Genomic DNA, 56,487 nt, shown 5'->3' on the forward strand with positions numbered 1-56,487 from the left:
GACCGTGAGCGCGATTTGGCCGTTGCCGAGGTGCGTGCCGACGAAATCAAAACCCGCGCCGCCCAGCTCACCGATCAGCTAAACGCAGCAACCGCACAAAATTCACAGTTACTGCAGACCATCAAGGAAATGCAGCAAGCTAAGAATCAAAACGGAAAGTAACGACGGGTTTGCGCATCCCAAGCGGCGCGCGGCGGCCTTGAAGGTGACCACTTATGGGGGGAGCCAGCCAAAGGTTGCCATTTATGGGGAAAGCAAACCTCAAGGTGACCATTTATGGGGCGAGCCATCCAAAGGTTGCCACTTATGGGGGGAGCAAACCTCAAGGTGACCATTTATGGGGCGAGCCAGCCAAAGGTTGCCATTTATGGGGAAAGCAAACCTCAAGGTGACCATTTATGGGGCGAGCCAGCCAAAGGTTGCCATTTATGGGGAAAGCAAACCTCAAGGTGACCATATATGGGGCGAGCCATAACCAAAGGTGACCACTTATGGGGAGAATGCCGACCCGCTGGAGATGGTTCAAATCACGTCATTGGACACTTCGCTTCTCCTTTCGAAACTCAGCAGCGCACTGCGTATCAACCCCCGACCAAATACCGACCTTACGCGTTTGTGCGTCTTCGAGTGCCGCCCGGGCTTGCGCTCGGTCAGTCGGATCAGCCTCGTGTTCAAACCTGGGATCAATGCAGCCGAACCCGGCCTTAAGCATCAAGGGGGCGACATTAGCACCAGAGAGCGTTCGCACGATGCACACGCTGCGGCCATATCGGTCAGATTTGTAGCAGTCGCAATGCGCGCCGCCCAGCGTGAGCATGCGCAGATGATCAGTCGCCCGCCGACTGAAAGGTTGGCCAACTTCAGGCGCGTCAAACCCGGCTAGTCGCACGCGCACCAGCTCACCGCCCCGCTTGAAGTTGAAGGTGTCGCCGTCTGCAAAGCGAATCGGCTTGCAGATTTCCTCGGCCATCGCGGCCGTCGGGTTGAACAGCACCAGGAAGCAGCCAATGCTGACCACCGCTAAAAACACGCGACGCCGCAAAGCGAAATACCCGGCCATGACCAACGCCGCCAGCATGACGAAAAGTGTGAGCGATGTTGCGACAAGGTTTATTTGTATCTCGTTTTGCATTTCTTCATGCTCTTTTGATTCATGCAGTCGATGCGCACGATTTGATGGTTATGGGTCGGGGAGGGGAGGGCGGGAACGTCCGCATGATGGCATCGGATCTGTATACAAAAATGGCATGTTGACATGCTTTAGAGCGCTGAAATTTCGATGATTTTGCTTCGATGCGGCCCGTCTGCTGGATGGGGGAGATGATTTTTTAAATAATTGACCGCTACTTTGCATTGATCGCAGGCGTTCCGCGTGCCAGCACTTATGGCTGGTCGTGCTTGAGAATGGAGCTCCTGCATGGCAAGAAGCAGATGCTCAAAACCACATTGTTTTCAATAAATGCCGAAGTTTAACTTCCTGTTTTTCTATAAAAACAGTGGTAAGATTTCATGAAGCTGAACTTCCGGAATCTCCAATGAAGGCAATCCTCCACGCCGAACCCTCCTCGGTTTTTTCACGCCTGCAGCAGTTGGGCTTGACCGAAGCCGCGTTGCGGCGCGCGGTCATGGCTGGCTACATGGCCAAGACGAACTGCACCGATAACCACCCCCCGCTGTTCCCGCCTATCGCGGCGTGGAGCGAAGCCGTTCGTACGCTGCGTGATGTGCTAAAGCCAGAGGGCTGGGAGCGCTTCAACGACCAGAACTCGCCTAAGACAGTTAGTCCCGACGGCTCTATATCAATCATCGTCTCAACCGGCAACGAAGCAACAGGTAATCCGCATGCTGAGCCCGCTACGACCTCATCAAAGGGACCAAATACCGCGGGGGCCATAGAGATCAACCGGAGTTTGCAGCTTTACTTGCCGGGCATGGAGCTACCTGTGCCACTTCAAGACGAAGACGAGAAGGTGACGACGTGGATCTTGCTGGCACACCATGCGAAGAACGAGCTGCGTGCAGAGCTGTCGTTGCCGCTGGACGTCGCTAGCGATGGCCGCGTATCGGTTTGGCAAGAGCGGATCATCTTGCGGACCCAGCCGCTTGATGGGGAGCAAGTGGTGATCACACCTCCTGTCCAACCTGACATCGACGTTGCGGTTCGGCGGAAGGCATGAGCTACGGTGCAGAGTTCAACCCGAACCGCTTAAGCCTTGCTCGTAGACGTCGAGGGCTTACAAAAAGGAAGTTGGCAGAGCTCATCGGCGCGGATGTACGGACGGTTATTGCCTATGAGAGCGGAGAGTACAAGCCTGAAAAAGAAAGACTTCTCGCTCTATCTGAGCAACTGAATTTCCCGGTGCAGTTTTTTGTCGGCTCGGACGTACAGGAGGTGACACCCGACGTTGTAAGCTTCCGGTCCATGTCGAAGATGACCGCCGGTCAGCGGGACGCAGCGCTCGGCGCTGGTGCGGTCGCACTTATGCTGAACGACTGGATTGAGCAGAGGTTCGAATTGCCTGCGGCGCAGTTGCCAGACCTCAGCCACGAGGCCAGTCCTGCGGCGGCGGCAGCCGCACTGCGCCGTATTTGGGGTCTCGGTGAACTGCCAATCAAGAACATGGTGTATCTGCTTGAAGCGCGTGGCGTCCGGGTATTTTCGCTTTCTCTGGACACAGCCCACGTTGACGCGTATTCAATGTGGCATGCCGCTACGCCTTTCGTTTTCCTCAACACGATGAAGTCATGTGAGCGCAGCCGCTTCGATGCTGCACATGAACTTGGGCACTTAGTCCTTCATCGTCATGCTGGCCCTAAAGTCAAGGACGCTGAGCGCCAAGCCAACGAGTTTGCATCGGCGTTCCTCATGCCGGAAGGAAGCGTTCTGGCCAATGCGCCTGTCATGGCCACAGTGGATCAACTGATTACACACAAGGTGTTCTGGACGGTATCTGTCGCAGCGCTTGCCTACAGGCTGAAAGACCTCAAGCTGGTCAACGATTGGCACTATCGATCGCTGTGCATAGAGATGGCGCAACGTGGGTACCAAAAGTCTGAGCCTAATAGCGCGCCGCGGGAGACGTCACAGGTCTTCCAAAAGGTATTCGCTGCGTTGAGGGAGGATGGCATGACGCGCGCTGATATCGCCGCCCAACTATCCGTACACGTCAATGAGCTGGATGAGCTGGTATTCGGCTTAGCACTGACCGCACTGGTAGGTGACACGCGGGCGCTGAGCCGCCCGCGACGGCCAGTGCTGCAAGTGATCGAGGGTGGGCGCGAATAGGCCGCGCAAGTGCTTAGGCTCAACGATGACCAGACTCGGCATGGCTGCTTGTTGGGCATAAATGATGCTGGCCATGATTTCCTCACTGAGTACCCCCTTGAGCTGGGGGATGCTCGTGGCGCCTAGCGTTCTGTCGGCGACATAGTCTTGTTTCCGAAGATGGCCGCCGACAAGGCGGAGAGTCAAAGCGACATAAGAAACTTCCTGAAGGTAAATTAAACAACAGAAAGAAAGTAAATGAGAACGGCGTGAGCTTCCCTTGTCGCTCCTACCAACCCTCGTTGAGCCGTTCTAAAAGCTCTGTCCTTGCCAAAACCTTGGAACAAAGCTCCCACCGTTCTTTCCCAGGGTCCACACTTTCACGGGTCTGGTAACGAATTTCAAAGGCGTTTTTGGCTGCCTGACGGCGCTCGATGTACTTATCGAGCTCTTCATCCATCAGCTCCTGGTCCTCAATCCACTCATCGTCCAGGGTATCGGGCAATGAGCCAAAGATGTCGAACTTGTCCTTGAGGCGGCTCGACAGAACGCTGTAAACCTTCTCGTCGCGCGTGTCGGCATAGACCAGGTTCAGCATGTCAACCGTGCGTCGCGCTTGGCCAAAGCGTTTGATACGGCCCAGCCGCTGCTCGAGCTTGCTGGGGTTCCACGGTAGGTCGACGTTGATAAGGGTGCCAAGGGTCTGCAGGTTCAAGCCCTCACAAGCCGCGTCGGTGGCCACCACTATCTTAATTTCGTGCCGCTTGACCGCGCCCTTGATGTACTCGCGCTCAATCGTCGAGAACTCTTCCCCCCTGAACAGACCACTTTTTCCGGCGCCAGCGTATACCGCCACCACCTGGTCTGGGTGAGTCCTCGCAATCTCAGACGCCACCCACTTGGCAGTGTCGAAGTATTGGCTGAAGATGATGCAGCCGTGCTCAGCCCAGGTCTTGTTTTCGGGGGCAGGTCCTGTGCGATGCTCGACCAGGAAGTAATTGACCGCGGATAGCTTCGGGTCTCTAGCCTCCTGCCGCCCGAGCTCAGCCACGATTTGCCGCAGGCAATCAGCCTCCTTGTCGGTCAGCGAGTCCAGGGCATTTTCCAACCCTTCTAGCTCTTCCTCATCCTCGATAGTTCGCTTGTCAAGCATCATCTGGGCCGTGGAGCGTCCGGCAGCGAAACTGGAACAGATGCGCTGCAGCAACAAGTTCTTCATGAAACCCGCAGCCTTGGTGCGCTGGCTCAGCAGTGCGGTGAACTCCTCTGCCGCTTGGTAGGCCATATTGAATGGGTGGTTGGTCATCAAACCGATGCCATCCAAGGTCAAGCCGGGGTATGAGCCCAAGGGTGCCTTAGGGTCAGGGTGTACATCGACCTCTACGCGCTCCAGCAGGCCCATGTCCTCGAGCACGTCTCGACGGCGCAGCACGGTGTGGCGCAGGATGGGATTGTTGTTCTTGAAGAAGTCCTTATCGCTGGCAATGTCCTCCAGAGTCATCTGAGAGGCAAAGTCCAGGTCGTGGAAGTTCAGGTCACTGAAGTGATGCGCGTCGGCCAAGTCCAGTGTCATGCGCAGGCTCTTGAGACGCTCATCTTTTTCAGTGCTCGGCGGCAGCGGTGTCTTCAGCAGCTCCCAGACGTCGGCCGGATTGGAGAAGGTGATTGCACCCTTGACGATGGGTAGCGCATCATCGCAATTGCGCCATTTGCTGGTGAACTCTCGGCCCATGACGAAGCCTGCGCCTTCATTGAGCAGGTTCAGCAAATCCCATAGCTCAGCCACCTCGGTTTGTATGGGGGTGGCGGTGCCAATCACCATGTGCTTGGTGCGCTTGGCCAGCCTGGTCATGAAGGTCAGCAAGTTGTTTGGCTTGTATTCCTTCTTGCTGATGCCACGGCTTACGCGGGCCTTGTGGCCCTCGTCCAGCACCACGGTGCCGTAGTAAAGGCTCAGCAGCTCGTCACACTCATCCGCCTTGTGAAAGATGAGGCCCTGAGAGACGATGGCAATGGCGCTTGGACACCTCTTGATGGCAGCTGCCCCCTGGGTGTTCTTGATGATGTGGCCGTGCTCGTCCTGCCAGCATTTACGGTTGGACAGCCAGACCGCGCTGGGTATACCCAAGCGGTCCTTGAGTTCTGTCTGCCACTGGAAGGTCAAAGTCGAGGGGCACAGGATGAGCACCTTGCCATCACCCAGGAGGGATGCGACCAAGGCCGAGCCGGCCATAGAAAGCGTTTTTCCGACGCCGACCTCGTCGGCCAGCAGCAGCCGGACCTTACCGTAAGTCTCACGATGCTGCAGGAAGATGGAAACAAATGCCCGTTGCCAGGGCTGCAGCATCTCACCCGCCCGGTACAGCGGGCTCTCGACCATGGCAGCGCCCGGCACATCTTCTGGCTTGAGCTCTTCAAAACGCACCTCGTGGCGCTTGGCCACGCGCTCAACCTCTTCGATGATGGCGTCGGGCAATGGGTAGCTGTCAGCCCACAGTGCCTCGAACTCCTCATCCACCCAGGCTACAGCCTCGGGGGAAGGGTCTTCCCACAGGATTTCGTAGTTGTCAGCAAAGGCACTCTTGGACTCGTTGATAGAGCCCATGAAGCTGGTCTTGCTGCCATCGGCACGCTCGATGACACCCGCCTTGCCGTGCAAGAAGACTCGGTCTTTTGGCACCACGCGCACCTGTACGTTGCCCTTGCGCAGCAGCTCATAAAGCTTGCGGTACTTGTCGCGGTACAGCAGGGCCTCGGTCGCGGGCGACACCTCGTTCCAGGTCTCTTTGAGGGCCGCCTCGCGGGCGGCCTGTGATACCCGGATATCCGCGATGTCCAGTTCGCTGTTGCAGACAATGCGCACGTCCGGGATGTCGCCGATTTCTTCCCCGACCAGCTCGAAGATAGAGCTGCGGAAGTAGCCTGCAATACGTCGGTAGGATACGGCCCCCTCCAGGCGCTTGGCCAGGAACTCCTTGTCCAAACGCTGCCTACGAGAGCTGAACCGCTGGATGCCACTCATGGCGTTACATCTTCTGGTTTTCGATGCCGTCGGCCAGCACGCGTGCGGCAGAGGCTTCTTCCGGACGCATGGTGTCGACCTTCTTGCTGATGAACCGAGCAATGGTGACCAACATGTCGCGTGACGAGTAAAACGCTCCTGGCTTGAGGTTTTGCTCCAGACCTTTGAGCACATCATCCAGGTCCTTCTGCGCCTGCAGGTCCATCAGCGCGTAGAGCACGGCCCGGATTGGTGTCTGGTACAGCTCCGACGACTGGTTCATCTCTGTCCGACCAAAGTCCTTGGCCGACTTCAGAGCTGCCTTGTTGGCGTTTTCGCTAGCCATCAAGGCGCTGAAGTCACGCACAGCGAAGGCCTTGGCGAAGTTCTGGTAGTTGTCCAGCTTGTTCAGACCGTGGGACTCCTGCTCCAACATCTTCAAGTAGAAGCGCTCGGCCGGCTCCAGGTCATGCCAAACAGACTCGTCCAAGCCCAAGGGAACGAGCATCTTGTTGGCAGTGTCGGTGGCGAAATCAATCAAGCCCTCCACCAGGGTCTTCTGACCGGACACGCGCGGGCGTAATGCCTCTTGGGCCATGTCTTTGCCGTCAATGATGCTGTACTTGGTCAGCACCTTGAGCGCTGCGGCATAGCCGGCCATCTGCAGGTCAGCGTCCTCGAACAGGTTGCCATCCTTGGCACGCTTGCTGTCAGCCGCGACCGTGTCGTTCATGCCGGTCAGTCGCTTGATTTGCTCTGCAACCTCCTCTTCCAGCTCATAGGCCAGGTCGGTCTGGTTGGTTCGCTTGGCACCAAGGCGTTTGCGCAGCACCAACAGGATGGTGCCTTTCACGTAAGAGCCCTCACGCAGCGCGGAGTCTGTCTCTGTCACGAGATACCACGCCGCTGTGACACGCAAGCCGCTGGCCCACACGATGTTGGCCATGTCGGCCCAGATGTTGCCGTCCTGGTGCGTGAACATCAGGACCTGAAGGCCGTTGTCGGGCATGCACTCCGCCATGCGCTTATAGGCGGCGACCATACTCAGGCGGAAGTCGTGGTCTTCGCCCTTGACAGCTAATTCACGGCGGGAGTCCCACGTCCAATGAGAAAATTCAGCAGGTGTCTTCTTGCGCAGCCACCCGATGAAAAACTCCAAAATTTCTTCGTACTTGACGGCATCGCCGTAAGGAGGGTCCGTGACGAAAATGTCGCACGGAGCCTTCAGTTCTCCTGAACTGTGATTCCGTACGTTAGCTTCACCCTTTCCTTGGATAGGGGCGCTTTTGAGAGACTTATTGAACACCACAAACAAGTCACTCGATGCTCGACAGCCATAGTTGTAAAAGGTATTGAGCGCCTGGTTATAGAAAACGTTGGAAGCACCATTGGATGCTCCTCCAATCTGACGACCAGAGCCGTCTTTTGCAACTCTAACTCCAGAGGTGGTCCACCTGGTCAACTTGCTCGAATAATCAAGCATGCCCGCAAATAGAACAGCCAAGGCTGGGTTTACAACTCGTTTTCTAACTAGGGCCAATACGATGAGCTGCCTCGCATTGAAAAGATGATGCCAATACGTCCAACCGCGAGTGCGTATGGGCTCGTCGGTTTTATCACCTGTCTCTATGCGTGTGTCAGGCACTAATCCCTGCTCTTGCCACTCAGCTAGGTGGGACCGCACGAATTCCGTAGCCCGCATTTCTCGGTCTAAGTCGGCCTGAGTAACGGAACGGAACTCGGTAATTGCCCTTCCAGACTCCCCCTCGGGAAGCTCCTTTATCCACTGGATTGCATATAGCCGCTCATTGAAGATGTCGTCACCCCTGAAAGCAATATCTGACTTGTCCCACAGTCGTAGCCGGTTTCTTTTCACTGACTTCTCATCGACCTTGGTGGTGAAGTCGCCACGGATACTGGCAATGCTGTTGACGTGCTCGACACCGTTTACAACATGAACAACATTACCTTTTCTATAGGTGCCATTTTCAGCAGCCGCCATCTCCTTTGCAGTAGCGTCACATACCAGTTCAATGTCGTAGCGCTTTTGGGCGGTAACCGGTACAAGCTTTACGCAGACCGATTTTCCCTTGCTAATTACAAGTGTCGGCAGGACCGGTACCTTCCAGCCTGATGACGGACAAATCACTTCTAGGCAGTACAGATAGGCCTTGCCGCGCCAACCTTCACCATCTTGCTCGATACCTAAAGAGTCAATTTCAGCCTTGACCTCTGCTATAAGTTCGGCTTGCTCTGTTTCTAGTTCAAGCCGACGTTCTGGGCTTGCTCCGACGATGTTGAATGCGCCCCAAGTCAGCATGCAAGCCACTGGGTTCAAGTCAGAGGCGTAGACATCGCAGCCCAGTTGGGCTGCGGCAAAAGGAATCTGGCCTGACCCGGAGAAGGTATCCGCTACCGTGGGCCGATGACCGAACCGCATGACCCCCAGCTGTTCGACCAGCTCTGGGTAAGAAAATGCGTTTGTTCCCAAGTGCTCATTGACTCGGCCCCAAATGTGGGTCGAAATCTCGTTTGCAACCTCTTCGGCCCTTTTGGCATCGGTAGCGAGGTCATGGTACGTGTCGTACTCAAATGTGAGTGCCGACACTTCATGCTTCATAGTCTCGGAAATATCGGTGCGCCACTTCAACCGAGGAATCAGCTCTTTGCCTTTTTGGACGTAGGGGTAGTCTTTGAGGTCAAAAGGAGCGCTCTTGGGCAGGACGCACTCTGGGGGGTCAACCATAAAGTAAGCGCGGATATCTTCAATTTTGGCGGTTCTGACGATGTCGGCAGGTTTGATCAACCCCAAACGTTTGCTCATGGAAACATCATCCATGCCCATCAACAGCTCAAAGACCTCCAGGTCTGCCATCGGGTCGTCTGTTGCGGGCAGAAGAGCTGCCAGCACACAGGCGCGGTTGAGAACCAAGGGCTTGCGTCCCTTCCAGTAGCTGCCCAACGCGGTCAGAGTCTGGCCGGAGCCGGCCATACGCTCCTTGAAGACATCGATGGAAAGCTTCTGAACCGGCAGTAGGCTCTCTATCAGTGCAGGAGCGTCCTTCAAGCTCAACGCTTGAACACCCGACGGGTGAGGGGTTGTGGTGTAGTCAACTTTCGGAATGGTCGTGACAGCGGAAGAAGTCATTTTTTCGGGTCGTTTAGTTGAAAAAGCCTGCGTGGGTAGCAGGCTCAAAACAGTTGGAGAGTCGTCGGTGCATCGTCTGCGGGGCGAATCGACCGGGCTTTCTTGTTCTCAGCCTTGCCACTGGACAGCGCGTGGTACAGGGCTTTACGCCAACCAGCGTCCTTGTCCTCAGCGAGGCCTGCCTCAGCCGCGGTTTGGCTGAACAGCCACCAACGCTCTTCAGGCTTCAAGGCGGCCCACTTGGCTGCAATGGCTTTGCACTCATCCACGCTGTTGGCATGCTCAGCCGCCCAGGCCAGCACGCAGAGCTCCTTGCCCAACATGCGGTCCACCTTGTTGTCGCCAGTGGTCCAACGCGGGGTGGCCATCTTCCTGGCCTTGAGCCTAGTGGAAAAGTCCTTTCGAGCCGTCTCAGCGATGGCAGACCAAAACCGTCGAGGTAGCACCAAGCGCGTCTCCCTCGGGGGCACGCCGTTATCGCCACCCTTGAGGCCGTAGTCCTCAATGATGGTGACGTCACCTTTGGCGGCCGCAGGAATCTCCACTCGGAAGATATGCGCGCCAAAGGCTGCTGCTCCAAAGCCCTCGACCAAGTCGGCGGGCTTCACGTTTTTGGTTTGGCTCATGTAGGGGTGTTGAGAGGGTTACTGAGAAAAGTCGTTTTCGTTGAGCTCAAAGCCCACCTTGGCAGCCAAGTCCAGCAGGTCTTGACCGGTCTGGAACTGGAAGCGGTGAATCTTCAAGCTGATAGGTGCGTCAGCAGGCAGGCACGCGCCAATCTGGTTGAGCACGCTCTCCAGGTAGGCACCGTCAGCAGGGGTGTCGCCCATAAAGAACTGCACTACCGCAGGTGTGCTGCCTACGACAGCAGCCACCTTCTCCACCGTCGCGTGACGGTCTTTGAGCAAAGCGACAACTTGGTAGGCATCCTGACGTGAGCCCAGATTAACCATGCGGGTCAGGCGTGCTGGCTTGCTGCGGTCAACGACCACTTCACGCTTGCCACCACCACCGCCACCGTCGCCTCCTTTTCGGGCACCGGCGTACTCAAATCGCTCTTTGGCTTCAAGACCACCCCCTTCAGCAAACACGAGAACCCGGGCAGCCTTGTCATCAAGATCTATTGGGCCGGTGTAGTCGATGCCATTGCGCGGCTCCGAGCCGTCTAGGGTGTATTTCAGACTGGCCGCAGGGGCCACCATCAGCTCCAACCGGCGAGTGCCGTTGTCCAGCTTGGCTCGAACGGAAAGTTTGTTGGTCCAGGTGAAAACGTCACCGGTATCGAACTGTCCATTTGGGTCCACTGCCAAGAACTGGACGCGGTAGGCCTTGGAACGCAAGGTGTCGTCCTTTAGGGCCGGGCTGGAGGTGCTGACCACACCGTCTTCGACGTAGTGGATACGAGCGCTGGGGCCCGCGTTGAGCGCGTTGACGCGCAGTACTACCTCGCCGTTGTCGTTCGGTGTGGTGTCGGCGACAACTTGAACAGAAGTCTTCTTTTTGGCAGGCGTGTGCGAGACGTGGCCGTTGCCCAGGTCTTCCCAGACCCCACGCTGAACGGCGAAGGATTTAAGCATGTCCAGGCCTTTCGGCGGCATCCAGGGCATCTTGGCCCGCTGCTTTTCCCGAGCGACAGCGGTCGCCCAGTCAATCGAAACGGAGCCCTCGTTCCACAGGTTGGTCTCTGCGTAGTCGCGCAGCGCATCAAAGTCAGCGTCAACGTCCAAGAACAGCTTTCTCGGGTGGGCCGTCAGCGTTTTTTCGATTTGCTCTTCGCCATCGAAAGGCTTGCTGTTGTCGCGTTTGCTGTCCAGCGGCTTGACCTTGAGCTCAGGCGCCTTGTCGCCAACCTGAGCCGGGTAGATAACCTTGTCGAACACGCCGAGGATGGTGCTGTAGAAGTCGTGCGCAGCTGACTCCTTCTTACCCAAAAACTCTTCGTACTGAGCATGGGACTTCGGAATCTTGACCTCAGCCTTGAGCGTCGCATAGCTCTTGCGGGCAGCCTGCTCGATGCTGGCCATCTGAGTCTTGTCGCCAGTCAGCACAAGGAGATTGTTCTTCTCAGGCAGCTCTGCGAAAAACGCGTCCAGCTGCTCGGGAGGCATTTTGGTAGCTGGGTCGATGATGAGCAGCACGCGGTTGCGCTTGACCTCAGCGATGACTTCGTTAAGCTTCGGCAGCGCAATGACCTGACTGTAGGCAGTCTTGCGCGTGGCAACAAACATCTCTTTCAGTCGGGCCTTGATGAGCTCGTCAATCTGAGCCTCAGGCGCTGTGGCTGCAATGCCCTGCAGCATTTTGGTCAGGTTTTCCTGACGGTCGAAGTACAGCTTCGCGTCCTGGTTTTGGTGCAGGTACCAGCACTCGGAGAGCATGCTCTCAATTGCCGCGTTGTACTCCACCACAGACTGCATCGGCGTGACCACGCACTCGAGCACTTCTTCACGGCTTAGTCCCTTGACGGCATTTACCGCTGTGGACAGGCTGGCCGTGAACAACAAGTTGGCCACTTCGGTGGCGTTCTTGTTGCCGTTGGATGCGTCAATGCTCTGAGCGTGAGCCGAGAAGTTGACGTCCCACAGGTCTTTGGAGATGACGTCGTTCATGCCAGAGATGTCAGCCAGCTTGCTACGGACATCGGTGATGCTCAGGTCGAAGTGCTGTGCGCCAATTAGATAGACATCGTCGGCCTCGCGCTCCCAGACCGACTTCAGCAGTCGAGACATCAGCTCCATCAGACCACGGGTCTGCTTGAACTGCTCGTTTTCCTTGAAGAGGGCGACCAGGTCTTTCAGGCGAGGGTGGAACGGATAGGTGTGGACGATTTCATCGGCCAGCGCTTCAGCGCCACGAGCAACCACCTTCGACTTAGTGGCCTCTTCCAATGCTTGGCCATAGCGAGCCGCCAGGTCCTGGATTTCTGCCACATCGGGCAGCTTGATGAACAGCCGCTTGCGCAGAATGTCGTAGACCTCGTTACCTGCCAGGTCCACTGGGGTGATGGCCTTCTCTTGGCGGCCCAGCTCTTTGCGGGCATCAAGCAGCGCGCGCTCAATCAGAGCGCCACCTTGGGCGTACGAGGCATCCAGGTCAGAGACCACCACGCAGACGTTCGAGAGCTTGCCCGCAGCGCTGAGCATGTTGGCAAAGGCTCGGGTGGCAATGTCAGCGACAGTGCCGGTGCCCGTGGCGCGCGTGCCCAAGTACTGAAAGTATGGCGGCAGTTCGTCCAGGAGGATGAGCGTGGGCTTGTCAGACTTGAGCAGGTTGGTCCAGTCAACTTCGTCGGGCGCCTCAGGGCCAGAAACCCAGAACCGCTTGAACGCTTCGCCCAGGCCCAGCTGGTGAGCGATTTCACCCCACAGGTAATGTTGAGGGCTGTTGCGGCCGTTGAACGCCACCACGCGGGCGTCCGAAAAGGCGTCGATGTGAGCCACATCAGCGCAATACTTTTGACGCAGGTCCTTGTGCTTGGCTGCCAGGCCAGTGCCCACAATCAAGTGGGTCTTACCGCCGCCCATGGCTTGCTTGAGGTGAAAGACAGCGTTGGACGACTTGCCGGCCAACCGCTCGATGGTCCCGCGCAGCAGGTCCCGCATACCTGCGGTGATAAAGGTCTTGCTGTAGAAGGTCTCGCCGTTGCCTTCGTCTTGAATCAGCTGGTCAAGCTGTTCGATTTGGTCGCTGACGTCAATTGACAGCGCATTAGGGGCCAGTTGGCAGGCCTGCTTGACGGTTTTCACGAGGTGGTCTTCCCTGTTTCGGTGGTGAGGTTGTTGACGCCAATGGCGATGTTGTTCTTCTCGCAGTACTCAAGAATGAGGTGTTCAACCATGTTCGAGGCCGAGCGGTGTTCTTTGGCAGCGGCTTCGCGCAGCAGCGCCTTGGCTGAGGGCGTTATCCGCAGACCCAGTTGTTCGGTTTTGACGTCGGCCATGTACGAGAGGGTAGTAAAACAATGTCATAACAGTGTATAGCGGCACTCGTTTAAACGCTAGAGCTGTTTCCAAAGACGGGCTGAAGAGGTTGTTTCAGAAAGTGGGGATGTGATTAAAGTCGTCCAAATGGCTTTCGATGTATGGGGTCGCTGTAGAAAACGGAATTTAAAGCACTCTAAGCCGAGGAATCATTCAGGGTCAGTATTTGACGCACAGACTTTAATGTCGCAAAGGGAATTCTTATGTTCCTTATGAGAATATGAACATTCAAAAAATGCTATGATCGCCACCTTAAACAACCGAAGTCATCATGAACGACGAGTCAAAAATCACAAGCGTCACCAACATTTGCATCATTCTTTTGCGTGAATTACGTGTCGAGAAAGGCGTCCATCAAGCGCAGGTCGCCGACTGGATGGGAAAGACGCCAAGCGCATGGACCAAAATTGAAGCTGGCAAAAGTCCACTTCAGTTTGAAACTTTCATTCGGGTCTGCAATGGGATGGCGGTCAGAGCATCCAATGTGATGACTACCGCAGAGCTGTATTCAACCCTGCTGAACCAGAATGGCTGGGCAATTATTTCCACGGAATTTGACATCGCGGAAGATGACCTGCTGCGCCAGGCGCAGCAATACTGGGCATCCGCAGGCTGTCGAAGTGGGGGAACGAACCGTTGGGGCTACGCTTCGGTACTCAATGGCCCCCTCTATCAGTTGAACAACACAGTCAGCTTGGCTCCCGTGTTTCAGTTTGCGCTCGATGCTGAGTTTCGCCAGTCACAACTGAACTACCAACCCATTACATCGAACGGTTTTTGAAGCACACAGTGACGGAAAACACATGATTTCCATCGCCTTAATGGCGACGCCGATTTTTCGCCCTGAAGGGTCTGTAAATGCATACGGAAAACCAGGTCGTAATGAGTTCGCGCCAAGCGGACAGAGCGAACGTGCCCATCCGAGACCCGCCCTTAGGCCGAAAATGACGCATGGTCACGCCAAGCGGCGCCCACGGTTTATCGGCTATTGCTCTCAGAGGATTACTATCGACATGTCAGGCCAAAGTCCGCAGCAGTGATCATCATGTCGACATTCTCGAGAACCACAAAAGGTAGTTATCACCGTACAGCTGGAAGCCCGTGAGGAAGAAGCGGAAGGCAACCGCCGTTGGCAACTGCGCTAGTGGGCTGAGGCCGAGGCAAAGGGCTTTCGGCAACGGCGAGGCCGCTTGGCTCGGACTTCCTCGACTAAGGCGGCCAGTCGAGGGTCACATCTGGTCGGCAACCACGCGGAATGACGCGTTCACAGCGCGCGCCAGTGACTCGGCACCAAACAGTAGTTGACCAGCGCGATTTCCTTTATGGCCACAACGCTACCTCTCTTAAATGCGTGGGACAGTTCTTGCGCCCCAGCGTTGCCGTAATAGTCGAGGGCGTGGACTACCTCAATCACAGCCCTACTTTCTCAAATAGCCTCTTTAGCCTGGCTTTGCTCTTTTCACTGATTTCATCGCTCTTATCAAATTCCTCCACGCTCATCTTCTGTATCGGCCCGTCCTCCTTTTCCACGACCAACACAATCTCCAGCTCTGACTTTTCTTCAGTGCTCAACTTTCTGTATTCACCAGACCCTGATGGCCACCCAAATTCCCCCACTTATGGCCACCTCAAACTCCCCCACCTGAATTGATCGGGGACAGGGTCTCAACGCCGACACCGTCGGCACCTGTTGGCAGGACGCATGTTCTGGCCTTCCTCGAAGGAAGGCCAAGGAGTGAATGTCTTGAAACCCAACCAACGCGCCACGGTGATCACACTGCTGCAGCGCAACACGCCCCAGCGCGAGATTGCCCGCATCACCGGCATCGACCGCAAAACCATTCGCAGCTACCACACCCGCTGGCTGCTTGATCCTTCAAACTCCCCCGAGGTGGCCACCGGCTCTGAGACCGTGACCCCTCAAATTCCCCCACCCTGGCCACCGGCTCTCGTTTCCACTTCCTCCAGCCTGTGCGAAGTCCACCGCGTCTTCATTGAGGCCCAATTGCGCCTTCGCCGCAACGCCACCGCCATCTTCCAAGACCTGGTCGATGCCCACGGCTTTACCGGGGCCTACAACAGCGTCAAGCGCTTTGTGCGCGCTTTGCGCCACAAAGAGCCCGAGCAGTTTGATCGCCTGTCCTTTTTGCCCGGCGAGGAGATGCAAGTCGATTACGGCGAAGGCGCACCGACCTTGGTGCCCGGCACCGATCGCTACAAGAAGCCGCGCCTGTTCGTCGCCACACTGCGCCACTCCCGGCGCAGTTTCCGCCGCGTGGTCTGGAAGTCCAGCCAACAAGTGTGGGCCCAGCTGTACGAGCAGGCATTTCGCTACTTTGGCGGCTGCCCCCAGTACGTGGTGCTGGACAACCTCAAAGAGGGTGTGCAGAGGCCCGATTTGTACGAGCCTGAACTCAACCCGGTGTATGCAGCCATGCTCGAGCACTATGGCGTGGTGGCCGACCCCGCCCGCGTGCGCGACCCCAACCGCAAGGGCACGGTGGAGCACGCCATCGGCCACACCCAAGCCACCGCCTTGAAGGGCAGACGCTTTGAATCGATCGAGGCCCAGAACGAGCACTTGGAGCATTGGGAAACGAGTTGGGCCGCCAAGCGCATTCACGGCAGCGAGCGCCAACAGGTGCAGGCCATGTTCGAGGCCGAACGTGCGCACCTCAAGCCCTTACCCCTGCTGGGCATGCAGTACTTCACGCAAGGCGTGCGCACCGTGTGCGACGACAGCTGCGTGCGGGTCGATCACAGCAGCTACGCCGCACGCCCTGCGGCCATCGGCTCCAAAGTGCTGGTGCGCATCTTTGAGCGGCGCATCGAGATCCGGGATGTGCAAGGCGCTTTGCTGCGCACACATGCCAAAGCCGAGCGGCCAGGCTCGGTGGTGCTGCCTGCGGATGAGCGGGTGTTCAACCCATCACGCGAGACGCGGTTGATCCTTGGCCAGGCCAAAGAAATTGGCGAGCACGCCAGCCGCCTGTGTGAGCTGATGTTTGCAGCCGAAGGTCGGGTGGGCCAAAGAAAGCTGTGGGGCATCGTGGGATTGACCAAACGCTACCCGGCTGTCTGCATTGACGGCGCCTGTGCCCAAGCCTTGGCGCAAGGGGTCTACAGCTACAAACAAGTCAAGGCCTTGGCCGAGCGCTTGTTTGCCGATGCCATGGCGGCCATGGACGAGGAATCCAACATGGCCAGCTCAGTGCACGCCGACACCATGGCCCTTGAAGGCACTTTGGTTCAACAGCACGAGCTGATCCGCCAGACCGACGAGTATGCAGATTTGTTCACCCACGCAGCCCTGGTTGCCAGCGCTGTGGTGGCCAAGGCCATGGATGAGAAAGCAGGAGGCCAGGCATGAACATGACCGAGATCGACAACGCTTTGCGTCAGTTGCGCCTGTCGGGCATGCAGCAAACCCTTTCCACCCGGGCGATGCAGGCCCAGGCCAGCCAGGAGCCGTTTTTGGAGACATTTGCTGCCTTGCTGCAAGACGAGTTGGAGCGGCGCAGCTCCGTCCTGATGGAGCGCCGCTACAAGCGCTCAGGGCTCGATGAGAAGGTCTCATTGGCGGATTTGGACTGGCGCTTTAACCCCAAGATACCCCGCGCTGCATGCTTTGAATTGCACACCTTGAAGTTCATCACCCAAGGGGCCAATGCACTGATTGTGGGCAAACCGGGTACAGGCAAGAGCCATGTGGCCAAGGCGCTGGCGTACCAGGCCACGCTGCAAGGCTATGACGTGCGGTATTTGGAGGCGGACACCGAGTTTGCGCGGTATGCGCTGGCGGGCAGCCAGGACAGGGCGAATTTGCTGCGGGAGTGGGTCAAGCCGGATTTGCTGATCGTGGACGATTTGTTTCTGGCCAGGCGGATCACGGCGGAGGCAGCAGAGGCATTGCAGGCCATCGTGCACCAGCGCTACAAGCTGCGCCGCGCCCTGGTGGTGACATCGAACCGGGTGGTGCAGGACTGGGGCAAGTATCTGGGGGATGCAACGATGGCCAGCACGATTTTGGACAGGCTGATGCACCGCTGCGTGATGTTGGAGTTTGAGGGCAAGAGCTACAGGCTCAAGGAGGCGGCTGCTCGCTTGGCCATCCTGCCTGAAACGTCATAATCTGACTGCGCTGCCTGGGGGAATTTGGGGTGGCCACGGGTGGGGGAATTTGGACTGGCCATCAGGGATTTAAAGGCCGTTATCGTTCTTTTTCCATTGTCTGAAACATAGATGGCACCACCGGTGAGCTCGGAAATGCCCCTCAATGAAAAAGCAAACTTCGCCGACGTGGCGGGTCCATCAATTGATCTGGAGGTCGAGGTAGATAACTGACTACACATTTGGAACGTCCACTTTTGTTGGTGGCAGGCATCACTTTGGTGTCAAAACAAACGAACGTTTACGGGGTGAGAAATCACCCCGTTTTTTTTGGGTGCGCCCAGCATGGGCGCACACCTGCGGGTGCAAGTCCCGCTGCGAGCTGGTCACAGTGAGCAAAGTGAAGCGCAACTGCGTGAGGGTGACCGAGCGTGGGAAGGAAGCGTGGAGCGTAAATCGCGAGCCGATGAACAAGAACCGCATAGAAGGCGCTGCCAAGCAGGGCGAGCAGGCCCATTACTGCAAAGCTCTTGTGACCAAGGCGAAGTGGCGTAAATGCGGCGGTTGTGCGATGAAGGTGTGCGACCCTTACCTGGGGAGATCTCGCCTTGTTTCTGAAAGGAAGACGGCTTTGCCGGAGCGAGAAGTCAGCAGAGGTCGTAGTAGCTGCAAGCCGGGGCCGCTGAGGCCACAAGGCAAGAGCGAAGGACCGAACGAGAGTGAGTAACCGAGGACATGCAAAGCCACAAGGTCATGCGTCAGATGCCGGAGCGATCCGGGCGGGCACGAAGGCGGCACGGTGAAGCCGGGCCAGACACTGCCAGCGACGAAACCCGAGGTACGTTGCATGAGCACCCGGATACAGGGTCGGCAAAGCAGATGGCAGGCACTGGTGGCCTGCTGGATGCGGCGCTGACAAGACAGAACCTGCAGGCGGCATGGAAGCGGGTCAAGGCCAACAAAGGTGCAGCCGGGGTGGACGGGCTCGATATCGAGCAAACCGCCCGTTTGCTGCAAACGAGCTGGCCGGACATTCGCCAAGCGCTGCTGGCAGGAAGCTACCGGCCCAGTCCGGTACGCAAGGTATTGATTCCCAAACCGGACGGCAGCCAGCGTGAGTTGGGCATCCCGACGGTCATAGATCGATTGATCCAGCAAGCACTGTTGCAAGTGCTGCAACCGCTGATCGACCCCACCTTCAGCGAACACAGCCACGGGTTTCGACCGGGCAGGCGCGCGCACGATGCGGTCAAGGCCGCACGGGCGTTCGTCCAATCGGGCAAGCGCGTGGTGGTGGACGTGGACTTGGCCAAGTTCTTTGACCGAGTCAATCACGACATCCTGATCGACAGGCTCAAAAGGCGCATCGACGACGCTGGAGTCATCTGGCTGATTCGGGCGTATCTGAATGCTGGGATCATGGATGGCGGGGTGGTGGTCGATCGCCACTTGGGCACGCCGCAAGGCGGGCCACTCAGTCCGTTGCTGGCCAATGTGTTGCTTGACGAAGTGGACAAGGCGTTGGAGGCGCGGGGCTACTGCTTCGCGCGCTACGCCGACGACTGTAACGTCTACGTGGGCAGCATCAAGGCTGGAGAGCGGGTGATGTGCTACCTCAGAAAACTCTACACAGGCTTGAAGCTTCAAATCAACGAAGCCAAGAGCGCGGTGGCGAGCGCCTTCGGGCGCAAGTTCCTGGGATACGCGCTGTGGGTGGCCAAGGGCCGGGAAGTCAAATGCAAGGTGGCCGAAAAGCCGCTAGACAACTTCAAGGCTCGTATTCGGCAACTCACGCACCGCTCGGGTGGGCGCAGCATGGCGCAAGTGGTGGAAAAGCTGAGGCCCTACGTGCTGGGCTGGAAGGCTTACTTCGGGATGTCGCAAACGCCCGGGGTCTGGCGAGAGCTGGACGAGTGGCTGCGCCATCGGCTGAGGGCCATTCAGCTCAGACACTGGAAGAGGCCCAAGACGATCTATCGGGAACTCAAGGCGCTCAGGGCATCGGAGGATGTGGCCAAGCAGGTGGCGGGCAACTGCCACAGGTGGTGGCGCAACAGTGACGGGGCCATCAAGCGCGTGTTGACCATTGCGTACTTTGACCGGCTGGGGGTGCCAAGGCTGTCCTGACCTCAAGCGCTCGAACCGCCCGGTGCGGACCCGCATGCCGGGTGGTGTGGCAGGGGTGCCTCCTACAATGGAGGCCCCCTATGCCGATTGCGCATTCATCCGGAAAAAAGCCGCTAGACCTTTTTCCGGAAAAGATCAGAATCCGGAGACCATGCCTCAAGTTTTTGCCTATTTACGCGTCTCGACCGACGCCCAAGACGTTGCCAACCAGAAGCACTGCGTCGTGCGCTATTGCGTGGACAAGCGGCTGCTGGAGCCGGTGTTCATCGAGGACACCGCCAGCGGTAAGACGGACTGGCGCGCGCGACCACTGGGCAAGTTGATCGAGCGGGCGGGGCAGGGCGATGTGGTTGTTGTGTCGGAAGTCTCGCGCCTGGCGCGCAGCACGCTGCAGGTGCTGGAGATCGGCTCGGAGTGCATCGAGCCAGGGATAAGGCCTCCTCAGGCCGCCTTCTTAGTCTGGAAAGGCAACTGCAGTTCCTCCACGTCATACGTGAAATCGAGTGGCACCTGGATGGGCTTCTGCGCGGAGTCCTTCGCGTTGTAGACATCCACGTCGGTTTTTAGCTGATAACAATCCCCGACGATTTGCTGACGCCGCTGGGCGAAAGACCGTACGAAGTGGTCACGAGGCGCGCGCTCGTCGTCCATGTCTGCCCATAGCGACGTGGTCTTGTCTCCCTTCTTGGAGCGTACAGCGTGCATTGCGCGATATCGCTGTCCATTAGCGTCGGTTCGGTACTCCTCGCGAAATTGCTGTGCGATGTCTGCTGCAATGGCATCGACGACGGTACGGACGCTGGGCTTGTGAAGGCCGTTGCGGTACGCCCACTCAGCTACCGCGTGCGGGTCGAGTAAGCCATCGCCTCCGAATTCCGCTTGATAGCGCTCGATGTAAGACTTCACCTGATTAGCATATGCCGACATAGTAGTTTCCAGATCAATGTAATGATTATTCAGTGAACGAGCCCCAGCCATCGGCGTCAGCCGACGACAGCACCAGCGATCGCACCTTGACTTGGTGCTTGCGCAAGAAGTCGTGACGACCCATCTTGCGCTGGAGCTGGCCGACCACCAATCCCGGATGCACATAGATTCGTTGTGCAAATCGAAGCACCTTCTCTTCGGAGAAATAGGGCTGTACGCGAGCAATGAAGTTCTCTAGTTCGGCAGAAGGCACGCAAAACTCTGCACCTGCCTTGTTGGCAAGTCGCTCGCATTCAGGCAGTTCCACTCGGTCTTCGCCCACGTCGGTGTCGATGACCGCTTCGTTGTTGGCCTTCCCGTCCTCACGTAGCACGTGCTCAATCTCGTGCCTTAGGACAAACCAGAAGTTATCGATCCGGTCGAAGCGCAACGTCATGCCTATGACCGGCTTGTTATCATCAAGCCAGAAGCAGGCACCATCCATCTTAGAACCAGCCATAGGTTCCACTAGCACAAAGCGAACACCGGCCTCAGCCAGAATGCGAGGCACATGGCGCACCTCCTCTGGCGACAGGATTAGTGGCTTGAGATTTTCAAGCGCTGCCAGAAGATTTGAGCGTGAATAGGAAGGCACTACCTGCTGTGTCGCCATTGCCTTCACACGAAACAACCAGGCCAACTGCAGGGGTGTAACATCCAGAGTAGCGTGGGTCTTCTTGGCACTGTGGCAGAGCTCAGGTTCAGCCAAAACGTTCGGGATGGAAAAGAAGTCGCAAAAGCGCTGCTCCATTACGTCGATGTTCTCGCTGGCTCGGACCCATCCGCGGCGGAGCATTTCTCGCACAGGGAACTTCTCATAAAGCCGAGCCTTGCGCGCGACTTTGTCGTTAGGAAGATTTACCTTGGAAAGCTGATATTGGCTCTCCAGGTTCATCCAATAGTCGGGGGACATGCCAAAGGCATCAGCCAAACCCTTTGCGGTTTCGGGTGTTATGGCGCGCTTCCCAGCGATGATCTCGCTAACAAGGCGGGGTGGTCGATCAAGAATATCGGCCAATTCCTGCTGGCTCCATTCCCTTGCTTCCAGCTCCTCCCGCAGGAACTCTCCTGGTGGGAATACTTCTGCAGGCACGCGTGCGTTCATGGTCTCTCCAATTTCTAGTGATAGTCGACTATTTCAATAATGCCGATGACTTTGCATGGGTGATCGCCTCGAATCTGAAAAATCAACCTCCATTGCAAATTCAGCCGTATTGAATGTTGTCCTTCTCTGTTTCCCTTGAGTTTTTCAAAGTTCAGCGACCTCACTGACAGAAAGTCGCGCTCATCCCTGAATGCGCGGATCTGCTGCATGCGTTTTCGATAGGCACGTACGACCTCCTGTGAGTGCCCAGCGTTGTATTGGGCATCGGTCTCAAGTCGATCAAGGTCGTAATCGTCAAACTCAACGTTCATGCGTTAAGTTTAGGTCAACCGCCAGATCATGTCAACACCTTCTTTACACCTGGTGTAAAGAAGGTAGTTTTCTACATGAGGATGGGCTTTACAGCCTTGTTCTAGACTTCATAGCCACAACGCTACCTCTCTTAAATGCGTGGGACAGCTCTTGCGCCCCAGCGTCTCCGTAATAGTCGAGGGCGTGGACTACCTCTATCACAGCCCCACCTTCTCAAATAGCCTCTTTAGCCTGTCTTTACTCTTTTCACTGAGTTCATCACTCTTATCAAATTCCTCCAGGCTCATCCTCTGTATTGGCCCCTCCTCTTTCTCCAACACCAACACAATCTCCAGCTCTGACTTTTCTTCAGTGCTCAACTTTCTGTATTCACCAGACGGACCAGGTGTGATCGTTGGCCACGCATGGACATGGCACACATCTTCTTCGCTCACAACAAACGTGCCCACACGCTCTCCAATACCGGTCTTTTTCTCGGGCATGTTCCTGAACGTCCCATAGTACGCACCAAGCACCGACACTCGACCGTGGCCCATCCTGTTCGACACAGCCAGGGTGATTTCCTCACGCGCCTTTTTCGTCATCTGCTTTTTGTCACCTCCCAGAGACGGAGGGATCAGACCCATCAGCATCGCCTGGTTCTCAGCAAATTCAGCGCGCAGGCCGTGCCCAGTCACACCCGACTCGTACTTGGTTGCCCCGATCGCCTGCATGTACTTGTAGTATCGGTTTTCGTTTTGCTTCAGGGTCCTGTTCGGCCACCCCAGCGTCTCCCCTCTTTTCACCTCTTTTTTCACCTGATCGAGAACCTGACGCTGGAATTGTCCATAGGTGCCCTCCAGCGGGATTGTCCTGTGACGCCCGTTCTTGGCCACCGATCCGTCGATTGACAGGTGCTCATTTTTGTCCGCAAGCCAGGGCTTGATCCTCAGCATCTCTTTTTTGCGTAGTCCGAAGGCCAACCCCATCAGCAACATGCAATGGAAACGAGAATCAATCAGCCTAGCCCTATCGATCCACACCTTTACGTCAAGTCCATTCCCCGACCAGCTCTTTGTTTCATCCGTGTATGTCTGGACTTTCAGGCTGGATTCATCTACTCCTTCGAGGTAGTTAATCACCCCGCCTTCTCTCACCATCCCATTTTTCCCAAGCCAGTTATTCACAAAGATTTTCAGGCGTGAGTATTGGTTCTGCATCGTCTTATTTGACAGCCCATCACCGTGCCAAGATTTAACAATGGCCTCGATGTGCTTCGGGTTGATCGACTCTATGTTCTCTATCAAATAACCAAGACGATGCAGGCGCCGACAGGTCTCGTGCATTACTTCTTTTGAATAGCCACGAGTCCTCAACGACGCAACTTTGCCGTCTGCCCTTCTCCATGCGTGCTTTTCCAATACCACATCTACCGTCTCAATTAATCGATCAGTCTTATTCATAACCCAACACCACACAAAAAATAATCGCCGCACCCAACTTAAAGAAATGTTTTTTGGTGATTTTCGGCAGTGCGTTTGCCTACTTTCACCCCCCATCCTCGCAGGTAGGGGTTGGTCAAATCTTTCGACTCGACTCTCGGACCGTTTCGTGTCCCATCCGTGCTGATCCCCACCATTTCGGCAGGTTCGGGTGCTCAGCATGCACCCCAATTTCTAATTCTTACCCGCCACACAACACCATTTTTTGATGCGCGTATGCAGTGGATCGTCGTGCCAGATACCCCCGCCCACAAGTGACAAGTCCTCTCCAACACCTGGGTCCCGCACCCAGTTCAATCCGCCTTCGGTTACTTTTTCATTCAGTACGGCAATGTGCTTCAACACACCACCAAAAAAACTAATTTCACATAGAAGTAAGACGCTCTGTACACCCTCTGTTACTACCAAAAACAACCTAAGTCATTGTCAGCATTCAACAAAAGCGCAGAAAATACGTACTCTGTATTGCTCTTGTGTTGAGCAAATGCGTTAAAAAAAGGCCGAAAGGCCAACTTGAGTACCGCTCAAACCCGCGCAATGGGGTGAGCTTTTAGCTTTGGTGATGCGCCCATGAAGATGAGGCATCGGGTTCTGTTCTTTCCCGAATTCGGGTCATAAAACCGGTTCCACTAAAGCATGTGGATGGCTCATTGTAGCAGCCGAACTTGCAGGCGAACAACTTGAGTTTTTTAACGTGGCTGTGGCTTTCGGTTGGCCATGGTGCCAATCACCTTTGGATGTGGCTGCGCAATGCCGATCGCGAGGAAATACTGGGCGACAAAAAACACCAGGTAATTAGTTTCCATTGACCCTGGAAACTAAATTTTTATGCAATTTTGGAACTCGACAAATCTGACCCAAAGCGCAATTGACCAAAATAGTCCAACAATAGGCTGAAAAAGGCGATCTACAGGCTTACAATGGCGACGCAAGGCCTTCTTGACAAAAATTCAGCCCCAAGAAGCCCAACAGTTGGCTCATAAGGGCGAGAGTCAGGCTGGAAAAGGCGACTCGGCTGAAATGGCTTGAAATTTACAGGCCCAAAAAGCCTACTAACCGCCTTTTAAAGTCGAACCGCCCTTCTGAGGCGATTGACGGGCCAATGCAGCCTACTATTTGGCCAAAAAAGTCTATTTGCTTCAACCAGGGAGAGTATATGTCAATCAGAATTCGTTTTTTTATTAGCAGTGATGACTTGCTTTTGCCGAATATTTTCGATGCCATCAATGAATTGGATTCCCCAATGCTGGTGACAAAACTAATCATGGAGACACTTATCCTTAAAAGTTTTGTCGCTGTGCCAAATTCAGGTAGGACGCTGCAAAAAGGGAAAAAGTCAATCCAAATTGAATTGCGCATCAATGAGTTCAGCCCTTGCCTCACTGATTTGTACGAAAGTCTTTTGAAGATTGAATTCCACTCCGAACAAGTTTTGCATATCAAAAAACTGTTGGCCGAGTATTCGCAGCCCAAAGGTTTGCCAGCCTCCCCTCAAATCATCCAACCTTCGCAAGAGGATTCGACACCCAAAATCATCGACCCCACTGTAAATTCATCCAACGCGCCCGCTGCCGTTCAGCCACTCTCGGATGCTCAAAATGCAGTTAGCAGAAGCATCAAGGCGGCGAAGGCACTCTTTGACAGCTTATAAAGGTTTCACCCAATGTCTTCACCTTGATGTGCTCGCAGTTGCAAGTCTGTCTTGACTTCCAGCGGACCGGGTTTCTGCACTTGGCTGCAGTGTTTTTCAATAAAGTTGTCCGCTTTTCTATACGGCTATCGCCACTTTTTCTGGCGACCTCACATACTCCCTTGGCGGGTTCAGCCACACCTCCTTGATGTGCTCCAAGTTGCGCGTCTGCCTTGACTTCCAGCGGCCCGGCTTGCTGCACTTGGCTGCCTCATAAACTTCCTTGCGCTTTTCCAAAATCTCTTTGTCTTGGCCCGCATGTCTTTGCCCTGGCGTCACAAACTGAATCCCACTGTGCTGATGCTGCGTGTTGTACCAAGTCACGAATGCGTGCACCCACGCACCAATCCACCGAACTTAAGCTATAATAATTGGCTTAAATCATTGATTTAATTGAAGTTTTTCTTATTTTCTCACGCCACAACATGACTCCCACCATGGTAAGAAAATACAGGGTTTACCCTTCCTCTATCCCCTCTTGATGAACTGACCTCTGTCTTTGCACAGTTGGGCCAGTTCATCCACAGCCCCGCTTTTGCAGATTTGGCCCGAGGCCCACAATCCACCGCCTTTGTTCGCCAACGCAAACTTCCCCTGCCTTGTCTCGTGGGCGCTTTGCTCAGCCAACGCTCTCAATCTCAGCAGCTGATGCTGGACTCGTTTTTCGCCAGCTTGGCCGGTCACCCAGGCCTGCAGCGCGGCGCCTCTGATCGCGCCTTTGCCCAAGCACGCAACAAACTCAAGCCCGCCGCCCTGACTGCCTTGAATGCCCAATTGCTGGACCTGGCTCAGGCCAGAGGCTGGATGCCGCTTTGGCATGGCTTGCGTGTGGTGGCCGCAGACGCCTCTGTGTTCATGCCCGCCACCCGTGCGTGCCACCAAACGCGCCTTGCAGCCCAGCCCGATCAGCGCTTGTTTGGCCTGTATCTGCCCGGCCCTGAGCTGTGTCTGCATGCTCAGCTCTACGGCCCCGAAACTGGCGAGCGTCAGATGCTGTTTGAGAGTCTGCACCACCTGCAAGCCCATGATGTGCTGGTGCTTGACCGGGGCTATCCGGCCGCTTGGTTGATCGCCCTGTTGCAGCAGCAAAGCATCCGTTTTTGCATGCGCTGCGACAGTGACAGTGGCTTCAAGGCGGTGCGCGCATTCTTGCGCAGCGGTGCCAGCGAGGCCATGGTCACCCTGAACATGCCCAGCACTGAAGATGCCAAGGATTACGAGTTCATTCGCCAAGCCCCGCGCGTGCGCCTGGTGCGTTGTGTCAGCTCCAGCGGCAAGGTGCGCGTGCTGCTGACCAACTTGGATGCACAAGCGTTTCCTGCTGAGCTGTTTGGGCAGCTGTACCACCAACGCTGGCGCATCGAAGAAGCCTTCAAACGCCTCAAGCATCGCCTGAAAATTGAAAGCGTCAGCGGCCTGAGCCAGCAGGCCTGTGTCATTGATATCGCCGCCAAGGTGTTGGCCGACAACCTGGGCGCTTTGCTCAGTCACTGTGCCCGTGGCATGCAAGAGCGCACGGATCGTGTCTGCAACCGCAGCTACGCGGCCAGCCTGATGCAACGCATGCTGCCCCGTTTGCTGTTGCTGCCGGGTGCCCTTGCGACGTGCATCGCCCAGAGCATCGAACTACTCAAGGGCAATCTGGTGCGAAGGGTTGAAGGCCGATCTCGGCCACGACCTGCGAGCAAAAACAAACCCCATCCGCATTTGGCTTACAAGGGGTAGTGGCTTAAGTTCGGTGGATTGACCCACGCACGGGCTTGTTCCAAATCCTCAAACCGCTTGCGCGGATAGACTGGCGTGAACTTGAGCGTGCGAAACAAAGCCTCCGAGTATGGGTTCTCATCGCTCACGCTGGGCCTGCTGAATGAGGGCACCACGCCCAACTTTTACACCGTCGCCAGCATCGTTGCCCCTTCATCGGGCAGGCTGCCGTTGCCCGAGTGCAGAGCCAATTGATCTGGCCTGATGCCTTGTGCGTATTCCAGAACCTATTGACCATCCGCTCCAATCCCTCGTGACCATCACTTCCAGTCAAAGCTGACCACTCAGTCCAGCAAGTTGACCAAAGAAAAAGTATGGCGATTTGACCAGGATAGTAGTCAGACTGACATGGTCAATCTGACTACTCAGACTATCAGCTGGATTGCATTTTTTTTCGAGCCATTGTTTTTCGCATGGACTCCCCCTTCAGGGATAACCGATGCGATTGATGCACCACGCGATCCAATATTGCATCAGCCAGCGTGGGATCAGGAAAAAACCCATGCCATTGATCGGTTGGGTACTGCGTTGTGATGAGCAATGAGCCTGTGCGCATTCGACGATCAATCACATCTAACAAGAACTGCGACGCATGTTGATTCATCTCACCCAAACCCAGATCGTCAAGTATCAACAAACTTGGTTTGCTCAATGACAGCTTCAGAGCGGGCAATGAGCCATCAAGCAATGACTCTGTGATTGATCCGTAAAGATCACTGGCGCGATAGAAAAGGACTGGCATTTTTAGCCTGCACGCCTGCTGGCCAAATGCACACGCAAGCCACGTCTTACCAACACCCGTAGCGCCTTGGATGATCAGATTTTGCTGACGCCTTATCCAATCACAGCTTGCCAAAGATGCCAACTGTGCCTTGTCTAGTCCACGGTTTACCTTGTATTCCACATCCTCAAATGAAGCCAATTCAGGCATCCCTGCGCCTCGGATCAAACGCTTCAACTTTCGGCCCTCTCGCTCGGATGCCTCGTGATCAACAAGCATTGCAAAGCGATCATCAAAACTGACATCATGCAATTTGGGTTGCTGAAGCTGCATGTCGTAAGCATCAGCCATTGGAACGAGCTTGAGCTCTCGAAGGCGAGCGATGGTTTGTTGCGTGCTGCTCATGCTGATTCTCCAAAATAACTAGGACCACGCAATTCACCAATGACTTTGACTTTTGGTGCTTGAGTGATAGAAAAACGTTTGTCTGCATCCTCTTTGAGGATGGATGTGATGCTGCGAAGTGAGGTGATATTCAATGGCATCGCGTAGGCGCAGACCTCTTCAAATCGGGCCTCACCGTAGTCCCTTGCGAGATCACGCATTCGTCGTGCAGCTTTGACGCCGTTTGTGATGTCGCTTCGGTTTTCAAGTTGATGCCGAATCATCAACTCCACATTGCCGCCGACGTTCATCGCCCATGCCAACAATGCCCGAGGTTCGGCATCAAGCACTCGGCTGTGTATGACGGGCCGATGCTCTGGTATCGTTCTGGCATTTCCTTGTATCTCAATCAAAGGGTGAAGGGCAACCCTTCGACCTCGGTGGAAAATTTCAATCACAGTGGCTGTAAACCTGAGGTCCACGCTTTCTCGTGCAAGCGTGTGAGGCACTGAATAGAAGCGTCTTTGATGTTCGACGTGATAGTCATCCTGTACCCTGACGCTATATCGCCAATCACTCAATTCAAATGCCGTTCCAGGCAATGGCTTGAGGCTCGCTTTTTCTGTTTCCAAAAAGCGATCCAATCGACAGCCAGGGAGCCGTTTAAATGGATGGCGATTCATTTCTTCGGCCTTGATCCGGAGTTCTGCATTCAACTCGGCAAGGCTGAAGAAAATGCGATCACGAAGTGAAAACAAAGCCCATCGTTGAGCGATTTGCACTCCCACTTCAGCCTTGGCTTTGTGTTTGGGTTTTCGTGCCCCCGTTGGTAAAGGTGCCGTGTCGTAATGGCTCAGGCAATCTCTGTAGGCGGGGTTGATCACCGTTCGATCCCGTTCACGCCGCCAAACGGCCGCTTTAAGGCTGTCGCTGACGACCCACTCTGGCACACCACCCAGAGCCTCGAAACAATTAGCGTGACATTTCAGCCAGTCTTTGGTGGTCTGACTCGCCGTAGCTTCGATGTACGTGTAGTTTGAGTACCCAAGCACAGCCACAAAGATTTGAGCAAAGGTCGATGGGCCACCGTTTTGATCTCGGATTTCAACGGTCCGGCCCGCAAAATCCACAAACAGCTTTTCACCTGGTCGGTGCGTGCGTCGCATCACCACATGCTGATTTTTTGTCCAAGCTCTATAGAGCATGGCAAATTGTGAGTAGCCCACCCCGTCAGGGGTGGTCTCGCGCCACTCTCGCCAAAGACGCTCCAGAGTTGCGTCGGGTCGCCGCATTTCGGCATGAATCAATTCACAATCTGGATGCGTCTTGAGTTGCGCAATAGATCGATCTTGGGTTCCAAGTGCTGCCCGCCAGGCATCATCATCTAACGGCGAAAGCTCTTGCCAACTCAAGCCAGAGGCATCCACTTGCTGTCGAAATTTTCGGATCGTGTCGTGGTGCGTCCCAGTTGTTCTTGAAATTGCTCGGTGAGCCAACGTCGGGTCATAAAAGTGCTGGCGTGCAATGTCACGCTGCAAATGAACGGGTAGCCTCATGGACTGCTCCTTTGGTCAAACGAGTGCAGGAGGCATGCACTCGGGGTGAGTTAACCCACTCCCGCCCACTTGACATGAGGGGATGCTCGACCGATACTCCAACCCACAAGGTACTACTTGATTCGGCTTCGGTCGGACGCTAGGCCCGAGGTGTCCGCCTCGGGCTTTTGCGTTTCTGGGTGGCTAGATTTAGCGTCGTTCTGGTTTTTCCCTCCTTGTTTTATTCAGCGCTAGACGTGATTCGTGCCTGCGCAAGCCAGTGGGCGACATCTCTGGTGAGTGCATAAAAACCTCGTCGATGTGGCAACGTGAACAGCGTTACGGCGACTTGACCACGGTATCTGGCTTGTCTTAGCCCCGCCACACTGGCGTGTCCCAGAGCGTTGGCCAACCGCAGGCCTCCCAGCAGTGGGCCATGGGTTTGCTCCATTTCTGTTTTCAATTTTTCAGCCAAGGTGCCTGGCTCGCATGAACTCGTGGTCATTTGTTCGGGTCTCTCTACGGTTGTCACGCAGTGTTTCCGAAAGTTAGCAATTGTGGAACCCGAACGGATAATCGGAGTTTCTGTACACGATGACCATGCCCACCTTTTTGCAACCGCCAAAGCCGGGTCGCCCCAAGCGAAATCCGATTGATGTCTTGCGCACGAAGGTCTGGTTTTATGCCGTCAAAGCCAGGTCGGGTTTGCCAAGTGCCTACGCCATTGAGTTGGCAATAGAGCCGTCCATCGTCAAACACAAAGAGGCAGGGGTGGTACGCCCGCGTAAATGGGATGGCTATCAAACGGGTTTACGTGTCCCGCAAAGAATGGTCGGCAAGCCATATTCAGTTGATATTGCCGATCAAAACTATCCCGGTACTGCGTCCTACTTTGATTCGCCTATTTGGGCTGTGTTGCGTGGGGATCAGCTCAATCAGAGATGGATTGACGATCAGCTGAAAGCATTAGCCCCTGCTATCACGGATCTCCTGATGGTTTCAGCACCTCCAATGCTTCAGGCCATCCCGCAACCAGATCGTTTCCAGAAATTTGATGAAGAAACGGCCTATCGGTTGGCAGAAATCGGGACATTTGAAGCGTTGGTTGCGCTCATCTTGCTTGTCAAGAAATCAGAACTGATTTCCTCTCAAGAGTTACGAGAATTGGCCCTCAACGCTTACCACCATTGCCAGTCTTGGGTGAAGGTGTTGCCAGAGATTGCGCCTATCGCACTCGATCTATTTCATGAAATTGATCTCAAGTGCAAACACTGGATCTACCCATCCCCTGAATGGCGAATGGAAGTGGTCATCTTCTCCCGTGAGATCAATCGATGACCCCTTGGTCGCACATCAAATCAAACCGACATCTGAAACTTGGGCATCTGGTCAATGGTTTTTCTCTGGACCCACCTTGGTCAACCTGGTTTTCAACCAGCGAGGCCCCCATTACCGCCGTCTTTCTTCAAGGGCCGTTGCTCCCACCCCAACCAACAGCAGTCTGACCACAGTCGGCTCGTTTCAAGAGCTTGACAGGCCCAGCCCGGTCAACACACGTATCCCAGATTGGCTTGCCGCGTTGTGTCTCAGCCATTGTTAAACGTGATTCTGCGTGTGTGGTTTCCAAAATTACTGTCAGTGGACAGTCAATGAGATCAATGGCTTTGACACTGACTCTTTCATGGGTTGAACGGTACCCCCCCGCATTTAATGTCAAATTCCTATTTCGCAACACAAATTTTGTCAGTCAGCTTCCGACCCATTGCAGCCGGTCACATCTTTTAAGACGTTGACTTGTTTGTAGCGGTTGCTGCCGGTCGTGTCCCGCAGTCATTTGTGGGCTTTCTGCCAGTAGCGGTCGGTCGATCTTTAACCATCAGGCTCGGCAGCCGGTCAGTTCGGTCATAGGCCAATGACCGCTACCACACATCCTATCCAGTGCTGACGGATAGGATCCATTGATGCATGGGCCAATTTGCACAACAGGCTATGACGCCCAATGAACAGGGAGCCCTGCACATTTTCGATGCAGCGACGTTTTCTTACTGAACTAGCTGGATGTCAGTGACGATCATCTTGCCACCTTCATTGATCACCATAAACTTAATTTTTTCGCCTGGCTTGATGCTGGTCAATAAACTCTTATCTTTAGCAGTAAATACCATTGTCATTCCCGGCATATCCATATGTTTGATTTCGCCGTGTTTGATCGTGACCTTGCCAGTTTCGAGATCAATTTTCTTGACCTCTCCGTCGGTTAAAGACGGCGTCATTTGAGACATGTTCATCTTGCTGTGATCCATGACAGCTTGGGAAAAACTGCTTAAGGGAAGAGCCGCACCAATGGTCAATAGTAAAGTTGCAATTTTGGTTTGAATATTTTTCATATTTTCCTCATGAGTAAGAGTTAAAAACTTTTGATGATCCATCTTTTTGGATTAGCAAGACTTGATACGCGTCACGCCTTGCGCCGTAGACAGGACCGTCCATTCCAGGAGATCCGATAGGCATCCCCGGAACGGCAAGACCTAACGCTTGTGGTTTTTCTTTGAGTAAACGTTGAATGTCTTCGGCTGGCACATGCCCCTCAATCACATATCCACCGACCAGAGCTGTATGACATGAAGCGAACTTTTGAGGCATACCCAGTCGAGCCCGCGCTGCGTTATTACCTTGATCGTTTACTTTCAAAGAAAAATTATTCTTTTCTAAATGAATAATCCAGTCTTTGCAACAGCCACAGTTAGGGTCTTTCCAGACTTGTATAGCTATAGCGTTTGGGCTGGCTGCAATAGCAATTGAGGACGAGCACATTGAAGCTATTCCCAACAATAGCAACCGCCTCGTTGAATTTTTTGAACTGTTTTTGTCAGTCATTTCAGCAGCCCTTTCCTGTAATGAAATTACTTCTTGCCAACCTTGATCGCGCCCTTCATCCCAGCTTCGTAGTGGCCTGGCATCAAGCAGGCAAAATTTACGGTTCCAGTCTTCGTGAATTGCCAAACAATTTCGCCTTGCTGTCCTGGAGATAGTGTCACTTTGCCAGGTTCGTCATGTTCCATATCTGGGAATTTTTTCATCTGCTCCAGATGCTCGAGCAATTCCTTCTGGGTGCCCAGACTCAATTCGTGCTTGACCTTTCCTTGATTCTTGACAACAAAGCGGACCGTCTCTCCTTGCTTGACCTGAATAGATGAGGGTGTGTAACGCATGTTATCCGTCATATCGACATTGATGGTCTGCGTTACCTTGGAGGCAACACCTGGTTTGCCAATTGCGGTTTCCTCGTCAGCATGGCCATGCCCACCGGCGTGCTTTCCAGCCGCAAAAGCCGACGCTGACAGGGTCAGAGCAACCAAAACAAAGATTTGGCGAGAAGTGATGTGCTTGGGTTTCATTCGTTAACTCCGGAAAAAAAATTCAGTGATTGCTATGTGATGAGGGCTTGCGCACCTTGACTTCGGTCGTCTTGGCGGGCATCTGGGCGCGAGGCATGGACTGCCCACCCTCCGCCTTGAAGCGCGCTGGTTCAGTCAACGGCCCGGTGTACTCATGGGCTACCGTGCCTTCGGGATGCTTGTACCAACCCGGGTCCTTGTAGTCCCCCGGCTTTTGATTACGGCGGACCTTCAGAACGCTGAACATGCCACCCATTTCGACCGATCCGAAGGGGCCTTGGCCAGTCATCATCGCAGCGGTGTTGTCAGGGATGGGCATTTCCATCTCAGTCATGTCGGCCATACCACGCTCACCCATGACCATGTAGTCTGGAATCAGGTTATTGATCTTCTTGGCGATGCCACGGTGATCCACACCAATCAATGTCGGAACGTTATGGCCCATGGCGTTCATGGTGTGATGGCTTTTGTGACAGTGGAAGGCCCAGTCCCCTTCCTCATCTGCCAGAAACTCGATCTGTCGCATCTGACCGACGGCCACATCGGTCGTCACTTCATGCCAGCGGGTGCTCTTGGGTGTCGGGCCACCGTCCGTACCAGTGACGAGGAACTCATGGCCGTGCAAATGTATGGGGTGGTTCGTCATCGTCAGATTGCCAATGCGAATACGCACCTTGTCGTTCAGGCGAACATTGAGGCTGTCAATGCCTGGAAATATCCGGCTATTCCAGCTCCACAGGTTGAAGTCCAGCATTGTCATGATCTTGGGGGTGTAGCTGCCCGGATCGATGTCATAGGCGTTGAGTAGGAAGCAGAAGTCTCGCTGGACCTCATCAATCAGATCATTCTTGACCTTAGGATGGGTCACCCAAAAGCCCATCATGCCCATGGCCATCTGTGTCATCTCATCAGCATGCGGGTGGTACATGAAGGTGCCAGGCCGGCGCGCGACGAACTCGTAAACAAACGTCTTGCCGGAGGGAATAGCCGGCTGGTTCAGTCCGGCCACACCGTCCATGCCGTTGGGCAGGCGCTGCCCGTGCCAGTGAATGGAGGTATGCTCTGGCAGCTTGTTGGTCACGAAGATCCGCACGCGATCGCCCTCGACCACTTCAATCGTGGGCCCCGGGCTCTGGCCGTTGTAGCCCCAGAGATGGGCTTTAAAGCCAGGGGCCATTTCCCGCACTACTGGTTCGGCGACCAGGTGAAATTCCTTGACGCCTTGATTCATGCGCCATGGCAAAGTCCATCCATTCAGCGTCACCACCGGGTTGTAGGCGCGTCCGCTGTTGGGGACAAGCGGCGCCATGGTGTTAGGGCTGGTCTGTATTACAGGCTCAGGCAGAGCGGCCATCGCCACGCGGCTGACCGCGCTGGCGGCCACGGCACCACCAGCAATCCCGGCGTACTTAAAAAAGTCTCTTCTGGAAGTCATCGTTGTATCTTTCATTCAATGAGGCGCAGCGCCACCGGCTGGCGCACTGGGCATGGCTGCCAGCGGAGTGTTCATCGGTCGCCCGACCAGTGAGGCTTGTAGCGCGGCATCCGCTAGCCAAAACTGCTGCTCGGCTCCGATCGCAGCCATGACCGTAGAGACCTGATCACGTGAGTCCGCCAGCAACTCGAAGATGCCGATGATCATTCCGTTGTAGCGCAGTTGGTTCTCTTCTGAGATCACCTTACGAAGCGGTATCACCTCGTCCCGGTTGTGCCGTGCAATGTCATAAGCCGTGCGATAGGAGGAGTAGCTTTCTCGCAAGCTTGAACCCGCCGAGCGGACGGTCGCCTCAAGCTGATTGGCTGCGGCCAAGGTGCGTGCGTTCATGGCATCGCGCTGCATGCCCCCCCAATCAAAGATGGGCAGGCGTACCGCGATTTCATACCCTCGCGCTACGCTGCGCTCACCCGCCACGCTGTTCGTGCTGGTGTTGCGCATGGCCCTCAGTTCAATGTCGGTGATGCTGGTGACCATGTTCAAACCCTGGGCTCTGGCGGAAGCATCCAGTGTGCTTTGGGCAAGACGGATGTCGAGGCGGTTACGCGTAGCAAACGTCGCAACGCCCTGCGGATCGAGCGCCTGTTTGGGTAGTTCAGGCAAGCGGTCCGGCAGTTTGAGCATCTGGGCCTGTTGGGCATCCAGACCGAGTACGCGTACGAACTCTTCGCGGGCAGCAGTTACTTGGTGAGTTGCTGTTGCCAATCGGGTCCCTGCGTCCGCATAGAAGGCCTGCTCACGAGCCCGTGTGAGGCGATTGAAGTTGCCTATGGCCTGCATCCTGCGAGCCAGTTCGGCACTCGCTGCAGCGCTTTCATACACCTGCTTGGCATACTGAAGCGTCTGTTGGGCAGCCACGGCGCGGACCCATGCCTGGCGCACGCGGGTGACCTGGTCGACCACATCACTCGACAGTCGCAGATGGGCCACTTCGATGCGACGGTTGGCGATTCCCTGGCGACTAGGGAGGGTCAGAATATCGAGCAGACCAAAGGAAAGCGCACGGTTTAACTCCAGCGCATCACCGGCCACCATGCGTTCCAGGGAGAAGACCGGGTTTGCAATTCTGCCCACCTGTGCCGCATCTGCGGACTCCGCCCAACCTTGAGCCAGCAGCGCCTGGAGCGATGGGCTGTTGACGAGCGCCAGCTGGACCGCCTCGCGCTGACCCAGAATGTTTTGAAGCAGCTTCTGGGCCGCCTGCGCACGCTGTTCGCGCTCATCGGCAGTCCGCGCGAGAGAAATCTGCCCTTCGGCAAAACTCTTGGCCTCCTCGTTCACCCGGGCAACGTTTTGTTCGAGGCTAACAGTGGCGCAACCGGCAAGCGTGGCCAAGGCGATCGCGGATAGCGCCAGTTTCCCTAGCGAGGTGCTTGGGATGCGCTTCATGGCTTGACTCCCCCATGATGACTAGATTGCGTATCAGGCACTTCAGAGGCATCCTTTAGGGCCTCACCTGTCGCGACCTCCTTGGCATAGCTGCGCCAGCCTCCAATACGACCTACCAAGTCGTTGGCTTTGACCCAGGACTGAATGGCCTGGTCGTTGTAGGGGCGGAAGTCACTAAGTGCAGACTTGTACTCAACTTCCACCACCGAAAGATTTTTCACGGGCTCTTTGTTGGCTTGGGCCGCGGCTACACCAGCTAACATGGCACAACTCAGGGCGAGACATGTCTGTGCGAATAATAGTGAACGTCTGACGAGCATGGTTTCCTCAATGTGATCGGTAACATAGACAGGGGGAATTATTAAAATACCAAGTCGTCAGCACGATGTCGAAAAGATTACATATTTGTCATCTCGCCATCGCAATAAATGGAAGTCGTCATACTCAGGTCTGCCAAAGAGGGTCAGTTGCCAATGAAAATTTTGATTGTGGAAGATGAGCCTAAGACCGGGGCATATCTGCGCCAGGGACTGATCGAGGCCGGTTTCGTTGTGGACTTGGCCAGAAATGGGCCCGACGGCCTTCACCTAGCTCTTGGCGGTAACTACGATCTCGCGATCCTGGATGTGATGATGCCGGGCATGAGCGGTTGGGAGGTCCTGCAGGCGATACGTCATGAAGGCCTACAAGTGCCAGCCATGTTTCTCACCGCCCGCGATCAGGTGGAAGATCGCGTGAAGGGGCTTGAATTAGGCGCCGACGATTACCTCGTCAAGCCGTTTTCCTTTGCCGAGCTCTTGGCCCGAGTTCGCACCATTGTGCGCCGCGGTCGTAGTGGCACCGAATCCACGACCTTGCAGGTGGCAGACCTCCAACTTGATCTGCTACGCCGCCGCGTCACCCGAGACGGCAAGCGCCTTAATCTTACCGCCAAGGAGTTTGGATTGCTGGAACTGCTGATGCGTAGGCAGGGAGAAGTCCTGCCCAGGTCGCTGATCGCCTCTCAGGTTTGGGACATGAACTTCGACAGCGACACTAACGTCATCGAGGTGGCCATGAGGCGTCTGCGCGTCAAGATCGATGATGATCACCAGTTCAAGCTGATCCAAACTGTACGCGGCATGGGCTACGTGCTCGAAGCGCCGGAGGGTCGCTAGATGTTTCGCAGGCTGTCACTGACATCCCGCCTCACCATCTTTTTTATAGCGCTGGCCAGTTCGGTCATCCTGGGCTTGGCGCTTCTTTTCATGGTAGAGGCTGATAGGCACTTCGTCGACCTCGATAGCGCCGCCTTGGATGATAAAAAGCACCTGATCGAGGGCATTCTGGCCAGTTCTCGATCCCATGAAGAAGCTCGCAGTCGCCTGAACGAAGCATTGAGCCATCACCACAGCCTTTACGCTCTGGTCAAAGGACCGCAGGGTGAAAAGTTGTACCAGACCAACGGATACAGCGGCCCGACTACGCAAGCATCATTCATCACGAATGACGACGGCCACGGGCTTCAGTCTTGGAGGAGTGGCGGTCGCGAGTTCCATGAGATGAGCTTTACTGCTGGCATGGTTCAGGGAATGGCCGGGCCGCTCCAAATATCACTCGCCGTCGATACGCAGCACCACCAAGAATTCATGAGGGAGCTCCGGCGCAGCATTGCGATCTATGCTGTGCTGGCCATTCTTCTAAGCGGATTCTTGGCTTGGTTCGCGGCTCATCAAGGCATGTCTCCGCTGCGCGCAATGAAACGTCGCGCCGCTGCAGTGACAGGCCAACAGTTGCAAGAGCGCATGCCCGAGGATGCCGTCCCGATTGAAATGGCAGATTTGGCAAGGGAACTCAATGAGATGTTGGGTCGCCTGCAGAACGACTTCAAACAGCTTGCTGATTTTGCGGCGGATTTGGCACATGAACTTCGCACACCCATCAGCAATCTCCTCACCCAAACACAGGTGACGCTGTCCACCCAACGCGACCTTAAGACATACCAAGATACGCTGGCGTCCAACGCAGAGGAATTGCAGCGTTTGGCTCGGGTGGTATCAGACATGCTATTCCTCGCCAAGACAGAGCGGGGGGTAGACCTGCCCCATAAGGAGTCCTTCTCGGCAGCACAAGGAGCTCGCGAACTCGTTGAATTTTATGAAGCCGTTGCGGACGAAAAACGCATCTTGATGAGCGTGGAAGGTGATGGGCGAATCTATGGCGATCGTTTGATGTTCAGACGTGCCTTGAGCAACCTCCTATCCAATGCGCTCAGGCATGCACCAGTCGGCGGTGTCGTGGGCGTCAGAATCGAAAGTTCGTCGCGTGGAATTGAAGTCACTGTCAAAAACACGGGCAAGGAGATTCCATTGGATGTCCAGCAGAGAGTCTTCGAGCGCTTCTATCGCGCAGACTCAGCACGCAGGCACCCAGCTTCTGACGGGGCAGGCTTGGGGCTGTCGATTACCAAAGCCATCGTCGAGGCCCATGGCGGGGCGATCTCGGTTACTTCAGACCAGGAGTGGACTCGATTCAGGCTTGTTTTTCCAGGGCTTCAAGCAAGGATGAGGCAAGCGACTGAACTACTTAGTCGGCCCTGAATAACGCCTTTTGCGTGAACAAGAGAGGGCCGGATCGCGCTGTACCGATTCATAACAACCGCCGCAGCGGGCGCAAACAAATGAGACTGCCCAATGAGCAATCAAGGCGACCGGGGAAACTGCTGCGGCCGTGGGACGTGGCGGCCACACCGCTGGAACTGGCGCTGGCCAGGGGCCACCGGTGGTTGGCAATGCTGGAGTACGGCAAGTTGAAAAACCTGACTGAAATTGTAGCGCTGGAGGGAGTCGACAACAGCTACGTCAGCCGGATGGTGAATTTGACTACGCTGGCACCGGACATCGTCGAGGCGATTTTGGAGGATACGCTGCCGGATCACCTGACGCTGTTTGATCTTGCGGTGGACCCGCCTGCGCTGTGGGAGGAGCAGCGGTTACGGATTTGGTGAGACGGGACTGTAAAAGATAGTGATGGCGACTGACTCCAAGACAGCGGGGTGTCTGTAAAGCCAGCACCAGACCGCCCGATCATGTTCGCATAAGCACGGATCGCATACGCGGCATGTCGAGTGACCGGTATTTCAATTACAACGGTCCTCGTAGCTCCTCCCGCTTAAATGACCGGTAGTAATCGCCGCAACTATGACGTCCACTTACCGCGAGTGACTACAACCAGCCTAAATCACAGATTGATACAACAACAGCATCGTCCGCTTTTGGCCGAAAGCCGCCTCACCACGCTGAGAAAAAGCGTCAGGCCAACCGGTATGAACTTGTATGAAATCACCCCATACAAGCACCGAGGCACATGGCCACCCCTCTGCTGCGACACCACGGCTGGAAGGCACCCGAGACGTGCTGGACGTACTGACCTGCGGCATCGTCAGAACAGCAGCACGAGAGACCAAGCCGGAGCCCCTCATCCAGGCTCCAGCGACCCCGGCCGAACCCAGCCGAGAACTCCTGACCGAGAAAATGCTCGCCGATCGCTGGGTGTGTTCCGTCGCGCGGCTTCAGCGCTGGCGCACCGTCGGCGAGGGGCCGCCGTACTTGAAGATCGTGGGGAAGGTCCTGTACCGACTCAAGGACATTGAGGCCTACGAGGAAGCCAGCCTGGTCCGGAAGGTGTTCTAGGAGGGCTTTGGAAGGCCCCGAACGGATTGGAAATTGTTCGAACGACTTGGAATCAGTTCGAAATAGTCTTGGCGGAGCAGCGATGATAGCCCCACCAACCTGCTCAGGTCCGGATGCATCGTTTTTTGATGGCGCCGGGGATTCGAACCCGCAAATTCGGGGGCATGTTCATCCTTCATGCAGGCTTCCCCTTCAGGCCAGGGTCAACGAGCCTTCGATGTTCCCGCGAGCGGCATTCGATTTGGGACAGATCTAGTGAGCGGTATTCACTTCCCCCTTTGGGGCTTCGATCATGCCGAATTCTCTGTCACTGAACAGTACGAACTCTAGGAACTCCGTCACGTCAACCTGCTTAGGTTCGGATACATCTTTTTTGACAGGGTTGGACATTCGAACTTAACTACCGTACAAAGGCTGTATCGTGGCTCCCACGGATTTTCCGAGCCTTGCAGTAAGTGCTGCAATTGAAGGGATCATCCGCTCAGAGTAAACGCCAGCATGGCTGTTTCAGGTTGGTTACGGTCATTTGAGCCGTTGCATCCAGAAGACGGCGAACTGGGAAAAGCGAAAATTCCTTTGCCATTCGCCAATGACCGCCTCGCATCTGAAGTCAACGTTTGACCCCACCTGAACGATGAGGCATCTTCAACGCCAGCCTCGCTCAATGCGCAGGCAGCCGCCACCTCCTCAAGCACGCGGCGACTTTCCCTCGAACTTCAATACCAAGCTTCCGGCCAGCAAGGTCAATACAAAAAGACAACCGAGGTACGGCATCACGCTTTGCAGGGGGGCACCCATCTGATTCAGACGCAACGCTGCCTGGACTCCCGCCGTTGTGGGAATCAACCAACGCAGGTATTGCAACGCGGTAGGCAATGCCTCTGACGGCCATGAAAATCCTGCAAGAAATACCAAAGGCAGCGTGGAGAAAAGAATCACTTGGAGGACCCGTTCGCGATCTCGGCACCACAGGCCCACCAATGAGCCCAGCGTGACGATGGCGGACAAGTACAGGACCAAGAAGACTAGGGATCCAGCAACGTTTCCTGCGCGCGGGTAGCCATAGAGCCAAAAAATCCATCCAAAATAAAACAGCCCAGACACCAATCCCGGCACGAGAAATGCCAGCCAGCGTCCAATCCAGACCATAGGACTTGCTTGAACTGCACGTTGCTCGACCCAGGTCGCCACCAACATCCCCACTCCCATCAGAAGGGTCTGATGCATGATCAGCAGGGCGACGGCAGGAACGATGAAGCTGCCGTAACCCTCTGTGGCGTTGAACAAGGCAATGGCTTGAAAATCCACCGGCGTACGAGTCTCACTTGCCTGACGAGGACTTTGACCCTTTGCCTCTCGCTGTCGGATTTCAATACCCGCCGATGCTGCACCTACGGCTTCCGCTAACCCGTACTGCACCGCCTTGCTGATGATGGGGTAGGCGCCGTTCGACACGATCGTCACCAAAGCTGGCATCCCCCTGGCGACGTTTGCCTTCAGGGTGTCTGGGAGAAGCAGGTAGCCTTCAATCTCGCCGCGACTCATGGCGGCCTGCGCGGCGCGCTCATCAGACGCTACGGCTTTGACCTCGATCCGTGGGTTGGCAAGTGCTAGGCGTTGGATCGTCCGTGACAGAGCCGAGTGATCCTGGTCGATGACCGCCACCGGCACTCGGGTCACGACCTCCGGACCGAAGAACCAAGGGTAGAAGAAAGCATAGAACAAGGGCGCTGCAAAAAGCAGCATCAATACGCCCTTGTCTCGCACAACATCGCGCAGCGTTGCGACGAACCCCGTCCTCAGGGTTCTTGAGTGGTGGAGGGTCATGTCAACGAGCTCCCCATGTCGATGGCTTGTTGCGAGCCTGGACCAAGCCCCACGCGGCCAGTGCGAGCAAACCCAGAGTGGCCAGCAGGAATGCCACAGGAGTCGCAGCACTCGCGCGGGCCGGCAAGCCCATCAGCAATTGCTCCGTCTGCAGCCGGATGTAGTGGGTGAACGGCATGGAAGTCGCCCATAGGCGAGCGCTGTCAGGCATTGCACTCAGTGGGAAGCTCATGCCACTGAATGCGAAGGCCGGGGCGGTTAGAAGTCCAGTCACGGACAACGCGGTCCGCAAAGACTTGGTCAGTGCGGCCACCGCAGCACCCGCGGCCAGAGACAGTGCCATGAGCAAAGCCAGGGCGAGGCAGATCCAGGCAAGATGCCCGGGGATGTCCCAGCCACGCCCGGCCGTGATGAACCAAAGCGCTCCGGTACCGATCCCCGTAAGCGTCATCCAGGGAATCGCCAGCTTGCCCAGCAGGGCGACCGCGACGGACCGCCCTCCCTCGTGTCCCAGCCACTGTCCTAGCGTCTTGTCCCTCAACTCTCGACCTACCGCCCAGGCACCAGCCGTCATTGCCAGAATGTGCAGGATGGCCGGGATCACGGCAGCAGTCAGGTACTTTTCGTAGTTACCGGACCCGTTGAACAGCACAATCGATTGAGTCTGGATCGGATTAAAGCTGGTCTTGGCCTGTTGGGGGGATTCACCTCGCTTGGTTCGAGCCGACACTTCGATACCGGCAGCCAAGGTCCCCACCACCGTGCGCACATCCCGCTGCAGCAGGCTCGAGTGCGTGGCAAACTGGGCGTTATGGCGCAGGGTGACTTCGGTCTTGACCCCGCGCTTGATGTCTCGCTCGAAGTCCCGGGGAATGTTGACCATCGCGTATACCCGCACGCTCCTGAGAGCGTTTTGGGCCGAGGATTCGCTGTCGAATTCGTCGACAACCTGAATGCCAGGCGAGGCGTCGAGCATGCGCACCAGTTGCCGCGACAGCCCGGAGTGGTCTTCATCTACCACGCCGACTGGCAGGTTCCTCGGGATGGCGCTGGAGAACATCCACACGACCAGCACCACGGCCAGCAAAGGCACCCACGTCACCATCGCCAGGTCCCAGGGGCTTTGGCCTAGGCGACGGGCTTCCCGCCTGGCGCTGTCGAAGAAGTGGTGCATGGTCAATTCAATCGACCAGAACGGACATGCCTGGGCGAACCCCCTCGATCACTTGGGACGGGCGGGCCCGGACCTCGAAGGTTTTGATGTCAAAGCCCTGATCGGAGCGCGTGGCACGCCAGGTGGCGAAATCGGGCATCACTGCTGCCCGGTACACCTTGAAGCGAACCTTGCGGCCTTTCAAGGCGGGCAAGGTGCCATCGAATTCCTTGCCGACGCCAAACTTATCGAGCTTGTCTTCGCGCACGTTGAGCACCACCCACTGATCTGCCATGTTGGCGACCGTGACCACAGGCACTCCTTGGGGCGAGATCTCGCCCACACGCCCCAGGACCTTGACCACTTCACCGGCCACCGGGCTCTTGAGCTCCGTCTCGGCCTTGGCCGCCTGAACTTCAGCCACGACGCCAGCCAATTGACGTGCCTGGGCGGCGGCAGCTTGCTTGTCTTCGGAACGTGCCCCGTCGCGCGCCATCTCATACTGGGCCTGCGCGGCCAAGGCCTGATCGCGGGCTGCCTTGAAATTAGCCTCAGCCTCGTCGCGCTTTTGTGCGGCGATCAAGCCGTCCCGGGCCAGTCCCTCAATCCGCTTGAACGATGCTTGTGATAGATCCGCCGCGGCCTGGGCGCGCTGCCAGTTCAGGCGGGCGATTTCCACCTCCTGGGGCCGGGCACCCTTTTGCGCCTTGGCCGCCGTGGCCTGGGCAGCCTCCTGGGCTGCCGTGGCCTGCGCCAATTTGGCGGTCACCTCGGGACTGTCCAGGCGAATGAGCGGTGAGCCCACCGTGATGACATCCCCCTCCTTGACGAGGATGTCTGCGATGCGGGCGCTGACCTTGGAAGCGACATCGACTTCCTGCACCTCCATCTGTCCCTGGAAGGCCTCCGCGCCAGGCTGCTGGGCCTTCCACAGGCCCAGGCCGAGAACTGCCACTGCGCCGATAGTGACCAGTGTGACGGGTAGTTTCTTATTCATCTCATTGCGCTTTCAGATCGGCACGGGCCATGTAGCTGGTGAATTGATCGGACAGACCGGCCACTTCCAGGAGATCGGCGAGGGCCTTAACATAGTCATAAGCCGACTGTGCCTGCTCGGTCTTGGTTTTAGCCAGGTTCACCTCTGCGTCGATCAGTTCTAATGTGGAGTTCGTCCCCGCCTTCTGGCCCTTGGTCTTGAGTTGGAGGACTGCATCGGCCAATTCCAGACTTGGGGCCAGGGACAGGAATTGACGCCTGGTCTGGTCAACGGCCATCCACCGTTTCTCGACCAGCAGCGCGATGTCATTTCGGGCCTGCTTGTCCTGGCTGTCCGCCATCTCGATGAGCCGATGCGATGCTTCGCTCATCAAGGAGCGGTCCACCCCCCCCCACAGACGCCAGCTGACTCCCACGCCCACGACCCAGTTGGCTTGGTCCGAGGAGCGGAGCTGGCGTTGCCCGAAGGCAAATATCGTGGGCTTCTTGTGGGACTCTTCCAGGGCATGAATCTGCTCGGCCTCATGCCGCTTGGCGGCCACCTTGCCCAATCCTGGGTGTCGTTCCAGAGCAGCGTCGATGAAGTAGCCAAGCGGCTCAATGGGTGAACTGATCACGAAAAGAGGGCTCATGGCTTGAACCCGTTCACCGTTGCGGATGGTTCTGGCCAACGCGGTAGACGCCAACTCAGCGTCATCCCGAGCCTTTTGGGCGTTCCGCTTGGCTTCCTCCATCGCAGCGCGGGCCTGGAGTCGCTCGACCTGTGCAACAAGGCCCGCTTCAAGCATTCGCTGCGTCGCGGCGTCATGCTCCTGGACGGCTCGAAAGGCCGCCTCGCGCAACCCGGCCGCGCGCTCAGCCAACTGGGCTCCGAAATAACGCTGCGCGAATTCCGTAAACACCTCTTGCTGCGCCTGGCGTCCGTCCGCCCGGGCCTCTTCGGTCTTGGCTTCTAAGGCCTGCTTGATGGCGGTGGTGGCGCCGCCGGTGTAAAGGGGCAATACAGCCGAGACAGAAGAGGTGTTGCCGCTGCGCTGAGTGCTCAGGTCGACACTGTTCGGCAGTTGCGGCAGGCGTGACAGGCCTGCAGCCAAGGTAGGGGGTAGAGCAGCAATGGACGAACCGATGGTGTGCGTCAGCGGTGACAGATCGACCCCCTGCACCGCGCCTTGGAACCTGTAGGAGGCGGCGCCTACGGACACCACGGGGCCGCCCAGGTAGCGGGTAGCCTGCTCCTTCAACTGCGCGCTCTCGACCGACAAGCGAGTCATTGCCAGACGATCAGAATTGGCTTGGAGGCGCCGTGCGGCCTCTTCGAAGCTGAGCGCTTCAGCCCGTGTCAGCGCGGGAACGCAGGCCGCCGCAGTTATCAAGGCACACAGTGACAGTTTGGTGCGCAATCGATTTGGTTGATTCAACATGGCATTCTCTTTGTCGGTACCAATCGGTACCATAATCGAAATTCTAATCGGATTATTGGTACTGTCAAGTACCTAATGTGAGATACTTGCGCGATGAGTCGCCCCCAAATTCCCGACGACGAGCATCGCACCCGGTTGCTGGAGGGGATGGCGCGGGCGGTCACGGCTTGTGGGTATGCGGAGCTCACGACATCAGACATCGTGCGCGAAGCGAACGTGTCCAAAAGAACCTTTTACCAATTTTTCAAAGATAAGAGCGAATGTCTGATTGCGTTGTTCAATCACTCTGCGCAGAGGATTGAGGCCACATTACGTGCAAGCATCGACCCACAGGGTGACTGGAGTTCCCAGATCGATCGGACCATCCAGATCTATCTGGAAACGTTGGCCGCCAATCCTGTGCTGCTACGTACCTTGTTTGTGGAAATCCTAGCGCTCGGCGCCGCAGGCCTGAGTGCCAGACGCATCGCCATGGAAAAAATAGCTGCTGTGCTCCTGGAAGCCGCTGCCTATCAGCGCGAAAACCAGATCCCGCAATGGCTTTCCACCAGTCTGATTGGGGGGGTCAATGAGATGGTGTTGCAGCATATTGAGCAAGACCAGATTGCCTTGTTGCCCCAGCTAAGCGGAAATGCTGCCGCGTTCATGAAAAACACAATCCAAATATTCACCCATGAGGGTGCGCCAAGAGGGAGTAAGCCCCGAGGCACTGTACGAGCAAGGCGGTGACCTGATCCCAGCGACGCCCAAGCAGTTCGCAACTTTGGTCTACGCCGAGAGCCGCAAGTTTGGTGCGGAAATCGAGTACCCCCCTCGATTGATCCTTTCGATGCTCCGGGCTTCGCCGTGCATGTCCGGCCCAGCCTTGGCGCTCATTGCACATTCGAGCGCTGCCATACGCATGGTGAGGGATGGGTGAGCACGCAGACTCATGCTTGTGATCTGACCGCAGGGCCCAGACCGCTCACAGTGGTCGGTGGTCACAGCCTGTAACCGCCGTTTCGGCGCTCATGGATCTGGAGCGGGCATTCGGAAACATCACGACAGGTCTATTCGAGCTCGGTTGCAACTGCCAGCCACCTCACAGCGCCTGACAACTTCCTGTGAACTCGCTCCGTTTCGCACTGTGGGCCTCACGGGATGGAACCAGCACTTCAAGTGGCGCATGCCTGCAAGGCCGTTTCGGTCTGAAGCCGTGTCTGCTCGATTAAATATTCCAAAAATATCCGTGTCCGGTCGGGAATGAACTTGCGGCTTGGCAGCGCCGCATACAAGCTGACCCGCCCAGTGATCCAGGGCGAGAGCACCCGCTTCAAGGTGCCTTGCGTGAGGTAAGGCGCTGCGATCTCCATCGACAAGGACATGATGCCTGCCCCGTCGATCACGGCTCTGAGTGTTGAATCACAACGAAAACTGGGCCAAATTTGGGGAGAATCACACTGAAAACTGAGCCACGTTGACGGCTACGCTGCTGAATTTTTCAGCAAGGTGGTCAGGAGTGATCAACGTGAGCACATTGAGAAAATTGCGCCGCCTCGTGCTGAGGGATGGCGTATCGGTGCGGGAGGCCAGCCGGCGGCTGGGGATCTCGCGCAACACGGCCAGCAAGTGGTTATCTGAGCCCGAGATGCGGGAGCCGAAGTATCCGAAGCGGGTGAAGGTGGTGAGCGTCCTGGGGCCTTTTGAAGAGACCCTGGCCCGCTGGCTCAAGGCCGACCAGCACCGCAATAAGCGCGAGCGCCGCGGCATCAAGGCCATGTTCGAGGCCTTGCGCGCCATGGGCTACGGCGGCAGCCGTGGGCCGGTGTACCGCTTTGCCCAGCAGTGGCGCCTAGAGCAAGACCACAACGCCCGAGGGGCGGGGTTTGTGCCGTTGTCCTTTGAACTGGGTGAGGCGTTCCAGGCCTATGCGCACGAAGTGACCGCATTTTTCATGGACGAACTGATGCGCCACGGCGTGACCACCGCGCTGTGCTTCGCCACAGCTCACCCCGAGTCGGTCGATGTGTTCATGGCCGAGGCACAACAACGGCGCCTGCGCATGGTCACCGGCAAGGTGCTGCAAGACCGCCACAGCCCTGACGGCCTGCGCGACTCCGACACGGCCTTGAGCCTGCGCCAGACCGAAGACCTGATCCGCCGCTGGCACGGCGTGGACCGCCTGGGCTATGCCACCACGCCGCGCTTTGCGCCCACCAGCAGCCCTGAGCAGCTGCATGGCGCAGGCGAGATCGCGCAGCAGTTTCCCGATGTGTGGATCCAGTCGCACGTGGCGGAAAACCTCGACGAAATCCGCTGGGTGAAAGAACTGTTCCCCGAAGCGCGCAGTTATCTGGACGTGTACGACCGCGCAGGCCTGCTGCGGCAACGCTCGGTTTATGCGCACTGCATCTACCTCGATGAAGCCGACCGTTGCCGCATGGCCGAAGTGGGTGCCACCGCCGCCGTGAGTCCCACCAGCAACCTGTTTCTGGGCAGCGGCTTTTTTGACTACACCGCCTCGGACGCGGCTAGCTTGCGCTATGGCCTGGCCAGCGATGTGGGCGGCGGCACCAGCTTCAGCCCTTTCCACACCATGCACGCGGCCTACACGGTGGCAAGGCAAAGTGTGGGGCATCCTGGCATCAGCCTGGCGCCCGCACACCTGTGGTGGCAACACACGGCGGGCGCTGCTGCAGCGCTGGACTTGGGCGGCAAGGTCGGTAACCTGCTGCCCGGCTGCGAAGCCGACTTCGTGGTGCTCAACCCGAAAGCCACGCCCCTGCTGGCCCGGCGCACAGCGCAAACCGAGACCCTGGCCGAATGGCTGTTCGCCATGATCGTGCTGGGCGATGAGCGGCTGATTGCGCACACAGTGGTTCAAGGACAACTCAACTAAAGCGACATGGCTCAAAACCCTTGAGTCCACATGGCACAAAAAAGCGGCGTCATCGACGCCGCTGAAGATCGGCCGGATAGGGCCATGCTCAGGCCATGCCCGGGACCATCACCCCGATGGACAGGCTGGCCGTGTGGTGACTCATCAGATGTTGCGGTTGTAACGCTGTGGGTACAACTGGTTCAACTTCAGACCAGTTTCACCATCCGCCATGATGTTGCCGGTGCGGAGGGCTTCGGCCAACTCGGCCTTCACTTGCTCGCGGGTCTTGCCCTGAGCGGCAGACTTGGCGGGGTACAGGCCAGGGTTCAGCTCATTGGCTTTTTGCTGGGTTTCTCCGTTGACGACGAAGTCGCCGGTGCGCAGGGCTTCGGCCAGTTCAGCTTTCACCTGTTCGCGGGTCTTGCCCTGAGCGGCCGACTTGGCGGGGTACAGGCCGGGGTTCACTTCATTGGCTTTTTGCTGGGTTTCACCGTTGACGACAATGTCGCCCGTACGGATGGCTTCGGCCAGTTCAGCTTTCACTTGCTCACGGGTTTTGGGTGCAGATGCGTCCGCAGCCATGGCGTTTCCAGCAGCCAAGGCGGCCACAGCGAGGGTGATGGCGGAGAAATAAGAGCGGTTCATGATCAGGTTTCCTTGAAAGTTTGAAAAACGGTCTGCCTGTCGGATTGACGGGGCTTTGACCTGATCGGTGAAGCGTTGGTTGAAAGCGCTGCATCGATGGGTTGAACTGTAAAATTTCTTAATCAATAGAAAAACAATCAAAAACACATTGAGTTATTTCTAAATTCGAAACAATCAAGGGCTTGAAATCCCGTTTTGGAGTGCTTCATGGACCGTTTGTTGTCGATGCGCGTGTTTGAGCGCGTGGTGAATGAGGGGGGATTTGCCGCCGCTGCCCGTGCGCTGGACATGTCAGCGCCGGTGGTCACGCGCCTGGTGGCCGATCTGGAAGACCACCTGGGCACGCGCTTGCTCCAGCGCTCGACTCGCCGCCTGTCGCTGACCGAAGCGGGTCAACAGTACCTGGGCCGTGTGCGCAGCATCTTGCAGGACATTGACGAAGCTGACGCGGTGGTCAGTGCGCAGACCACCGAGCTGGCGGGCCTGTTGCGCCTGCATGCGCCACCGGTGCTGGCGACTTATGTGGTTGCGCCTTTGCTGGCGGAGTTTCGCAGGCGTTATCCCAAAATCCTGATCGAGCTGGAGGTGGAAACCTTGCGGGAGCCACCGATTGAGGACTTCGACATCACCTTGCTGGGCACCGATGAGAGCTTTAACGGCGATGTGATTGCGCGCAAAGTGCTGGAGTCCGAAGCCATTTTGGTGGCCTCGCCCGAGTACCTGCGCCGACGCGGCGCGCCGCAGCAACCACAGGACCTGATGCAGCACGATTGCCTGCGCCTGAAAATGCCCCACATCCGGCCTCGCATGTGGCAAATGTGGTGCCCCGACAACCCAACGCGGCCCATCGAGATCGACATCCAGCCGGTGCTGCTGGCCAACCACACCGACAGCCTGTTGCGCGCGGCGCTCGATGGCGCGGGCATCACCTCGGTGGCAATGGACATGGTGGCACCGTATCTGACACGCGGTGAGCTGGTGCGCGTGCTGGCACCGTGGATCACGAGTCGGCTGAGCATGTACGCGGCCGTGCCCACCCGCAAATTCATGCCGCAACGCACCCGCGTTTTTCTGGACTTTTTGATCGAGGAGACACGTTTGCAAAAGGCCAAAGCTTTGCAGGCTTGCGCCACTTGCTGAAGCTGTGTCCTCTCGGGTGAACTCCAGCCGACAACTGCCCACACAAAAGCGCTGTGTTGTCGCTCAAAACCCGCCTGCAACTGACCGACAATAAGGCATGACCGAAGGCAAGGAACACCTCATCGTCGACCCCAACCAGTCCCAGCGCGAAGCCGTGCGCCGGGGCATTGCGCAATTTCAGCAGCGCCTGCAGGCCGCCGGCCACGACCCCCTCCTGCCGTACCGCGGACAAAAAGTCAGGAGGTTCTGAGACGAAACGGGGTTTGAGACGCTTTTCGGGGGTGGGTGGCCATGGGGTCAGTCAGGAGCCCATAGCAAAAAGCCCCGCGTGGTGCGGGGCTCTGAGCGCCTTACAACCCGGCTGAGCGAGTTGGGAGGACTTGTTTTGGCGGAGCAGAAATTCTAGCCCCACTAACCTGCTCAGGTCCGGATGCATCGTTTTTTGATGGGGACGGGGATTCGAACTACCCCTCCCGGATGGGGCAGCTTTCGACCCAAAGCGGGTCTACGTTTCGGGCCTTGAATTCCATTCCTCAGAGGAGAAATCCGCTCGTTTTACCTTTTCGAGGGGATGGGCTCATTTAGCCAACGTGAAATTGATCGGCATGGATTTTGCGCATCAGATCGTCGTATCGAAGCCTTTCGGTTGAACGGGTTGGTCTCATAGCGAAATGATTTCGTTGAAATATGGCCAATTTAGACCCGGTCATCTATCACTGCCTTGAGGGTGAGGTACAGGCCATAAGCGGACGATAAGGATATTGCATCAACCTGAGCTTCAGGCTGATTGCAGGCGTTTGTGAAACCAAGCGTGTTGAGTGTTTGCGCCATGAACGTCACTGCCACTCCCACCGCCAATGACAAACAGTCATGGCGGGGGCCCCAGAACATCAAAGCAAAGTGATGTCTTTGATCAAACGGGAACGCAGTGCGCGCCGTTTGAGTTGATCAACTGAGTCATCTGTCCACCAATGTGAAGAGTTGCCCCAGATCCAATCGGTACCCGTAATCCCTAGTAACTGAACTTCCCCCTTCGTACCTGAAATTGTTCGATCAAAGGTCTTGCCTCCAACATTGAAGGTGATTTGATGAGTCCCCTCTTTTAATCGCAGGCGAATCATGGAGTTTGGAACAGTCTCCATCGCTGCGCCACCATCCACAGAAATGTCCAACGGATGATGTCCGTCGCCCCAATAACGCACGACGTAAACCGTCAGAGCTTCAGGCACTGAGGCAAACAACTTTGCTTCATCATCTTTGGCAATGCTGGGTGCAGGATCTTTGGTGCAGTAAGCATTTCTTCCTCGATCCGTATGGCAATGCGGCTTCTCAGCGATTCGATCAACCGGTGAAGCGCAGCCCGCGATGCCAAGTACGCAAGCTGAGACGACGATTGTTTTAGTAATCCAAGTTTTCATAATATTTTCCCAAAATTGATCCACAATTTGTGGCAAAAACAAGTAAGTTGTAAACGCCTCATTTCAGAACAAAACGTGCAGAAGTGGTTTTCCCAGCTGAACTGAATTGAGCAACAACCTTTGTCCCAGGAGCTACCTTGAAGCTACCTTTGGCTTCAAGCTTGTCGCCTGTTGGTTTCAACTCAACTTCTTGCTTGTCAGCGCCAGAAAGCAGTGTGACTTTTGCCGTCGTTTTACTCACGTCAACGGGTTTGCCATGGTCACGCACGAACAACTGCAGCACATCAGGTTTGGCGACCAGTTCGTAGTCAACATCCTTGACGGTGGTCAAAACACCACCTTGCATGGGTTTGTGATCCGCATCGTGTGGCCCTGCCCATGCGAGTCCGCTGAGAAAAAGCGACGATGTGATCAAGAGCGTATGGAATTTCATGAGATGTCCTTTTGAGGTTTTGGTTGAGGTTGAAGAAACGAATGAATGGTCAGAATGCTTCAGCATCTTTGTCTTGCAAAAGCGCCTCGGCAGGTTTGCGGCCAAAGAGCCAAAACATGGCAGGCGTCAGAAAGGTGTCGAGCAGCGTCGAGCTGATCAAGCCCGAGAAAATCACCACGGCGACCGGGTGCAAAATTTCGGTGCCGGGGCGTTCGGCCTCGAAGAGCAAGGGTGCCAATGCGAAGGCAGTCACCAAGGCCGTCATCAACACAGGGCTCAATCGTTCCATCGAACCGCGCAAGATCATGGGCTTGGTGAAGGACTCTCCCTCAAAGCGCATCAGGTTGATGTAATGGCTGACTTTCAAAATGCCGTTGCGCACCGAAATGCCAGCCAACGTGATGAACCCGACCAAGGCGGCCACCGACAAGGGCTGACCTGACAGCCAAAGACCCAACACGGCACCCACGAGCGCCAAGGGAATGTTCACCATGATCAAGGCCGACAAAACGGCGGACTTGTAGCGGCTGTAAAGCACCACAAACATCAACACCACAGAGACCACCGAGAGCAAAGAGATCAGGCGTGAGGCTTCTTCTTGCGCCTGAAACTGTCCTCCAAGGGTGATGAAGTAGCCCTCTGGCAATCGAGAATCCGCCGTCACTTTGCGTATGTCGGCCACAACTTCTGACAATGGGCGGCCCGAAGCGTTGGCAGAAATCACGATACGCCGCTTGCCGTTGTCGCGACTGATTTGGTTGGGACCATCGGCGTCTTCTATCGTTGCGATTTTGGACAGCGGAATTCTGCCCGAGGGTGTTTCGATCAACACCTGGCCCAAGCCTTCCAGCGATCGTGCGGATTCTGGTAAACGCACAACCAACGCAAAGCGGCGACCTCCCTCCATGATTTGCGTGACACGTTCACCTTCCACCAGGGTCTGCAGTGTGGCAAGCACTTGCGCGCCAGACAGGCCGTATTGCGCCGCTGCCGCATAGTCCAACCGTACCTTGATCTGGGGTGCAAGAACTTGTTTTTCGATTTGCAGGTCAGCTATGCCCTCGATACCTGACAGCCGTGAGCGCAGCGCATCGGCTTGCCCGCGCAGCACGTCCAGGTCTTCGCCAAAAATCTTGATGGCGATTTGGGAGCGCACCCCAGACAGCATGTGGTCGATGCGGTGTGAGATGGGTTGCCCCACCTCAATCGAAGCAGGCAGGTTGACCAAGCGTGCACGGATGTCGGCACGGACCTCATCCATCGAGCGCGTCAACTCCCCTGAGGGTTTGATGCCCACGTCCAATTCGCTGACATGAACACCTTCGGCATGCTCATCCAGTTCAGCACGTCCGCTGCGCCTGCCCACATGCAGCACTTCGGGCACCTGCTTGACCAGCACTTCGGCCTGGCGCGCCAGGTCAGAGGACTCGGTCAAGGTCACGCCCGGGTTCAGCCGTATGCCCACCAGCAAGGTGCCTTCATTAAAAGGAGGCAAGAAGGTGGTCGGAAAAAACGGAACAGCCGCCGCAGCCAACACCACCGCCACACATGCACTGGTTATCGCCACGCGTGGCTTGTCCAGCACTTTTTGCAAACTGCCTTTGTAGCCTTGCTTGAGCCATGCCAGCACTTTGGTGTCGCCATGGTCCAGGTTTTTCATGCCCGGCAAGAGGTAGTAGCTCAGCACCGGCGTCATCGTTACCGACACCAACAAAGAGGCCAGTGTCGAGATGATGAAGGCAATGCCCAGCGGCACAAACAACTTGCCTTCCAGGCCCGGCAAAGCAAAAAGCGGCAGGAAGACCAGCACGATGATCACCGTCGCATAGAGGATCGCCGAGCGGACTTCCATGGACGCCTTGGCCACGAGCGCGAGCAGCGACAGGCGCTGACTGGGGTCCTTGGCACGGTCTTCTTTCATGCGCCGCAAGATGTTTTCCACATCCACCACGGCATCGTCCACCAGTCCGCCAATGGCAATCGCCAGTCCTCCAAGCGTCATGGTGTTGATCGACAAGCCAAAATACTTGAACACCAGTGCCGTGATGAAGATGGACACTGGGATGGCGGTGAGCGCGATGATGGTGGGGCGAACCGTACCCAAGAAGAAGAAAAGGATCGCGGCCACAAACAGCGACGCACCGATCAACTTGCCTTGCAGCGTCGAGATCGACGCCTCAATGAAGCTGGCCTGCCGGAAGGTCACACGGGGTGCCTCCATGCCCGCAGGAAGGGATGCCTTGAGATCCGTAATCGCTTCTTCAATCGACTGTGTCAAACGGGTCGTGTCAGCAGTGGGTTGCTTTTGAACGCCCAGAATCACGGCGGGCTTGCCCTCAAAGCCTGCATCCCCACGTTTGATGGCTGCGGCAAAAGTGACCTCAGCGATCTGGCGCAACAAGATGGGCTGACCGTTCTTGGCGGTGATGGCCAGATTGCGCAAGTCCTCCAGACGGGAAGTGCGACCAAGATTTCGAATCAGGTACTCGCGCCCGTTGAGTTCCAGAAACCCCCCCGAGGTGTTGGCCGAAAACCCGCGCAACGCCGACTCCAACTGGTCCAAGGAGATACCCAAGTCCGACAGGCGCGCTGTGTTGGGCTGCACCTGAAACTGGCGCACTTCGCCTCCAATGGGGATGATCTGTGCGACACCCGGTATGGACAAGAGTCGCGGCCGGAGCACCCAGTCGGCGTACTCACGCACGGCCATGGGGGAGATTTTCTGCGGATCGACAGGAATAGCGATCTGCATGATCTCACCCATGATGGAGCTGATCGGTCCCATGCGGGGTATCACCCCGGCAGCCAAACCTTCTTCCATGGACGAGAGACGTTCAGACACCAGTTGGCGTGCCCGAAAAATCTCTGTGTCCCAGTTGAAGGTGACATACAAAAAGGACAGGCCAGCAGAAGAGGTCGAACGAACCGATTCGACCCCAGGCAAGCCATTCATGGCCGTCTCCAGAGGAAAGGTAATCAGTTGCTCGACCTCTTCGGGCGCCATGCCACCCGCCTCGGTCATGATCGTCACAGTAGGTTTGTTGAGATCGGGAAAGACATCGACTGGCGTTCGAGACAATGTGAATGCCCCGTAAGCCATCAACACGGCACCCGCTATCAACACCAGAAGCCGGTTGGTCAGGCTATTTTCGAGAAGCCACTTGAACATATCGTGACTCCTTTACCGGACTTGATTGATGAGCGTGGCACCTTGGGTCGCCACACGATCGCCAGACTTCAAGCCCGAGATCACCGTGACGCGCGCGCCATCCAGGGGCTCGAACGTCACCGTGCGGGGTTCAAACTGCTCAGCTGCAGACTTGACCCACACCACGTTCTGATTGGCAGCGTTTTTCATCAGTGCTGACTGGGGGACCGCAATACCCTGTGTCTTTTGCTTGGACTGCACATAGACTTTGACGGGCTGTCCAACGGCCAGACCTAGTAGTTCCGGGCTTTGCACTTGGAAGTTCAGCGGCAGCGCTTGCTCGCGCAAACTGCGCGCTGCACCCATGAAAACCAGTGGCGTGCGCTGGTCGCCGACAGCCAATGTGGCACCGCCGATGTTGTTGGCCACTGAGATATCAAAAGCCAAGGCTTCAATGCGCAGCCGCTTCGGGTCGACAATTTCAAAAATCAATTCCCGCGTGTCCACCACTTGGCCTGCCACGACATGCGCCGAGGCAATCACGCCAGAAACGGGCGCGACCAGTGCTTCTTTGCTGCTGAGGCCGCCACCAACGGCCGACATGCGGTCGGTCAGGCTGAGCACATCACTCTCTGCGGCTTCCACTTCCTTGCGCGGTACGGTATCTGATAACTCGCGCAAACGTGCCAAACGCTTTTCAGCAAGCGCTTTGGCAGCGCGAAATTCGGCCAATTGAGTCAACTGGCTGGCCCGCTCCAGGGGGGCGACCGCAGGGACCACGTAGGCCAATACCTGACCCTTCTTGACGGTTTGCCCTGCGTTGGGCAAGCCATTGGGGCCGGGTTCTATGCGTCCGGCGTTGATGGGCTGGACTTTGCCCCCAGCGTTGGGGTCCATCAGTACCTGACCATTGAGTTCAAAGGCGCGTGGCACCTCAGCGGTTTCCACCACCATCGTGCGCACATTCAGTTGGCGTTGGGCTGGTTTGGGCAGAAACACGCTGCCATCGGCCATGCGCTGTGGACCATTGGCATTGGCCGTCGCAGGCGCAGCGCCGTGGTCATGGCCTTCGCCCGCGTACGTAGGCAGCGCAGCACCTGCAAGGGTCAAAGCAGTGGCCAGTGCCATCCAGTGGCGTTTTTTTGAAGTGTTGATTGTTTTCATGCTGAGGCTCCTTAGGCCGTACGAGCTTGTTGACGAAAGCGAACGATCGCGCCTAATGCCATCAGGGCCAATAACCCCCCGCCGATCCACAGGGCGATGCCTTTCCAAGAAGAACCACTGACAGGTTCATCTTCGTCCTCGTGCAAATCGAGTTCGCCAGTCAGCAGGTCGTTCAGTTCACCGGCCTGAATGGTTGCGGTGATGGCAATGACGCCAGGTTTGAGCGTGTCCTTGAGGATGACTTCGTATTCACCTACGCCGTGTTTTTCAGCTTTGTATTTGCTGCCTTCGATGTCAATGTCAATTTGAGCGTCATTAACCGGACTGTTGTCTGTAAAACGGTCCAGGAAAATCGTCAGCTGCTTGCCATTGACGATGCCAACCATTTCCAGATCCTCTGAAACCGCGACGAAACGCGGCAGTGCTGTTCCCTGGGTTTTTGGCGCAGCTTCCGCGTGATCGTGACCCGCACCGGCAATGGCCATAGGACTGAGTAATGTGAATATCAGCGCCATAAAGGTGGCGACTGTTGAATGAATGATCTTCATGGTGTTCCTTGAATTTTTGAGGGGTGTCAGCGTGTCCCCACCAAGCAGGGAAACATCCGGTCATACACCGTTTTGGTCAGAGCCTATCAGTCGATTTGGCTCTTCATTGCTTTACGACATTTATCAGTGGTTCACGTGAGTTGACCCTTTGACCCAGCCTAGCGCCTCAACCGGATTTCGACTTCCAGTATC

General features: G+C 56.3%; 48 protein-coding genes and 2 pseudogenes. 18 read left to right on the plus strand and 32 right to left on the minus strand.

Annotated elements, in window-relative coordinates:
* Positions 1–532: 532 nt before the first annotated feature.
* A complete protein-coding gene (locus tag AMM33_RS17945) occupies positions 533–1,132 on the minus strand; it encodes a thermonuclease family protein (RefSeq protein WP_090142646.1) in 600 nt (199 codons plus the stop codon).
* A 403-nt stretch (positions 1,133–1,535) separates the two neighbouring features.
* Between AMM33_RS17945 and AMM33_RS17950 the strand changes: the two genes are divergently transcribed.
* The gene (locus AMM33_RS17950; RefSeq protein WP_090142647.1) at positions 1,536–2,177 is read left to right on the plus strand and encodes a hypothetical protein; all 642 of its coding nucleotides are present in this window, start codon (positions 1,536–1,538) and stop codon (positions 2,175–2,177) included.
* Complete coding sequence (locus AMM33_RS17955) at positions 2,174–3,286, plus strand: XRE family transcriptional regulator (protein WP_090142648.1); 1,113 nt, start codon at positions 2,174–2,176, stop codon at positions 3,284–3,286. Before AMM33_RS17950 ends, AMM33_RS17955 begins: the two co-directional genes overlap by 4 nt.
* A gap of 268 nt (positions 3,287–3,554) precedes the next feature.
* Here AMM33_RS17955 and AMM33_RS17960 read toward each other — a convergent pair whose 3' ends face one another.
* From AMM33_RS17960 to AMM33_RS17980, 5 genes are read right to left on the minus strand one after another with little or no spacing between them, the layout of a single operon-like run.
* A complete protein-coding gene (locus tag AMM33_RS17960; RefSeq protein ID WP_090142649.1) occupies positions 3,555–6,287 on the minus strand; it encodes a phospholipase D-like domain-containing anti-phage protein in 2,733 nt (910 codons plus the stop codon).
* A gap of 4 nt (positions 6,288–6,291) precedes the next feature.
* Positions 6,292–9,414 (minus strand): anti-phage-associated DUF1156 domain-containing protein, encoded by a 3,123-nt coding sequence (locus AMM33_RS17965; RefSeq protein WP_090142650.1) that lies wholly within the window; start codon positions 9,412–9,414, stop codon positions 6,292–6,294.
* Between the two features lie 44 nt (positions 9,415–9,458).
* Positions 9,459–10,040, minus strand: a complete 582-nt coding sequence (locus tag AMM33_RS17970; RefSeq protein WP_090142651.1) for an anti-phage-associated DUF3780 domain-containing protein — start codon at positions 10,038–10,040, stop codon at positions 9,459–9,461.
* A gap of 18 nt (positions 10,041–10,058) precedes the next feature.
* Positions 10,059–13,160, minus strand: coding sequence for an anti-phage-associated DUF499 domain-containing protein (locus AMM33_RS17975; protein WP_090142652.1), 3,102 nt, complete (start codon positions 13,158–13,160; stop codon positions 10,059–10,061).
* Positions 13,157–13,354 (minus strand): type II toxin-antitoxin system antitoxin, encoded by a 198-nt coding sequence (locus tag AMM33_RS17980; protein WP_090142653.1) that lies wholly within the window; start codon positions 13,352–13,354, stop codon positions 13,157–13,159. Before AMM33_RS17980 ends, AMM33_RS17975 begins: the two co-directional genes overlap by 4 nt.
* 311 nt (positions 13,355–13,665) lie before the next feature.
* Here AMM33_RS17980 and AMM33_RS17985 point away from each other — a divergent pair, with 311 nt between their 5' ends.
* Positions 13,666–14,175, plus strand: a complete 510-nt coding sequence (locus AMM33_RS17985) for a helix-turn-helix domain-containing protein (protein WP_228768221.1) — start codon at positions 13,666–13,668, stop codon at positions 14,173–14,175.
* 629 nt (positions 14,176–14,804) lie between these two features.
* Here AMM33_RS17985 and AMM33_RS17990 read toward each other — a convergent pair.
* Positions 14,805–14,966, minus strand: coding sequence for a hypothetical protein (locus AMM33_RS17990; protein ID WP_194945547.1), 162 nt, complete (start codon positions 14,964–14,966; stop codon positions 14,805–14,807).
* Positions 14,967–15,096: 130 nt separating this feature from the next.
* Between AMM33_RS17990 and istA (AMM33_RS17995) the strand changes: the two genes are divergently transcribed.
* The 4 genes from istA (AMM33_RS17995) to AMM33_RS22765 all read left to right on the plus strand — a co-directional run bounded on the left by istA (AMM33_RS17995) (position 15,097) and on the right by AMM33_RS22765 (position 20,178).
* Positions 15,097–16,764, plus strand: a complete 1,668-nt coding sequence (istA, locus tag AMM33_RS17995) for an IS21 family transposase (protein WP_228768222.1) — start codon at positions 15,097–15,099, stop codon at positions 16,762–16,764.
* Positions 16,761–17,525: an IS21-like element helper ATPase IstB gene (gene istB / locus AMM33_RS18000; protein ID WP_090142655.1), complete on the plus strand. Its 765-nt coding sequence runs from the start codon at positions 16,761–16,763 to the stop codon at positions 17,523–17,525. The genes istA (AMM33_RS17995) and istB (AMM33_RS18000) overlap by 4 nt, the downstream gene beginning before the upstream one ends.
* A 714-nt stretch (positions 17,526–18,239) precedes the next feature.
* Positions 18,240–19,631 (plus strand): group II intron reverse transcriptase/maturase, encoded by a 1,392-nt coding sequence (gene ltrA, locus AMM33_RS18010; RefSeq protein ID WP_194945548.1) that lies wholly within the window; start codon positions 18,240–18,242, stop codon positions 19,629–19,631.
* A gap of 151 nt (positions 19,632–19,782) precedes the next feature.
* Complete coding sequence (locus AMM33_RS22765; RefSeq protein WP_090142656.1) at positions 19,783–20,178, plus strand: recombinase family protein; 396 nt, start codon at positions 19,783–19,785, stop codon at positions 20,176–20,178.
* Here the strand turns inward: AMM33_RS22765 and AMM33_RS18020 are convergent.
* From AMM33_RS18020 to AMM33_RS18035, 4 genes are all read right to left on the minus strand, one after another.
* Entirely contained in the window at positions 20,073–20,558 is a 486-nt protein-coding gene (locus tag AMM33_RS18020; RefSeq protein WP_090142657.1) for a hypothetical protein, read from the minus strand. The two genes, AMM33_RS22765 and AMM33_RS18020, sit on opposite strands and share 106 nt — an antisense overlap.
* Before the next feature lie 25 nt (positions 20,559–20,583).
* Entirely contained in the window at positions 20,584–21,702 is a 1,119-nt protein-coding gene (locus AMM33_RS18025) for a HigA family addiction module antitoxin (RefSeq protein WP_090142658.1), read from the minus strand.
* Positions 21,703–21,716: 14 nt separating this feature from the next.
* Positions 21,717–22,013, minus strand: coding sequence for a type II toxin-antitoxin system RelE/ParE family toxin (locus AMM33_RS18030; protein ID WP_090142659.1), 297 nt, complete (start codon positions 22,011–22,013; stop codon positions 21,717–21,719).
* A gap of 198 nt (positions 22,014–22,211) precedes the next feature.
* Positions 22,212–23,456 (minus strand): phage integrase N-terminal domain-containing protein, encoded by a 1,245-nt coding sequence (locus AMM33_RS18035; RefSeq protein WP_194945549.1) that lies wholly within the window; start codon positions 23,454–23,456, stop codon positions 22,212–22,214.
* Positions 23,457–24,651: 1,195 nt separating this feature from the next.
* On the opposite strand from AMM33_RS18035, the gene AMM33_RS18040 reads away from it, so the two are divergent.
* Positions 24,652–25,146 (plus strand): hypothetical protein, encoded by a 495-nt coding sequence (locus AMM33_RS18040; RefSeq protein WP_194945550.1) that lies wholly within the window; start codon positions 24,652–24,654, stop codon positions 25,144–25,146.
* A 117-nt stretch (positions 25,147–25,263) separates the two neighbouring features.
* Here AMM33_RS18040 and AMM33_RS22555 read toward each other — a convergent pair.
* A pseudogene (locus AMM33_RS22555) lies at positions 25,264–25,527 on the minus strand (IS3 family transposase); the annotation flags it as partial.
* A 201-nt stretch (positions 25,528–25,728) separates the two neighbouring features.
* Between AMM33_RS22555 and AMM33_RS18050 the strand changes: the two are divergent.
* Positions 25,729–26,910: an IS4 family transposase gene (locus AMM33_RS18050; RefSeq protein WP_228768224.1), complete on the plus strand. Its 1,182-nt coding sequence runs from the start codon at positions 25,729–25,731 to the stop codon at positions 26,908–26,910.
* Positions 26,911–26,930: 20 nt separating this feature from the next.
* Here AMM33_RS18050 and AMM33_RS22560 read toward each other — a convergent pair.
* The 3 genes and pseudogenes from AMM33_RS22560 to istA (AMM33_RS18060) all read right to left on the minus strand — a co-directional run.
* Positions 26,931–27,140: pseudogene (locus tag AMM33_RS22560) on the minus strand (IS3 family transposase); the annotation flags it as partial.
* A gap of 182 nt (positions 27,141–27,322) precedes the next feature.
* Positions 27,323–28,075, minus strand: coding sequence for an IS21-like element helper ATPase IstB (gene istB, locus AMM33_RS18055; RefSeq protein ID WP_090142664.1), 753 nt, complete (start codon positions 28,073–28,075; stop codon positions 27,323–27,325).
* Positions 28,072–29,610: an IS21 family transposase gene (istA, locus tag AMM33_RS18060; protein ID WP_090142665.1), complete on the minus strand. Its 1,539-nt coding sequence runs from the start codon at positions 29,608–29,610 to the stop codon at positions 28,072–28,074. Before istA (AMM33_RS18060) ends, istB (AMM33_RS18055) begins: the two co-directional genes overlap by 4 nt.
* 579 nt (positions 29,611–30,189) lie before the next feature.
* Between istA (AMM33_RS18060) and AMM33_RS18070 the strand changes: the two genes are divergently transcribed.
* Positions 30,190–30,927, plus strand: a complete 738-nt coding sequence (locus AMM33_RS18070; protein WP_228768225.1) for a hypothetical protein — start codon at positions 30,190–30,192, stop codon at positions 30,925–30,927.
* A gap of 704 nt (positions 30,928–31,631) precedes the next feature.
* On the opposite strand, the gene AMM33_RS18075 is transcribed toward AMM33_RS18070, so the two are convergent.
* Genes AMM33_RS18075 through AMM33_RS18100 form a run of 6 tightly spaced genes read right to left on the minus strand, consistent with a single transcriptional unit; the run spans position 31,632 to position 36,134 of the window.
* Entirely contained in the window at positions 31,632–31,976 is a 345-nt protein-coding gene (locus AMM33_RS18075; RefSeq protein ID WP_090142667.1) for a copper-binding protein, read from the minus strand.
* 7 nt (positions 31,977–31,983) lie between these two features.
* Positions 31,984–32,466, minus strand: a complete 483-nt coding sequence (locus AMM33_RS18080) for a DUF411 domain-containing protein (RefSeq protein WP_089957688.1) — start codon at positions 32,464–32,466, stop codon at positions 31,984–31,986.
* Positions 32,467–32,492: 26 nt separating this feature from the next.
* Positions 32,493–32,987, minus strand: a complete 495-nt coding sequence (locus AMM33_RS18085) for a cupredoxin domain-containing protein (protein ID WP_089957691.1) — start codon at positions 32,985–32,987, stop codon at positions 32,493–32,495.
* 22 nt (positions 32,988–33,009) lie between these two features.
* Positions 33,010–34,422 carry a multicopper oxidase family protein gene (locus tag AMM33_RS18090; RefSeq protein ID WP_089958022.1) on the minus strand — a complete coding sequence of 471 codons (1,413 nt, stop codon included), beginning with the start codon at positions 34,420–34,422 and terminating at the stop codon, positions 33,010–33,012.
* A 15-nt stretch (positions 34,423–34,437) separates the two neighbouring features.
* Positions 34,438–35,871: a TolC family protein gene (locus AMM33_RS18095; protein ID WP_090142668.1), complete on the minus strand. Its 1,434-nt coding sequence runs from the start codon at positions 35,869–35,871 to the stop codon at positions 34,438–34,440.
* Positions 35,868–36,134 carry a hypothetical protein gene (locus tag AMM33_RS18100; protein WP_228768226.1) on the minus strand — a complete coding sequence of 89 codons (267 nt, stop codon included), beginning with the start codon at positions 36,132–36,134 and terminating at the stop codon, positions 35,868–35,870. The genes AMM33_RS18095 and AMM33_RS18100 overlap by 4 nt, the downstream gene beginning before the upstream one ends.
* A gap of 210 nt (positions 36,135–36,344) precedes the next feature.
* Between AMM33_RS18100 and AMM33_RS18105 the strand changes: the two genes are divergently transcribed.
* The 4 genes from AMM33_RS18105 to AMM33_RS18120 all read left to right on the plus strand — a co-directional run bounded on the left by AMM33_RS18105 (position 36,345) and on the right by AMM33_RS18120 (position 39,542).
* The gene (locus tag AMM33_RS18105; protein ID WP_090142681.1) at positions 36,345–37,028 is read left to right on the plus strand and encodes a heavy metal response regulator transcription factor; all 684 of its coding nucleotides are present in this window, start codon (positions 36,345–36,347) and stop codon (positions 37,026–37,028) included.
* A complete protein-coding gene (locus AMM33_RS18110; RefSeq protein WP_089957701.1) occupies positions 37,029–38,450 on the plus strand; it encodes a heavy metal sensor histidine kinase in 1,422 nt (473 codons plus the stop codon). It abuts the gene before it with no gap.
* 80 nt (positions 38,451–38,530) lie between these two features.
* Positions 38,531–38,857, plus strand: coding sequence for a LacI family transcriptional regulator (locus AMM33_RS18115; protein ID WP_315169774.1), 327 nt, complete (start codon positions 38,531–38,533; stop codon positions 38,855–38,857).
* 328 nt (positions 38,858–39,185) lie between these two features.
* Positions 39,186–39,542 (plus strand): hypothetical protein, encoded by a 357-nt coding sequence (locus AMM33_RS18120; RefSeq protein WP_228768227.1) that lies wholly within the window; start codon positions 39,186–39,188, stop codon positions 39,540–39,542.
* 687 nt (positions 39,543–40,229) lie between these two features.
* Here the strand turns inward: AMM33_RS18120 and AMM33_RS18125 are convergent.
* From AMM33_RS18125 to AMM33_RS18140, 4 genes are read right to left on the minus strand one after another with little or no spacing between them, the layout of a single operon-like run.
* A complete protein-coding gene (locus tag AMM33_RS18125) occupies positions 40,230–41,369 on the minus strand; it encodes an ABC transporter permease (RefSeq protein ID WP_090142670.1) in 1,140 nt (379 codons plus the stop codon).
* 1 nt (position 41,370) lies between these two features.
* A complete protein-coding gene (locus AMM33_RS18130) occupies positions 41,371–42,543 on the minus strand; it encodes an ABC transporter permease (protein ID WP_090142671.1) in 1,173 nt (390 codons plus the stop codon).
* Positions 42,544–42,550: 7 nt separating this feature from the next.
* Positions 42,551–43,519, minus strand: a complete 969-nt coding sequence (locus AMM33_RS18135; protein ID WP_090142672.1) for an HlyD family secretion protein — start codon at positions 43,517–43,519, stop codon at positions 42,551–42,553.
* Position 43,520: 1 nt separating this feature from the next.
* Entirely contained in the window at positions 43,521–44,939 is a 1,419-nt protein-coding gene (locus tag AMM33_RS18140) for a TolC family protein (protein ID WP_090142683.1), read from the minus strand.
* 93 nt (positions 44,940–45,032) lie between these two features.
* Here AMM33_RS18140 and AMM33_RS18145 point away from each other — a divergent pair, with 93 nt between their 5' ends.
* The gene (locus tag AMM33_RS18145) at positions 45,033–45,668 is read left to right on the plus strand and encodes a TetR/AcrR family transcriptional regulator (RefSeq protein ID WP_090142673.1); all 636 of its coding nucleotides are present in this window, start codon (positions 45,033–45,035) and stop codon (positions 45,666–45,668) included.
* Positions 45,669–46,093: 425 nt separating this feature from the next.
* Here AMM33_RS18145 and AMM33_RS18150 read toward each other — a convergent pair whose 3' ends face one another.
* On the minus strand, positions 46,094–46,324 hold the full coding sequence (locus tag AMM33_RS18150; RefSeq protein ID WP_090142674.1) for a type 2 periplasmic-binding domain-containing protein: 231 nt from the start codon (positions 46,322–46,324) through the stop codon (positions 46,094–46,096).
* Positions 46,325–46,446: 122 nt separating this feature from the next.
* Here AMM33_RS18150 and guaD point away from each other — a divergent pair, with 122 nt between their 5' ends.
* Positions 46,447–47,817 carry a guanine deaminase gene (guaD, locus tag AMM33_RS18155; RefSeq protein WP_228768228.1) on the plus strand — a complete coding sequence of 457 codons (1,371 nt, stop codon included), beginning with the start codon at positions 46,447–46,449 and terminating at the stop codon, positions 47,815–47,817.
* A gap of 144 nt (positions 47,818–47,961) precedes the next feature.
* Here guaD and AMM33_RS18160 read toward each other — a convergent pair whose 3' ends face one another.
* Entirely contained in the window at positions 47,962–48,444 is a 483-nt protein-coding gene (locus AMM33_RS18160) for a DUF4148 domain-containing protein (protein WP_090142684.1), read from the minus strand.
* A 207-nt stretch (positions 48,445–48,651) separates the two neighbouring features.
* Between AMM33_RS18160 and AMM33_RS18165 the strand changes: the two genes are divergently transcribed.
* Complete coding sequence (locus tag AMM33_RS18165) at positions 48,652–49,584, plus strand: LysR family transcriptional regulator (RefSeq protein WP_090142675.1); 933 nt, start codon at positions 48,652–48,654, stop codon at positions 49,582–49,584.
* 97 nt (positions 49,585–49,681) lie between these two features.
* Complete coding sequence (locus AMM33_RS22105; protein ID WP_194945551.1) at positions 49,682–49,834, plus strand: hypothetical protein; 153 nt, start codon at positions 49,682–49,684, stop codon at positions 49,832–49,834.
* Between the two features lie 640 nt (positions 49,835–50,474).
* Here the strand turns inward: AMM33_RS22105 and AMM33_RS22110 are convergent.
* From AMM33_RS22110 to AMM33_RS18190, 5 genes are read right to left on the minus strand one after another with little or no spacing between them, the layout of a single operon-like run.
* The gene (locus tag AMM33_RS22110; RefSeq protein WP_228768229.1) at positions 50,475–51,044 is read right to left on the minus strand and encodes a hypothetical protein; all 570 of its coding nucleotides are present in this window, start codon (positions 51,042–51,044) and stop codon (positions 50,475–50,477) included.
* Between the two features lie 16 nt (positions 51,045–51,060).
* A complete protein-coding gene (locus AMM33_RS18175) occupies positions 51,061–51,435 on the minus strand; it encodes a hypothetical protein (protein ID WP_053176209.1) in 375 nt (124 codons plus the stop codon).
* Between the two features lie 49 nt (positions 51,436–51,484).
* On the minus strand, positions 51,485–54,604 hold the full coding sequence (locus AMM33_RS18180; RefSeq protein WP_090142676.1) for an efflux RND transporter permease subunit: 3,120 nt from the start codon (positions 54,602–54,604) through the stop codon (positions 51,485–51,487).
* A 12-nt stretch (positions 54,605–54,616) separates the two neighbouring features.
* Positions 54,617–55,747 (minus strand): efflux RND transporter periplasmic adaptor subunit, encoded by a 1,131-nt coding sequence (locus AMM33_RS18185; protein WP_089957655.1) that lies wholly within the window; start codon positions 55,745–55,747, stop codon positions 54,617–54,619.
* Positions 55,748–55,758: 11 nt separating this feature from the next.
* Complete coding sequence (locus AMM33_RS18190; protein WP_228768230.1) at positions 55,759–56,295, minus strand: hypothetical protein; 537 nt, start codon at positions 56,293–56,295, stop codon at positions 55,759–55,761.
* Between the last annotated feature and the right edge of the window lie 192 nt (positions 56,296–56,487).

This window comes from Limnohabitans sp. DM1 (assembly GCF_001269385.1).
Lineage (GTDB): Bacteria > Pseudomonadota > Gammaproteobacteria > Burkholderiales > Burkholderiaceae_C > Limnohabitans_A.

Bases quoted from the DNA above. Each gene is read 5' to 3' on its own strand.
- AMM33_RS17945 (WP_090142646.1), bottom strand. From the start codon at position 1,132: ATGCAAAACGAGATACAAATAAACCTTGTCGCAACATCGCTCACACTT.
- AMM33_RS17950 (WP_090142647.1), top strand. From the start codon at position 1,536: ATGAAGGCAATCCTCCACGCCGAACCCTCCTCGGTTTTTTCACGCCTG.
- AMM33_RS17955 (WP_090142648.1), top strand. From the start codon at position 2,174: ATGAGCTACGGTGCAGAGTTCAACCCGAACCGCTTAAGCCTTGCTCGT.
- AMM33_RS17960 (WP_090142649.1), bottom strand. From the start codon at position 6,287: ATGAGTGGCATCCAGCGGTTCAGCTCTCGTAGGCAGCGTTTGGACAAG.
- AMM33_RS17965 (WP_090142650.1), bottom strand. From the start codon at position 9,414: ATGACTTCTTCCGCTGTCACGACCATTCCGAAAGTTGACTACACCACA.
- AMM33_RS17970 (WP_090142651.1), bottom strand. From the start codon at position 10,040: ATGAGCCAAACCAAAAACGTGAAGCCCGCCGACTTGGTCGAGGGCTTT.
- AMM33_RS17980 (WP_090142653.1), bottom strand. From the start codon at position 13,354: ATGGCCGACGTCAAAACCGAACAACTGGGTCTGCGGATAACGCCCTCA.
- AMM33_RS17985 (WP_228768221.1), top strand. From the start codon at position 13,666: ATGAACGACGAGTCAAAAATCACAAGCGTCACCAACATTTGCATCATT.
- istA (WP_228768222.1), top strand. From the start codon at position 15,097: ATGTTCTGGCCTTCCTCGAAGGAAGGCCAAGGAGTGAATGTCTTGAAA.
- istB (WP_090142655.1), top strand. From the start codon at position 16,761: ATGAACATGACCGAGATCGACAACGCTTTGCGTCAGTTGCGCCTGTCG.
- ltrA (WP_194945548.1), top strand. From the start codon at position 18,240: ATGCAAAGCCACAAGGTCATGCGTCAGATGCCGGAGCGATCCGGGCGG.
- AMM33_RS22765 (WP_090142656.1), top strand. From the start codon at position 19,783: ATGCCTCAAGTTTTTGCCTATTTACGCGTCTCGACCGACGCCCAAGAC.
- AMM33_RS18020 (WP_090142657.1), bottom strand. From the start codon at position 20,558: ATGTCGGCATATGCTAATCAGGTGAAGTCTTACATCGAGCGCTATCAA.
- AMM33_RS18025 (WP_090142658.1), bottom strand. From the start codon at position 21,702: ATGAACGCACGCGTGCCTGCAGAAGTATTCCCACCAGGAGAGTTCCTG.
- AMM33_RS18030 (WP_090142659.1), bottom strand. From the start codon at position 22,013: ATGAACGTTGAGTTTGACGATTACGACCTTGATCGACTTGAGACCGAT.
- AMM33_RS18035 (WP_194945549.1), bottom strand. From the start codon at position 23,456: ATGAATAAGACTGATCGATTAATTGAGACGGTAGATGTGGTATTGGAA.
- AMM33_RS18040 (WP_194945550.1), top strand. From the start codon at position 24,652: ATGTCAATCAGAATTCGTTTTTTTATTAGCAGTGATGACTTGCTTTTG.
- istB (WP_090142664.1), bottom strand. From the start codon at position 28,075: ATGAGCAGCACGCAACAAACCATCGCTCGCCTTCGAGAGCTCAAGCTC.
- istA (WP_090142665.1), bottom strand. From the start codon at position 29,610: ATGAGGCTACCCGTTCATTTGCAGCGTGACATTGCACGCCAGCACTTT.
- AMM33_RS18070 (WP_228768225.1), top strand. From the start codon at position 30,190: ATGCCCACCTTTTTGCAACCGCCAAAGCCGGGTCGCCCCAAGCGAAAT.
- AMM33_RS18075 (WP_090142667.1), bottom strand. From the start codon at position 31,976: ATGAAAAATATTCAAACCAAAATTGCAACTTTACTATTGACCATTGGT.
- AMM33_RS18080 (WP_089957688.1), bottom strand. From the start codon at position 32,466: ATGACTGACAAAAACAGTTCAAAAAATTCAACGAGGCGGTTGCTATTG.
- AMM33_RS18085 (WP_089957691.1), bottom strand. From the start codon at position 32,987: ATGAAACCCAAGCACATCACTTCTCGCCAAATCTTTGTTTTGGTTGCT.
- AMM33_RS18090 (WP_089958022.1), bottom strand. From the start codon at position 34,422: ATGACTTCCAGAAGAGACTTTTTTAAGTACGCCGGGATTGCTGGTGGT.
- AMM33_RS18095 (WP_090142668.1), bottom strand. From the start codon at position 35,871: ATGAAGCGCATCCCAAGCACCTCGCTAGGGAAACTGGCGCTATCCGCG.
- AMM33_RS18100 (WP_228768226.1), bottom strand. From the start codon at position 36,134: ATGTTAGCTGGTGTAGCCGCGGCCCAAGCCAACAAAGAGCCCGTGAAA.
- AMM33_RS18105 (WP_090142681.1), top strand. From the start codon at position 36,345: ATGAAAATTTTGATTGTGGAAGATGAGCCTAAGACCGGGGCATATCTG.
- AMM33_RS18110 (WP_089957701.1), top strand. From the start codon at position 37,029: ATGTTTCGCAGGCTGTCACTGACATCCCGCCTCACCATCTTTTTTATA.
- AMM33_RS18115 (WP_315169774.1), top strand. From the start codon at position 38,531: ATGAGACTGCCCAATGAGCAATCAAGGCGACCGGGGAAACTGCTGCGG.
- AMM33_RS18120 (WP_228768227.1), top strand. From the start codon at position 39,186: ATGAAATCACCCCATACAAGCACCGAGGCACATGGCCACCCCTCTGCT.
- AMM33_RS18125 (WP_090142670.1), bottom strand. From the start codon at position 41,369: ATGACCCTCCACCACTCAAGAACCCTGAGGACGGGGTTCGTCGCAACG.
- AMM33_RS18130 (WP_090142671.1), bottom strand. From the start codon at position 42,543: ATGCACCACTTCTTCGACAGCGCCAGGCGGGAAGCCCGTCGCCTAGGC.
- AMM33_RS18135 (WP_090142672.1), bottom strand. From the start codon at position 43,519: ATGAATAAGAAACTACCCGTCACACTGGTCACTATCGGCGCAGTGGCA.
- AMM33_RS18140 (WP_090142683.1), bottom strand. From the start codon at position 44,939: ATGTTGAATCAACCAAATCGATTGCGCACCAAACTGTCACTGTGTGCC.
- AMM33_RS18145 (WP_090142673.1), top strand. From the start codon at position 45,033: ATGAGTCGCCCCCAAATTCCCGACGACGAGCATCGCACCCGGTTGCTG.
- AMM33_RS18160 (WP_090142684.1), bottom strand. From the start codon at position 48,444: ATGAACCGCTCTTATTTCTCCGCCATCACCCTCGCTGTGGCCGCCTTG.
- AMM33_RS18165 (WP_090142675.1), top strand. From the start codon at position 48,652: ATGGACCGTTTGTTGTCGATGCGCGTGTTTGAGCGCGTGGTGAATGAG.
- AMM33_RS22105 (WP_194945551.1), top strand. From the start codon at position 49,682: ATGACCGAAGGCAAGGAACACCTCATCGTCGACCCCAACCAGTCCCAG.
- AMM33_RS18175 (WP_053176209.1), bottom strand. From the start codon at position 51,435: ATGAAATTCCATACGCTCTTGATCACATCGTCGCTTTTTCTCAGCGGA.
- AMM33_RS18180 (WP_090142676.1), bottom strand. From the start codon at position 54,604: ATGTTCAAGTGGCTTCTCGAAAATAGCCTGACCAACCGGCTTCTGGTG.
- AMM33_RS18185 (WP_089957655.1), bottom strand. From the start codon at position 55,747: ATGAAAACAATCAACACTTCAAAAAAACGCCACTGGATGGCACTGGCC.
- AMM33_RS18190 (WP_228768230.1), bottom strand. From the start codon at position 56,295: ATGAAGATCATTCATTCAACAGTCGCCACCTTTATGGCGCTGATATTC.